The sequence below is a fragment of the Synechocystis sp. LKSZ1 genome (assembly GCF_040436315.1).
Classification (GTDB): Bacteria; Cyanobacteriota; Cyanobacteriia; order Cyanobacteriales; family Microcystaceae; genus Synechocystis.
Window position 1 is genome coordinate 630,871 of record NZ_AP031572.1, and the last position, 57,671, is coordinate 688,541.

Here is a 57,671-nt window from a genome sequence, read left to right on the forward strand (position 1 = left end):
CTTTTGCAAAGCCCGAGTAGCGGCGGCCTGAATCACAGGGCCATCGGCCAGGGGGTCGGAGTAGGGAACACCCAATTCAATCAGATCAGCCCCAGCTTGGTCGAGTAAGCGCAATGCCTGGGCCGTTGTTTCGAGATCCGGGTCTCCGGCGGTAATAAAGGGAATGAGGGCGCACTCTCCCCGTTGGCGAAGCGCATCAAAACAAGCTGAAACCGCAGTCATGGGCAAGTCTATTGTTAGGTCAGAACCCTACACATTCTGCCATAATCCGGCAAACTCCCAAACAGATTTAGCGTTGCATGATAAAGAGATGCCTTGAGAAAAACTTAAATGATGCTGTTCGTTGCTCAAATCAACTCAGATTGGAGCAATATTTTGCCACAACTCAGCTTCTATAAACCTAGACAAATGACCTATATTAGTGGTTGCAACAACAAGATCTGGAATAGCCAGAGTCCTTGCCTGAGCTACCAAAATCATGTCCGCATCGATTGTTTTATCCCCTGCTGTTGGTTGCCCTTGCTGACGAGCTTGGGCCCAAAGTTGTGCCGCATGACGCATGGACGTAGTTGTAATCGGCAAATACTCTAGAAACTTTGTTAAATTATCAAGACGAGCCACACCTTTATCCTTCTTTGCCCGCAGTAACTCACGCCGAAGTTCATAGTCTGCAATCTCTGGAATAATAACGCGGTTCTCCCCTGTGAGGTGATTTTGGAGCCATTGGGCACAAGCGATACTTTCAGGAGAGAGTTTTGGATTCGTAATCAGACCAAGGGGGCCTGCGTCCAATAGAATGACTCGGTTCACCAAGTTATACCTTTTAATTCGATTGGGAACAGCTTACGTTTAGACAACCGATCCTCATCTAAGGCACGCACGAGGTATTGGCCAGTTTCTTGCTGTTCCTCAATATCTTCATCATCGATCCAGGACTGAATCAGATTAACTGCGTCGGATTGCTTTTGCCTTAGCAGAATAGAGTTGTGCAAAAGTTTTAGGGTCACAGCTTCCACTGAAAGCCCTTGTTGCTGGGCCTCCTGGAAGAGATATTGCTCTAATTCCGGTGGAAGGTTTAGGGTTAGCGTCATAGGTTTCGGCTGGACAAGCATCCTAATTCTAGCCGGACAAGGCGAGGAGATTACTGGATAGCCTCCTTTGATCGCCCTAAGTTTCCTGTCATAGTCGGGAGAGCAGGGCCTGCCGTTGGCCCTTGAGGGAGACGATCCAGCCAACTACGGCAATGGCCGGTGCTTCAAAACCGTTGACTTCGATCTGAGTCCTAATCGTCTCTAAAGTTCCCACCAATTCTGCCTGCTCCGGCCGAGTCCCCCAGCGAATCAGGGCAATTGGAGTATCAGGGGCCAGGCCCCCTGCCAGCAATTGCGGAATGATCTGGGGCAGATTATGAAGGCCCATGTAGATGACGATAGTTTCAGAGCCTTGGGCAATGGCCGGCCAATTAACTTGGGGCCGATACTTGCCGGCGGCCTCATGGCCCGTCACGAAGGTTACCGAAGAACCATAATCACGGTGGGTAATGGGAATTCCAGCGTAGGCTGGAGCCGCAATACCTGCGGTAATACCAGGTACGACTTCTACAGGAATCCCCGCTGCTTCGAGGTCGGCCATTTCTTCCCCACCTCGGCCAAAGACAAAGGGGTCTCCTCCCTTGAGACGGACGACAATGGCATGGGTCTGGGCTTTTTCGATCAACAGTTGGGTGGTTTCCGCTTGGGCTTTAGAATGGCGTCCCCGTCGCTTACCCGCGTTGATCTGTTCAGCCTGGGGGTTAATCATGGCCAAAATCGGCGCACTAACCAGGGCATCGTAAATCACCACGTCGGCGTGTTCGAGGAGGCTTTTTCCCTTGAGGGTGAAGAGGCCCGGATCGCCTGGGCCAGCCCCGACTAAATAGACTTTACCGAGAACAGCAGGGCTTGGGGTCATAGGTGTAGTAGTTGGGCCAGCAAAAAAGCAAAGTGAGGATGATGGGCCAGGGGATTACCCAAGTGGAAACGAACCTGGGGGTACTGGTGCTGCAGATGGGCGACCTGAGACGCTAATTGGTCGGTGATGCCCCCAGAAAAGAGAAAGTAGGGGAGGATCAAAACTTCCTCGCTACCGTTTTGTATAGAAGCTTCCACCACCGTGGTCAGGTTGGGGGCCAGACTCCAATAGGCTACTTTGGCCTGGAGGGCCTGGGCCCGTTGTTGGGGGGCCAGATTACCATCTGCTCGCCGACTACCGTGGGCCAACAGGATCGGCTGGGCCTGGGGATATCGCTCACCGGCTTGACGCAGTAACGATTCTAGGAATGTGTCGTGGCCGAGGTAGGGCAGACAATCAAAGTCACAAACAGAACCCAAGGCAGCCTGGGCCAAGGCAATTTCCCTGGGCAAGTCTTCCTGGACATGGACACCGGCCTGGAGAAAGAGGGGCAGTAACCGGAGAGTAGTGCAGTTTAAGGCCTGGACAAGGGCCATGATTTGTTGATGCAGGGGTTGGGGATGACCTTCAAGGGTAGCGGTTTGTACCGGATAGGCGTAGTCTGGCGGCTGGGGCGGTAGCAGAGTGAGCGTTGGCCCTGTCTCCATCGTGGGTTTATAGCCAGAGAGAACTGGCCGCACTGGCGAGAGGGACTCTAGACATTGACTGACTTGATACCCTAGGCGAGTTAGGGCCACCTGGGAACGAGGGTCTCGACTACCGTGGGCAACCAGTAAGTAGGCAGGATTCAAGGTTTTTATTAAGAAAACATTAAGTTTCAAGGCTATCCTAGCGAATTTTGGGGGCCAGCAATGTATCGGGATTGGCGGAATGGACCTAGAGGCTAGGGGATTCTCGGAAAACCAGCACGGTACTTTCGGTCTGACTCGCAATTAAAGCGGGAATATTTCCATGCAAAACTGTCTGCAACAGGCCCTCTCGACTGGCCCCCAACAGAATGGCATCACAGTGACGGGCCTCGGCCAAACTAAGGAGTGCATCGGTCACGGATTTAGCACAGACGGGAATTGGGACAACGGGCTGGCTTATTTGCTCTTCCAGGGCTAGGGCCTGGGTTTTCAGGTCTTGAAAGGGGTCGTAGGCTTCGGTATTGTGGGGCAGGTACACCTTGGAGAGCAAAATCTCAGGATTGTCTGGACGGGGATAGAGGCTCAACAGGCCGGGGAGGTAATGCAGGGCCCGTTGAATATTGGGGCCTCCCGCCACCGGAATTAGCCAGGAAGCTCGGTGCAGAAGACTGTGGGGATAGGTCTGGGGGCCAGGGCCGAGTTTAACCAGCAACAAATCACAGGGGGCTTTTTCAATAATGCTCGTCATCACACTGCCCAAAATATTGCTTTCGCTCTGTTCTGTGCCCTGCCATCCCATGATCAGCAAGTCAATCTTTTGTTCTCGAACGGTGTCTAAAATGGCCTCGGTGACACTGTGGGCCAGACGGATATGGGTATGGACTAACTGTTGCTGATGACGGCCCAGGCGTTCCATGCGCTGGAGAAGTTTGCGGGCGGCCTGGGTCGAGGCGCGGTACTCCGAGGGATGGACCGTTTTTGGGGTTTTCACCACCTGCAGACAATCAATTTCGTAGTTGTGGGTCTGAGCAATGGCCCCGGCAATCTGGAATAGGGCCGTGGCCGTTTGGGGATTATTCAAGGGCAGAAGAATACGACCTTCCCCAAGGTGGGGGGCCCGAGTTTGGTAGGCAATGTAGGCAGGATGGCTTTGCACTGGCCCTTGGCCCCCTAATTGGCTCACTTCTTCTCGAATGATGTCAGTACGAGTAATAATACCAACCAACTTATACCCTTCTACCACGGGTAAGCGGGATAACTGGTAGCGATTGAGGAGGTACAGCACATCACTCAAGGGAGTATCCGGCGTGACGGTAATCGGGTTGGGGGTCATTAATTCCGCCAAACTTGTCTGATTAGAGTGTTGACTGGCATTGGCCAGGTCGGTTTGGGTAAAAACACCGACCAATCGACCCCGTTCTACGACAGGAAAACCGCGATGGTGGGACTGGGACATAATCGGTAAGACTTCCGCCAGGGTGAGGTGACTAGCCAGGCTTTCTACCTGGGTTTGCATAACCTGGGCCGCCGTCATGGTCAGCAAAAAATCACGCTGGGGTTGGTCTTCCGCGAGATAAATCCCCTTGGCCTCTAGCAAATGTTCATACAAGGAGCGTGGAAACAGACTTTCGGCCACGAGGTAAGAGACTGCACAGCAGATCATGAGCGGCAGAACGGCGTTAAAGTTGCGGGTCAACTCAAACACAATGATGATGGCTGTCACCGGTACCCGCACCACACTCGTAAAAAAGGCCCCCATGCCTGCTAAGGCAAAGGTACTCTCCAGGCCTGGCCCCAACCAAAATCGACCCAAGTCTCCCACCAGATAGCCCAAGGCCGCTCCCATCACCAGGGCTGGGGCAAACAGTCCGCCGGGAGTATCGGCGCTATAGGCCAGCATAGCTAACAAAAAATGTACCGCCAGGGCCAGGAGAATATTTTGCCAGCCTAATTCTCCCGTAATCACAAAATCCCGAAGACCGGCATTATCTCGAAAGAAGGGGGGCATCGCGGCCATGGCTAGGCCAGAAATGAGGCCAATGCTCCCAATGCGCCATATCAAGGATAATTGGCGTTGGCGTTGCCATTTTTGCAGAGCGAGAATGCCCCGATTCAGCCAGGCCCCCAGAATGCCCGCCAAGGCCCCTAACAGTAGATAAAAGGGCAGGGCCGGTGCCGAAAAGCCGACGGTCAGGGGGGGCGCAAGGGTTAACGCCGGGGTAACGGCCGTTGTTTGCAAAAGTAGAGACGTCACGGCCCCCACAAAGGAGGCCACAATAGAGGTTTCTAGGGTCAAGCCCGACACATCCCGCATCAACTCTTCCACCACAAATAAAACCCCGGCAATGGGTGTGGTGAAGCCTGCCGCTAGACCGGCAGCGGCGCCTGCGGCAATCATTTGACGGCGATGCTCCGGCGAGGTGGGCAGCCAACGACTTAGTTCCGCAGCCAGGGCCGCTCCAATGTGAACCGTGGGGGCCCGACGGCCCAAGGGAATACCGGCCCCTAAGACAAAAATCGTGCCTAGACTTTTGACCAGGGCCACTTGCCAAGAAAGGGGAATGGGATAACGGGCCAAGGCCGCCTTAACCTGGGGAATGCCACCACCAGCCGCAGGAGGACAGGTTTGTTCAATCAGCCAACCCGCCAGGCCCCCGAACAATAATCCCACGAGGGGAAGAATAGCCCAGGCCCCGTAATGCTCACTCAAGTAGATCCGCCCGGAACCCAACCAATTGATCCCATGTTTGATCACCAGGGCCGCTAGGGCCGAGCAGAACCCAATTAAACATGCTTCTAAAATGGCGTAGCGACTATCGGTAGCATTACGGCCGTAATGTTGGGTTTTAAACCATTGTCGCCATGACTTAAGCGTTGCCCTAAGCGCCATGGCCAATCACGCAATCGGTAAGAGCCAGGAACAGAAGAACATGACGGGAAAGCCTGGGTTTGCTACAATAACAAGCGGTCATTCAGCCAGAAGAGAGCGTCTTTGAATCAAGTTGTTAATATTCCTACCCTTGATACCTTAGCGCAAGAACTAGCCGCTATCCAGCAAACCGGTTCTAAACGCATTGCCCTATTGGGTTCTCGCCATGTTCCAATCACCCATCAGCAACTCATTGAAATGATGAGCTACGCGCTGGTGTTGGGGGGAAACCGTTTATTAACCTCCGGCGCTACGGGCACCAATGCCGCCGCCATCAAGGGAGCCATGCGGGCTGATCCCAATTTGCTCACCGTTATTTTACCCCAGAGCCTAGACCGCCAACCCCGTGAGTCCCAAGAGCAATTGCAACAAGTGATTCATCTGGTGGAAAGTCCAGAAAATGACCATCTTTCCCTCGGGGAAGCTAGCGCCCTCTGCAACCGCGAAATCATTTCCCGGTGCCAACAGCTCATTTGTTTTGCGTTCCACGAAAGCCACACCCTCATGCAAACCTGCCAAGAAGCGGAAGAACAGCGGAAGCTGGTGACACTCTTCTATTTCGACTAGGAAAGCCGTGAAACTGCCCGTTTCTCCAACGGATTGGCTGGAACGACGCTGGGTGACTCCCGCCTATGCAGGCTGGCTACTACTATTCTTGACCCTCTGCTTTTTTGGGGCGGCCACCAATACCATGGCCGGTTGGCTCTACGTCCTCAGCGGGCTCATCATCGCGCTTCTTTTTCTCGGGGCCTGGTTTCCCCCCCAAGTGCTCAAACGACTGGCGGTTGAACGACTACCCATTGCTCCTGTGAGTGCCGGCGAGGATCTGACCATTACGGTTTTGATCCGCAACCATAGCGGCCAGGCCAAGACCCTTCTACAAGCGTGGGATCTGTTGCCTCCGGCCCTGGGCCGGCCCCAAGGCCAGGCCATTGAAGCAATCCCGCCCCAATCCATTCATCGTTGGAGTTACTATCAACCCACCTCCCAGCGGGGGATTTACCGCTGGCAAGGACTAGAACTCCGCACCGGCGCTCCCCTTGGCCTCTTTTGGTGTCGGCGCCGTCGGCCCTTATCGGGAAAAGCGGTGGTCTATCCCCAAGTACTACCCCTACGGCAATGCCCCCTGATCGATGTCATCGGTCAAGAAGAAAATCCCCAATGGCAGAGTCAACGGCGTTACCAAGCGGCCTCGGAGGGGGTTACTAAGACTTTGCGGCCCTATCGCTACGGCGATTCCACCCGTTTGATCCATTGGCGGAGTAGTGCTCGTCTAGACATTTTTCAGGTACGGGAATTGGAGGTGGTGACTGGCGGGCAGGATATCGTCATTACCCTGGATAGTGGGGCCGATTGGGCGGCCGACCGTTTCGAGCAGGCCGTGATTGCGGCAGCTTCTCTTTACTTCTACGCCCAGCGGGCTCAATTTAATGTCAAGCTCTGGACGGCAGGGACGGGCCTCGTAGCAGGAAATCAGGCCGTTTTAGAAACTCTGGCCGCTGTTCAATTCTCAGAACCAGCCCAGACGCCGCTACCTCAGCGTATTCCCTTACTGTGGCTAACCGGTAATACGGATAGCTTAGGGCAACTTTCGGGTTATAGTCGTTGGCTCTGGTTCCGGCCATCCTCCCAGGCCCAACTTCCCCCTGGCCTCTCCCACCGTGGCCTCATCGTTGATCCGGACGAAAACTTAACCCAACAATTACAACAGCCTCTACCAAGGCCGCTGTGACAACCCGCGGGCTAGGAATCTTCCCCTGCATGGTAGGAGCTCCGCACCAAAGGGCCAGAGCGGACATGGCGAAAACCCATTTGCTCGGCCTGGTGGCCCAATTGCTCAAATTCTGTCGGAGTCCAATATTTTTGCACCGGTAAATGGGCCAGGGATGGTTGGAGGTATTGGCCCAGAGTTAGACGGTCACAGCCTACTTGGCGTAAATCCCTCAGGGCCTGGATAATTTCGGCTTCTGTTTCCCCATGGCCCAGCATCAGGCCGGATTTTGTGGCGATTTCTGGATAGGCCTGTTTCACCCAAGCCAACACCCGGAGGGAGCGCTGGTACTTGGCCCCCCTCCGCACTTGGCTCTGGAGACGTTCCACGGTTTCTAGATTGTGGTTATAGCAAACTGGCCGGGCCTGGGCGACGGTTAAAACCCGCTCCCGTTGGCTCTGTTCTCGGCCAGGGCCGCCCCAAAAGTCTGGCGTTAACACCTCAATTTGGGTCAGGGGATTATCCCGGCGAATCCGCTCAATAATCCGTACAAACCAACTAGCTCCCCCATCGGCTAAATCATCCCGCGCCACGGAGGTCAAGACGACGTACTGAAGGCCTAGCAAATGAACCGCTTCAGCTATTTTCTGGGGTTCTTCCGGGTCTAGGGCCATCGGGGCCTGGCCCTTATCTACTTGGCAAAAGGCACAGGCACGGGTGCAAACTGGCCCCATGAGCAGAAAAGTTGCCGTCTTTTGGGCATAGCATTCGCCTCGGTTCGGACAACGGCCCTCTTCACAGATAGTATGAATTTGACGCTGTTTAATAATTTTTTGTACCGTAGATAACTCACTGGCCTTGCCAGGGGCTCGCTTAAGCCAAGATGGCAGGGCCTCATGGGCTCGGGCGGTCGGAGAAGAAGACAAGGTCATCGATGGTGACAAAAACAAGAGGAAAAATTAAGCTTTGCTGGGGCGGTTACGCAGGCCTATCAACCCAACCATGGTAGCAACAATCCCGATGAGTAATAGAAAGGTCGCCGTGACAAGGGTGGCTCCATAGCCAAAATCAAGGTAGCGCATGACCGTGGCATAGATATAGACAGAAATGGTCTCCGTACTACCGGCGGGCCCTCCCCCCGTCATCACTTGAATCAGATCAAACACCCCAAAGGCCTGGGCAAACCGAAACAGTAGGGCCAGAAAAATTTGAGGGCGGAGCAGGGGCAACGTTAATCGCCAAAAAGACTGCCAGGCCCGAGCGCCATCCAAGGCATAGGCCTCGTAGAGATCCTGGGGGATGGCCTGTAATCCAGCCAATAAAATAATGGCCATGAAGGGCGTGGTTTTCCACACATCAGCCACAATCAGAGCCGCCATGGCCAAATGGGGTTCCCCCAGCCAAGTCAGGCCGGTTTCCCGGAGATGTAAGCGCTGCAAGAGATCATTGACAATCCCGTACTGGTCATTAAAAATCCAAGCCCAAGCCAGGCCCATAATGGCAGTGGGCAGGGCCCAGGGTAAGATCGCCACCGTCCGCACTAGGCCCCGACCCCTAAAGTTTTGATTGAGTAGTAAAGCGATACCTAATCCTAGGAGCAATTCCAGACCAACACTGATGCTAGAAAAAATAAAGGTATTACTAAGACTTTGCCAAAATCGGCCATCCCCCAGCAGGCGCTCCCAGTTGGCCAGACCAGTAAAGAGGGGTGATAGTTGCGTCGCTAGGTTTTGACGAAAAAAGCTGAGGCCTAAGGCCCAGGCAATGGGATAGATAAAAACCAAGCCGAGGAGGAACAGGGCCGGCAGGAGCAGAACAACTCCATTCAGACGGGGTAGGGATGGCATAACAACGAAAAACCTGAACGGGCATCAGTAGCTCAATCATGACTGATCTTCCGGCTAATGTTCGCATAGGGCCGCTGACAACGCTTCTTCTTTTCGGCCCTGACGAAAATCCCTCAAAATCCCCGGCATCTTCTCCTACAATGGAAGACGCGATAAGTAAAAATACCAGGGGAAAAATACTCATGCTGGCGGGCAAGTCTGAATTTCCGGCAACATTATCAGATCGAGAGCTTGAAATCCTAGATTTGGTAGCAACAGGCCTCACCAATCTCGAAATCTCCCAGCATTTGGAAATTAGCAAGCGGACAGTAGACAATCATATCAGCAACATTTTAACGAAAACGAAAACCGACAATCGGGTCGAACTGGTGCGCTGGGCCCTGCAGTGGGGCAAAGTCTGTCTCAATGAGGTCAATTGTTGTGTCCTTCCCCATCCTTCCCTTCCGAATGAAGATAATTAATTTCCTTGAACCATAAAGCTTTGCAACAAAATAGCCAACAGCGCCTGACAGGGCCTTTTAGAGCCGTGACAATAGAAGTAGGGACTGGCAAAGGGCTTGTCTAGGGGGGTTATGGCAGAATTGAGTCTAACCCTTTAAGAATAGTGGTTGAAGGAGTAATTTGCTTTTTTGCACAATGCCAAGGGCCCGTCCTGAATCGTTATATTGGCTAGGAGGGACTTGAAATGACTGCAAACTTATCGGCTAATCTGCTCAATAAAAGCTACATAACCGACTATTTTTTAGACGGCTACTATCTAAAATCGGAAGCCACTGTGCAAAGTCAGTATCCCACGGTTGAAGAGCACATCCAGATCGTGCTCCCCCATCAGTCTCATCCCATTCTCGTCCAGGTGATGGAAATTGTCGAAGTTAGTGAAGATGAATACAAAATCTACTTGGTAACGGTATAAACTGTGTCCAACGCCTAAGACAATCCCTTGCCCATGCGCCTGCCCCTGCCCCAATTTGTCATTGAAGAACGGCCACCCCAGCATATTGCAGAGGTAATCGAAACGAGCAGTACCGGGTTTTTGGCCCAGTGTCTGGAACCGGAAGACCTGAGTTTTCCGGCCATGCCGCCCTTTGGCAGTTGGGTGCAGGCCAGGGATGAGGAGTCCCAAAATCTTATTTTTGGCATTGTCAGTCACGTCACCACTGCTCCGATCGATTCCGTCCACCGGGCCAGGGCCATGGGACTATCCCTAGCAGAATTGCGGGAACAGCAACCCCAAATTTTTGCCATGCTCAAAACGGAGTTCTATGCGACCTTGGTGGGCTTTGAACAGGCCCCGGCATCGAACAACGGCCATCATCGCGGGAGCATTTATCATTATTTGCCGCCCTGTCCACCCCAGATCCACCAAGCGGTTTATCAGTGCGCACCCGAGGAGGTAATCCACTTCAGCGAGAAGCCCGATTTTCTACGAATTTTACTGGAAGTCAAGGAGGCCCCCGTGGATGCCCTGGTTGCAGCGACGGTTCGGGGGGTTTATGGCCTGCGCAAAGGAGACCATCGCTGGCTGGTCAATGTCGGCCGCCACCTCAGCCTACTCCTCAAGGATGACTATGACCGCCTACGCTACATTCTCAGCCAAGTTCATCTCTAGGCCAGAAAATTGAGGGACACAATTCTAGGCTTTCTTGGTAAAGATTTGTAAACTGTAGAATAATCTATGATGATGGTTTCTAGAAAGGCGGAATGAATAAATTAATGCGTATTGAACGTTTGCTCCTGATAGCTCATATCGCCTCCATGGGCTTTGGGCTGGCGGGCCTTTTGTTGGTCTTGCCCCATCCTGAATTTATTGCCAACCTTCCAGACATTGGCAAGACAGCCTTTGCTTGGTCAATGGCGGGGGGCGGTGTGATGTATATGCTATTGGGGACAGCTGCCGTAGCGGTCTATGCCTTTCGGACCTTGGGCCTGTGGCATTGGCTGGGGTTTATGATTCCGGCGATTGGCCTATCCCTCAGTGCCGAACTCCTGGGTACAAGTACAGGTTTTCCCTTTGGCCACTATCGTTACCTCTCCGGCCTAGGGTACAAAATTGCGGGACTAGTTCCTTTTACCATTCCCCTCTCTTGGTTTTATCTGGGCCTAAGTGCTTACCTCCTCGTCCGCATGGGCCTGAAAAATAGCCAACTAGCGGTTTGGCTCCAGGAATTCACGGCCATTATCCTCGGTGCTCTCCTGCTGATGTCCTGGGATTTTGTGCTAGACCCGGCCATGAGTCAAACGACGATGCCTTTCTGGGTCTGGGATGTGCCAGGGGCCTTTTTTGGGATGCCTTACCAAAACTTTGCGGGCTGGTTTGGTACTGGTGCTGTCTTTATGACCGTTGCGACTCTCCTCTGGCGGGCGAAGCCCCTCAACCTTCCCGAAGAACAGCCCGGCTTACCCCTTGCTATTTACCTCAGTAACTTTGCCTTTGCGACGGTGATGAGTTTAGGCGCGAGCATCTATCCCCCCATTGGGTTGGGACTGATCCTGGGGGTTGCTCCGGCCCTGTATTTCTACCGTCGGGCCTTACCGGAATCTCGGTCAACGGCAGTGTCTCGCCTACGGTCAGTGATTGAACGCGACAAAACGGATCTGGCTACGATTAAATAATGCGTAGTTGATGATAGTGGTACACGGCTTCTAACAACGGACTTTCTGAACCCTACTTCTAATCGTCATCACATCCATTTAATTGGTTAACCGTGGGAACTCTACCAACGATTAACGGTATTCCAATGAGTTCCCATTACATTAAAAGAAGTTAAGTAGAATGCCCGTTCGACTACAGATTTAGACCGATGTTTTAGCCTTAAGTCATACCCAATTTTCAAAGAACACGTCAATCCATTAAGGCTCTATGTCATGTCAATAAAACGAAACCTAACATTATTGCTCAGTACTGTGACGCTAATGTTTGCGAGTATGCCGGTCTTGGCACGGGGAATTTCGACGCTTAAAGCGGCAACACCTAATACTCGTATTAATGTCAGGACTCAACCAACCATTAAATCAAGTGCCCCCCAGTATGGTCTTCCCGGCGATAAAGTGAAAGTCATTGAGTGTGTTCAAGACAAAGACACCAAAGGCAGTGATTTGAACTGGTGTAAGGTTCAGTTTACAAAGTCTAAGGCTGTCGGCTGGGTGCGGAGTGATTTCATTATTTTTGCGGATGGCGGGGAGTAATTGTTAATAAATCTAAAGATAAGTAACCTCTATCTTTGATTTTTGTCTTTAATTAAGATTGCCCGCATAACGCAATAATCATGAAGAAATCATTAACGGCTGTTTCTACCCTTGTTCTGTCTACATCGGCATTGATGCTAGCAAGTTTACCGAGTGTTGCCGCTATTCCTCTCTTTAATGCAACTTGTCCTGGCAAAATTGAAGTCCATGCCGATCAAGGGGGCCCTATTTATATTAACGGTAAGGAAACCAAGTTAATTGTCAAAAAATCCAAATACTACGAAGCCAAGCTACCAAAAGGAGCTAATTCTGACATTGTCATTTCAGTAGCGATTAATCCGGATGATTCGGTCACAGTGAGCTATACCGGAAAGAAGGGAGCCAATGGAATTTGCACCGTTAAAGAATAAGTTTTAAATTTGTTTTCAATTCTCAGTCCTGCCTTCTCCCTGTCGGGGGAAGGATTTTTGTTGGGGCCGATCTGCTTGGGGGGTTGAGATAGGCCGGCCATTGGTGAACAATGCTATAGGTTTAACTTAGTTGGTGAACGTTTGAATATGCTGGAATTGGCCCTAGCCTGTAGTCTATTGCTATCCCTACAAGGCCCTGCAACGTTGGTTTTAATGTCTCGTCTGTTGAAGGGGGCCAATCGGCAACGGCCCCTAGAGCCACAAATTGCTCGGCCAGAGCAGGCTGGCCAGGTTTCCATTGTCGTACCAACGTTGAATGAAGCGGAACGCATTGGCCCCTGCCTCCAGGGCCTATACCAGCAAGATACCATTGTGCGCGAAATCCTCGTCGTAGATAGTCGTTCCCAGGACGGGACTGGTGACAAAGTTCTGCAGATGGCGGCTCAAGATCAGCGTTTTCACTTGCTGACCGATAATCCCCTGCCGCCGGGGTGGGTGGGCCGGCCCTGGGCCTTAAATTATGGTTTTGAACAAAGCTCTCCGGACAGTAAATGGATTCTGGGTATTGATGCCGATACCCAACCCCAACCGGGACTGGTTGCCGCCGTGGTTCAGGCCGCCGAAACCCATGGTTATGACCTGCTATCCCTCTCGCCACAATTTATTCTGAAAACCGCTGATGAATGGTGGCTCCAACCGGCCCTGTTAATGACGCTCCTCTACCGCTTCGATTCCTCCGGTGTGCGCCAGAGTGACCCCGAACGGGTGATGGCCAATGGGCAATGTTTTCTCTGTCGCCGGGCCGTTCTAGAAAAATTAGGGGGTTATCAATCAGCCGCCCGTTCCTTTTGTGATGACGTGACCCTCGCTCGCTACGCGGCCCAACAGGGTTTTCGGGTTGGCTTTTTTGACGGGGCCAAGGTGATTCGCGTTCGTATGTACGAAGGATTTGGGGAAACCTGGCGGGAATGGGGCCGTTCCCTCGACCTCAAAGATGCCACCACACCCACCCAACTCTGGGGAGATGTGGCCCTGTTGGTATTGGTGCAATGCCTGCCGGGTTTGCTGGTTCCCGTCCTGGCCCTGGCCTGGGGTTTGGGCTTTGATTTCTTGACTTTGCAGGGGGCTTTGGCCCTAAATCTGGCCCTGGTGGCGATTCGCTTTGCCCTCCTGGTGGCGATTCGGCCCTCTTATTATCGAGCCCCTGGGGAAGCCACGGGGGCCTGGGCCTTTTGGTTATCGCCCTTTGCCGATGTCCTCGCAGTGATTCGAATTATTCTCTCGGCCCAAAAACAGCCCAAGCAATGGCGCGGACGCACCTATTAAATCATGGAAAATACCATTAAAAGCCCACTCCGTTACCCTGGGGGGAAGTCCAAGGCCCTGGCCCAAATCCTGGCCCATTTGCCTAGTCATATCACTGACTATCGAGAACCGTTTATTGGCGGCGGCTCGGTCTTTTTGGCAATTCGACAGTTACTCGGTGAAAATCTTCACCATTATTGGATCAATGACCTCAACTACGACCTTTATTGTTTTTGGGCCTGCGTGCAGCACAATTTAGATCAGCTAACGACAGATATTCAAAAAATAAAGCAACATCAATGTAATGGTCGCCAACTATTTAAGTCCCTAACGGCAGACCATCAGGAATTAACGCAACTACAGAGGGCCGTTCGTTTTTTTGTTTTGAATCGCATTACTTTTTCGGGAACTGTCGAGTCGGGGGGCTATTCCCAACACGCCTTTGAACAACGCTTTACTGATTCTGCTATCCAGCGCTTGGCTAACTTGGGCCCTTGTTTAGCCGGAGTTAAAATTACCAACCTAGACTACGACGCCTTGCTCCAGGCCCCAGGGGAAGACGTCTTTATCTTTCTAGATCCGCCCTATCTAAGTGCCACCAGTTCAAAACTCTACGGTAAAAAAGGAGATTTACATACGGCCTTTAATCATCAACGTTTTGCCGAGAATATGCAAAAATGTCCCCACCGTTGGCTGATTACCTACGATGATTCTTCGGAAATTCGAGACCTGTTTAGTTTTGCTCAGATTTTTGAGTGGGATTTACAGTACGGGATGAATAATTACAAACAAAAGAAGGCGGCTAGAGGGAAGGAGTTAATGATCAAAAATTATTGATCTTGTACCAATTCACTAAATTAGAGTTAGGGTAAAACCTGCACTTGATTAGCAGCCCATTGGGCCTTTTCTCGGGCTAAATCTGTACTATCAGCTCGGGCCAGGGCCACTCCCATTCGTCGATAGGGCCTGGTATCCGGTTTACCAAAGAGACGCAAATCCACGCCCGCTTGGCTCAGGGCCTGTTCCACTCCCTGGAAAGATACCGAGGAAGCCGCCTCTGAAGCCAGAATCACCGCACTGGCCGCCGGGCCATACAGGCTAATTTCCGGAATGGGTAGGCTCAGAACAGCCCGCAGGTGCAATTCAAACTCGTTCAAGTTTTGGGAAATGAGCGTCACCATGCCTGTATCGTGGGGCCGGGGCGACAGTTCCGAGAAAATCACCTCCTCGGCAGTGACAAAAAATTCCACCCCAAAAATACCGGCTCCTCCCAAGGCGTTGGTCACGGTTGCGGCGATGGCCTGGGCCTGCTGTAACTGTTCCGGCGTTAGACGGGCCGGTTGCCAAGATTCCTGATAGTCCCCTCGTTCCTGGCGATGGCCAATGGGGGGACAGAACAGCGTCGGCCCCTGCCATTGTTTAATGGTTAACAGGGTAATTTCTAGCTCAAAGGGTATAAATTCTTCGATAATTACCTTCTGGCTATCCCCCCGCGACTCGGCAATGGCTGCTTGCCAGGCCCTTTCCACCTCCGCAGAGGAATGGACGACGGATTGGCCCTTACCGGAGGAGGACATCACTGGCTTCACTACCTGGGGAAAACCGATGTCCTGCGCCACGGTCTGCATTTCCGCCAAACTGGAAGCGTAGGCATATTTGGCCGTGCGAAGCCCCAACTCCCGATGGGCCAAGTCCCGGATGCGGTCACGGTTCATGGTGTAGTGGGTGGCCTTGGCCGTGGGAATGACCGTAATCCCCCGTTGCTCAAATTCCGCTAACTTTTCCGTGCGAATGGCCTCAATTTCAGGAATCAGATAATCTGGCTGATGCTTGCTGACGACTCGCTCTAGGTCTTCGGCACTGAGCATAGAGATCACTTCTCTGGCATCGGCCACCTGCATGGCAGGGGCATTGTCGTAGCGGTCTACGGCGATGACGGTATTGCCCAGACGTTGGGCCGCAATCACAAATTCCTTGCCTAGTTCCCCGGCCCCGAGAACCATTAATTTTTTCGGTAGGCTTAGCATCACAACTCCGGTTCAATTCCTAACGCTTTTAATTGTTCCGCTAAACGTTCGGCCCTTAGGCGTTCTTGCTTAACCCGCTGTCGTTCTTCCTCGATCGAGATTTGAGCATTGGCCAATTCCGCTTGCAGTTCCGCCGGGGTCAGTAGTTTTGCCCCATTATCCAGCCGATAAAAACCAATTAGTTTATCTTCAGGAACGAGACGCAAACCCAGGGCCTGACTTTGTTGATCCCAGATCGGTTGGTAGGCCTCATTAGCGAGCTGATAACCCCTTAATTGTTCGGGAATCCATTCCCCTTTCGGATCGAAAAGCCAATATTCTTTAACCCCCAATTGTTGATAGAGCGTTTTTTTGAACTCTGTATCCTGGGAACGAGTGCTGGGGGAGGTCATCTCAAAGATCACGGCCGGAACCTGTCCCTCTTCCCAAAGTTTATAACTCTCGCGACCACCAGGGGCCACATCGAAAATCACCATCACATCCGGTGCAACCCGTAGGCGCGGAAAGCCTTGGGAATAGTAGAGAAATTGATCCGCTAGCACCGTGGCCGGCCGTCCCGTCAGGTATTGCCGCAGGACTTCTAGGGTCACGAGGATGGCGTAGAGGTGGTCGTAGGATTCCGCCAAGGGTTCACCGTCCTCGCTGGGGTAAACAATCTCGTCTTGTGCCGGGGGAGTCAGGGTTTGAGTCATAGCCAGTTGGCCCCAGATAAGTGATCTGCGTTTCTCTATTGTAAAAGCGGCTTAAATATCCAACTCCATCAGGTTCAACTTAGAACCGTAGGTTTCGATAAATTCCCGGCGCGGGGCCACTCGGTCACCCATTAAGACGGTAAAGATCCGGTCGGCTTCGGCGGCATCTTCGATCTGTACTTGCTTCAGGGTGCGGGTTTCCGGGTTCATGGTGGTTTCCCAGAGTTGGGTTGGCATCATTTCCCCCAGTCCTTTGAAGCGTTGGATGGTGTAGCTGGCATTGGCGGGAAATTGACGAATTTGTTCCTGTAACTCGCGGTCGGAGTAGCAATAGTAATGGTTTTTGCCCCGTTCCAATTTGTAGAGCGGCGGACAGGCAATGTAGATATAGCCTTGATCCACCAGGGCCCGCTGATAGCGATAAAAGAAGGTTAACAACAGGGTGCGAATATGGGCCCCATCCACGTCTGCGTCAGTCATGAGAATGACGCGATGGTAGCGCAGTTGGGAGGCATCGAATTCATCCCCTTTAATCCCTAGGCCCAGGGCCGTGATCAGGGACTGAATTTCTGTATTTTTGTAGATCTTGGCATCATCGGTTTTCTCAATGTTGAGGATTTTCCCCCGCAAGGGCAGAATGGCCTGGAATTGACGGTCACGGCCCTGCTTGGCCGACCCACCAGCGCTATCCCCTTCTACGATATAGATCTCAGACACTGAAGGGTCTTTGGCACTGCAATCCGCAAGTTTACCGGGCAGGGTCGAGGATTCTAAAACGGATTTACGGCGCACCAGTTCTCTGGCCCGGCGGGCGGCTTCAGCGGCCTTAAAGGCCTGTACCGCTTTTTCAATCACCGAATCCGCTACTTGGGGATTAAATTCTAAAAATTCTGTCAGGGCCTCTCCTACCAAGGAATCAACAATGCCCCGCACTTCTGTATTGCCTAGTTTGGTTTTGGTTTGGCCCTCAAATTCGGGGTCAGGTACTTTCACGGAAATAACGCCCGTTAGGCCTTCGCGGACGTTTTCCCCACCGAGATTAGCTTCATTTTCTTTGATTTTGTTGCGTTTACGGGCAATGCTGTTGATAGTCCGAGTCAGGACGGCTTTAAGGCCCTCTAGGTGAGTTCCCCCATCAATAGTACGAATATTGTTGGCAAAGCCCAGCAGGTTATCGCTGTAGGCATCCACACACCACTGCAGGGCCACCTCCACCTGGACATCGTTCTTTTCGCCGGAAACGTAGATAATATCGCCGTGCAAGGGTTCTTTTTCAGAGGTCATATAGGTGACGTATTCCCGAATCCCCCCTTCGTAGAAATACACCTCTTCCCGTGCTTTGCCCTCCCGGCCTGCGGCTCCAGTTGTGCCCCTAGCATCGCCGAAGGTGATTTTGACCCCGGCATTGAGATAGGCTAACTCTTTTAGACGACCAGCCAGGGTATTGTAATCAAATTCGATGCCATCTTTGAAAATCTCCGTATCGGGTAAAAAGGACACCTGAGTCCCGGTGGGATGATCTGCATTGGCGATCGCCTCTAGCATGCCAATGGGATTACCCCGCTCAAACCGTTGGAAATGTTCCTTGCCTTCGCGCCAGACTTTCACTTCTACCCACTCGGACAGGGCGTTAACCACGGAGACCCCAACCCCGTGCAGGCCCCCGGAGACCTTATAGCCGCCGCCCCCAAATTTTCCCCCGGCGTGGAGCACCGTTAACACCGTTTCTAGAGCCGAGCGGCCCGTGGTGGGGTGAATATCGGTGGGAATGCCGCGACCATTATCGGTGACCGTGACCGAACCATCGGCATTAATCTCAATTTCAATATGGGTACAATAACCCGCCAGGGCCTCGTCAATGGAGTTATCCACCACTTCATAGACCAGATGGTGTAGGCCTTTGGGGCCCGTCGAGCCGATGTACATGCCTGGGCGCTTGCGTACCGGTTCTAATCCTTCTAGGACTTGAATTTGGTCGGCACTGTAGTTACTGGTCATAGCCTCTCCACAATTTGGCTGGTGGGTGAATCTTCCCCTGCTTAGGGCAAAATGCTCAAAAATTATAGCACAAAAGGGTTACAGGCGACACAAAAGCACTCTGGAAGATGATTTAGAGAGGGATGCAGATAGGTTTATAAACCCTATTTACGCCCAACGGGGCGCATCGGCAGGGGGCACATCTTGCCAGCGGCCTGGCCCGACAGCACGGATTGCTTCCTCGAGGTTAACAGCTCCGGTGTAGAGGGCCTTACCAATAATTACGCCATTAACTCCCAAGGCTTCTAGGGAGAGTAGACTGAGTAGATCTCGTAGGGCGCTCACGCCTCCAGAAGCAATCACGGGAATAGTTAAAACACTGGCCAATTCTCGCAAAGCCGCTAGGTTGGGGCCGACCAAGGTACCATCTCGATGAATATCGGTATAAATAATAGCGCAGGCCCCTAATTGTTCCATCCGTTGGGCCAGTTCCGTGGCTTCCACCTCGGAGGTCTCTAACCAACCCCGCGTGGCTACCTTCCCGTTACGAGCATCGATGCCGACCACAATTTGCCCTGGAAATTCCTGACACAGGGATTGCACTAGATCTGGCTGTTCCACGGCCACAGTGCCTAAAATAACTCGTTGTACCCCTAATTCCAGTAACTGCGCCACGCTCTGACGATCCCGCAGGCCACCCCCCACTTGCACCGGAATATCAATGGCCCGCACAATGGCTTCAATGGCCGCTAAGTTTACGGGTTTGCCTTCCTTGGCCCCATCGAGATCTACCAAATGCAGACGACTGGCCCCCTGATTGGCCCATTGTCGGGCAACTTCCACGGGGTTTTCGTGAAAGACTTGGGATTGCTGGTAATCCCCTTGGTAGAGACGAACGCAACGGCCGTCGAGGAGGTCAATGGCGGGCAAGATTTCCATAACAGTTAGCCGAAAATTCTTATTGTATCTTTAATTCAGGTGGCTCAAGTTACTTGAGAAGACCGTGTACCAGAGGCATTGGTAAAGCATATGTATTGCCACAGGATTGATGAAAGAAGTGATTTGGGCTAAATTTAGCCATCGTGAGCACTCCAGCAACTTTAGAGCTAATATGTGACTGACTATTTTTTGATATGTAAGCTAACCAATGGTATTGGGTTCCCCTGTCTTTAGTGTCTGTGTATCTGGTAGCTCTTGGCTATGGGTTGCGTGGAATAGTATTGATGAGGATTACAGCAGATTCTCCGACGGAACGGTACAATGCAGGACGAGCCTATCACTGCATTAAGAGCCATAGAGTACCATGCCTCCCCTATCCATGGAGCTTCGAGAGAGAATTATCCTTGCCTACGAAAAAGGTAATACTTCCATCAGAAAGGTCGCTGAGCAGTTTCATGTCAGCAAAACCACCGTCCATGACCTTATCGTCTTAAAACGCACCACTGGGCAACTGATGCCCAAGCCACCTAGTGGAGGTAAGCCCAGTCGCCTCATGGGCACCGAAGCCCAAGTGATTGCCATGGTGGGCAAACATCCCGATTACACTCTGAGCGAGTATTGTGAGCTTTGGCTAGAGCGAACGGGTATCGATATGAGCGAAAGTACCATGTGTACCTTTTTGAAGCGCCTGAAATTAACTCGTAAAAAAAACTAAAAGAAACCGTAGAGCGAGCCTAGAGGAAGTACAGCAAGAAAGACGAGATTACTGGTCAGTCATTGGGCAAGAAGAACCGGAAAACTTGGTATTCCTGGATGAAATGGGAATTTTACTGGGGATAATGCGCGATAGGGCTCGTAGCTTGGCCGGGACGAGAGCCTATGACTTTGACTGTACCTACAGAGGACAGCGCCTCAATTATATTGGTGCGATGAGCCTCAATGGTGTTTTATCGCTCAAGCTCTTACCCCAATCTCTTAATAAAGAGTTGTTCCAAGAGTATGTCAAGGAGGAACTAGTACCGAATCTCTGGAAGGGAGCGACCGTGGTGATGGACAACCTCCAGGTTCACAAAGTAGAAGGAGTCAAAGAAATGTTGGAGGAAGTAGGGGCGAAGATTATTTATCTGCCGCGCTATTCGCCTGACTTCAATCCCATCGAGCATCTCTGGTGGGAATTGAAGGCTTTTGTGCGACGCTTTAGACCCAAGGAGCGAGAGACCGTAGAAAAGTTTCTGAAAATAGCGGTTCTACTGAATTCTGCTGACACCAGAAAAAACTACTTTACCCACTGTTGCTACTGTGCCACATAGATGGCGAATCCGCTGTAAATCGGGCGTATCTACCCGAAATGGTTCGTATATACTTGGCTTGGTCTGACGCCTTCGATGTGCCTATTTCAATCATTTTACTCCCCTCTAGCCTTTCCGTACTAACTTGACTTAGATGCAATTGAACTCGCCGATGGCGGCCCCTCCGTAACTCCCGAATTGCCAAGCGGCCGCAGTTCGGTGCAGTGCCGGGTTCGACACTCCCATCTCTCCTGTCCGCATATGCCTCATCAGTCAAAGCTCTAGGCCGGATTCCCGCAACCGTTGCTCCAATAGCGCTAAGCGTTCCAGGGCCGTTTGCTTGGCTTGACGTTCCAGGGCGACCAATTCCATGCCCCACAGGAGTAAATTGTCTTGGGCATCCCACCAGCGTAGCCAGTAGCCAGCACGATTTTCCCGAGTCCCTTGCCATACGCCCAAAAAGAGTTGCAGTTCCTCTAACCAGTAGCATTGCTGATCATTTGCCCGGCGTAGTTGGTAGTGCCCTCCTTCATCGAGACGATAGACTTCTAAGGTTCCTTGCTGGGGATCGAACAAGACATAGTTAGGCACCTGGAGGATCTGTTCATAAAAGAACCACTTGCCCGGGGGATAGGTCGGCTTCGTAGAATGTTCACCGCCATCGGTATCGGAGAGAAATTCCATCACCACCGTCGGGAGATCCCCCTGGAGTTGGGGGGTATAGCTCCGTTGAATGGTTTCTCGCGGCATGCTTAGCACTAGAATATAAGCCCAATCCGGTGCTTTGACAACGGTTTTGCCGTCCACCTGAGCACATAGGCCGTAGTTAGTGGTAATCAGGCTTTGGGGCGTCAGGCGTTGGGCCAGTTCCAGGCTTTCGGTGAGGGCGGCGGCGATCGCCGGTTGATTGACGTTATCCACGGGGTCATCCGCTAAGACAAAATCATCGGGGGGAGCTTCCCAGCGGATCTGGGGACGGGCAATTGCAACCACCATGGCCAGGCTTGAACATTATTGAGGCTTTAAGTTTAACGCAGTTGACGAACGGGTGTGCCTAGGCGTGGGAGACCGTCTGGGGGAGAAAACGCGGTAAATAAATCCGTTTTTCGAAGGCGATCTCAACTGACGAACTTTTATTAATAATTTTTAATGCTCCAATGTAGATGGCTGTTAAGCATATGTTATTTGTAGGATACTCTAAAGTACTTGTCAAGTGTCTTCCGTCTTTCTCTTACTCGAGGGGGCCCCTTGTAAAAATTAAGTTTTTGATCGAAGTTTGCGGCCCCTCGAAAATTCCTCACTAAGCTGGAGGGGAATGCACTCTAGCAAACTGATGCTATTTCACTTGGCAAATTTACCCTATTGGCTCTTTCTCGGGGCCGGCCTCGTTTGCTTGGGGCTGATTATTTTTTCCGGTGATGCCGAGGATGACCTGGATCTGGGGGAAAGCGCTCTAGAAATGGAACTCCGGCCCGACCTCGACTTACCCGAGGGAGCAGAAATGGAGAATGCCAGTATTTCCTTTCAGTTGCTGGGTTGGCTTGGTTTTGGCAAAGCGCCCTTTCTACTGCTGGTGGGCATTGATTTTAGCTTCTGGGGCATTCTGGGCTGGATGCTGAACGTTTTTCTGGGCAGTACGACGGGAAGGATGCCCACTCATTTATGGGGCCTAGGCGGCCTGGTGCTATTGATTTCGCTCGGTCTAAGCCTCTGGTTAGGGCGTTTATGCTCTCGTCCCATTGCCAGCCTGTTTGTTTCCTTTGGCCAGGATGTGAGCCAAGAACGGCTGATCGGTTGTGTGGGAACCGTCACTTCCAAAACACTTCCTTATCTTTCCAGTGGCAAAATTGGTCAGGCCCATGTCTACGATGCGGCGGGTAATTTGCTAACCATTACCGTGGCCCTGCCCCACTGGGCCCAGGTGATTCCCCACCATAACCAAAATATTTTAATTATTGATCAATCCCCCCAGAGCCATACCTATTTAGCCATTGCCAAGGACAGTTCGGATGAAGATAAATGGCTCCATCAAAGTCTGCCTTCATCCCTCGACCATCAACCCCATTCTCTAGAGGAATCCCCATGAAATTCTGGTTTGTTCTCCTGCAATCCCTCCCCCTGGCTACCTCATCAGCGGTGTTAGCGACGCCAGAACCCCAGCAGGAAATCCTCGTGGCCCAGGCCCAGCCCCTGCCGACACCTCAAGATTCATCTTTGGGTGGCCTAAATGCCCTCATTCTTTTTCCAGCGGTTATTATTTCGGTTCTTTTTTTGATTCTAATTACGATTTTTATCTATACCCGTTTCTACGTTATCGCTCCCAATAACGAAGCGATTGTACGCACGGGTGGGGTGTTTAAAAAAGACCAGTTAGTCATCCTCCACGGCGGCTGTATTGTCATTCCGGGTTTCCATGAAGTGACACGGGTTTCTTTGCGGGAAATTTCCATTGATGTGGTACGCACGGGAAATTTAGCGGTTCGTACCCAAGACTACATGCGGGCCAATATGCGGGTTACTTTTTATGTTTGTATTAACCCTGAACGCAATGATATTTTAACGGCGGCGGCTAGGCTCTCGAAAAAAGGTCAGATTTCCGCCTCCGAGATCCAAGAGGCCTTGGAAAAACGGGCCGATGATGCAATCCGAGCGGCGGCGAAGAAGAAAAAATTAGCGGAACTGGATTCAGATAAATTGGGCTTTGCCGATGAAGTTTTAAACTTGATTCAAAATGACCTCAAGAAAGTGGGCTTGACCCTCAATAATATTGCTATTTCTGAAATTGAGGAAAGTGATACCTACGATGAAAATAACTTCTTTGATGCCCAGGGGGTCAGGCTCAGAACAGAAACCATCCAGCATTCCATCCAACAAAAACGGGAAGTTGAATTAACTACTCGCGTCATTATCGAACAGAAAGAACTGGCCGCCGAAAAGCAAAGTTTAGATATTGCCAAACAAAAAGAAGATGCTAGTATTACCCAGCAAAAGCAAATTGAATTGCTAAAAATGACCCAACGCAAGGAAATTGAATCCCAAAAGGCACAACAGGAACGGGAAGTACAAGAGGCAAAAGATCAGGAATTAGCAAAAATTGAACGCAATAAAATCCTTCAGGAGCGGGCCATTGAAGAAGAGCGGATTCAAAAACAATTAGCTGTTCAAAATAGCCAGATTGCCGCCGATATCACCCTAGAGGAACAACAAAAGCAACTGAAGGTGGCCCAAGCGCTACAAAAACAAGAAGCCGAAGTGGCCGAAATTCAACGGCAGAAAACCATCGAAGCCTCCCGTCTACAAGCCCAGGCTGAAATCGCGATGGCGGAACAAAAATCCCAATTGGCCCAGCAAGCGGCGGCCATTGCCATTGCCACAAAAGAAAAGGAACGTCTAGAGGCCGATGCCCTCAAGGCCAAAGCGGAATCGGCCGTCGTCACGGCCCAGGCGGTGGAACAGGCAGAACGGGAACAACAACTGGCCCTGATTGCCGCTCAACAGGAAGCTGAAAAACGCCGTATTGCCGATCAAAACGTGGTGGAGTTAGATGTCTTCCGTCGCCGTCGCCAGGCGGAAATTGCTCGTCAGGCCGCTGAACTCGAAGCAGAATCCATCCGCACCTTAGCCGATGCCAACCAACACAAGGCCCTGGCCGAAGCCCAAGGTCAACGGGCCTTGATCGAAGCCCAAAATAGTTTAAGTACCGCTAATCGCACAGCAGAACTGATTAAAACCCTGTGGCCGGAACTGGTGGAACAATTACCGGAATTACTCAAGGCCCTGGCCCCCCAACCTGGTGTGCTCGGGGAATCCCGCATTTATTCTTTTCCGGGTTTGAACGGAGACAATGGTGCAGATATTAATAAACTATTGCTTTCGACCAGTGGCATTACCTTAATTAATAGTCTGCTCAACGAAGGGAAATTGGGAACAGTGTTACAACAGGTTAAAGGATTCTTGGAGCAAGACAAACCCCAGGAGAGCCTCGAAGCCCCTTCTTTAGTCAGTGAATCTGATCCCCTAGAGTCTGTTTAAACAGTTTAGACGAATTTTAGTTTTAATAGAGGAAATCTTAAATATGGACAGTGAAAACCTAGATTTTTTGGAAGACCCATTCCTTGATCAAGAAGCTGTCAGCGCCATAGATAACTATTTTGATCAACTTTTGACGGATTATCCTACGGGAATTAAGCCGGGAGAGTACAATTTGGAAGCGTCAATGGGCAAAGACAATGTGCCGACCATTCAACTGGTCAATAATATCTTATTCAAGGCCCTGCAAAAAGAGGCCCAAGAGTTGAGAATTATTCCGTTAAAACGCGAAATCCTCATTCGTGCTAATCAGGGAACGGGGTTTTATGAGTTGCTCAACACAAAACTACCGGTGCTCCTCATCGAATCTATCGTGAATATCATTCGCTTAAATGCAGGGATGGAAAAGCTGGCGAAAAACAAACCGGTAGTCGGCAAGATGCTCTTAATCCACAAAGACACGGTTAAGGAAGTTGTCATTAGGACATTGCCCGGTACCCACGGAACCAGTTTATCTTTATCTTTTCAAAATAAGTAAACTCAATGACGTTTTTGATTTGATAACCTGTTGGAAAGGCCCCCCGCCCCGTCAAGCTGAAACGTCCACTGGAAAAAATTTTTACCCCCACTTTTTCTGACTTGAAAACTGGCCCCTAGCAAGGAATTCAGAGGGTGATCCTTCTTTGAGAAACAAGTACCAAATTCCATGATAATACAATACTCTCAGGCTAGACGGGGGGAAATTGAGGGCCTAAACGAGGCGATGGATATTATCATTTAGGCCGATCAAAACGAGGATCATCCCCTCACTGATTTTTTCCTGGGGAGAGGGATTAATTTTAAATTTTTCCTCCGAACCAATAGCGAGAACACTAACACCGTAGTTTTTTCGTAGTTGTAGTTCCGCAAGGGTTTTATCCCAAAATTCCTCCGGGGCTAACAGTTCCACAATACTGTTTTCACAGTCGAGTCGAAAGCGGTCAACAATAGCGGGCTTGGTCAAGCGATAGGCTAGGTCTTGACCGGCCTCCTGCTCAGGGAAAACAATCAGATCCACCCCCAGCCGCTGCAATATTTTTTCGTGAATATCGGAGGAGACTTTCGCTACCACGGACTTAACTCCGCCTTCCTTGAGGTTCAAGCAAGTAATAATACTTTCCTTGAGATAATTACCGATAGCCACAATCACTGTCTCAAATTCAAAAACGCCCGCTTCCCGGAGGGCATTATCATCGGTTGAGTCGAGGGTAATGGCATTGCCCACCACGCGATCTGCCAATGCCTCAGCCACCAGTTTTTCATCTTGATCAATGCCGAGAACATCGTAGCCATTTTTGTGAAAGGTTTCACAGACAGCTCGACCAAAACGTCCCAGGCCAATCACCGCAAATTGTCGTTTATCTTGGCGAATGAGGTTTAAAAAATTGACCGTTCTCATGGCAGAAACTAAAAATACAGCGGTGTTGATTAGGGGCAAGAAAAATTGAAGAATTCAGGGACATCGAAATCCGGCCCCTTCTCCAGAATATCGTTATCGTTAACCGACGAGGAGATTTTCTTCAGGATGGTGTAGCATACTCGGTTTGGGGTCCCCAACGATGGCAGCCATCAGTAAAATAACTCCCACCCGACCGATGTACATAGTAGCAATAATCACTAATTGAGAGAGAGGGGTCAGGCTAGCGGTAATGCCCATGGATAAACCCACGGTGCCAAAAGCCGAAACGACTTCAAATAAAATGGGAACCGCTTCGAGGGAAGAATTAATTTTTTGCTCAATAAAGGTAATCAAGCTAGTTGCAATAATTACTGTTACCAGGGAACCAAAGGTGACAGCAATTGCCTTAAAAACTAGGGTGTTGGGAATAGTTCTTTTGTAGATAACGATGGTTTCTTGACCACGCAAAACGGAACGGGTACAGTTGGTCAGGATGCTGAGGGTTGTGGTTTTGATACCGCCGCCGGTACCACTGGGACTAGCACCAACAAACATGAGAATCATGGTAATTAGCAGGGAATTAATCTCCAGCTTACCGTTATCAACAGTATTAAAGCCGGCAGTGCGTGTCGTCACTGATTGAAACCAAGCTGCTAGTAATTTATCTTGCCAGCCCATAGGGCCAAGGGTTTCAGGATTTTGTGATTCAATTAAAAGAAAAGCAATAGTTCCTAAAAATAATAGAAATAGGGTGAATTTAACAACGACCTTGAAATTGAGAGAAAAACTGAATTTTTGTTTGCTCCGTAGGCGCAGTCCTTCTAACCAAAAATAACATTCAATAATAACCTGGTAGCCAATGCCGCCAAAAATAATTAGTCCTGTAATCACAAAGTTAATGATAATAGAATCATGGTAGCCCATTAAACTATCTTTAAAAAGACTAAAGCCAGCGTTATTAAAAGCACTAACACTATGGAACAGACCTAGCCAGAGAGATTCTTGAAGGGGATGATCTTGGGAGAATTTATAGGTCAGAAAGAAGGCCCCCGTTAGTTCAAAGAGCAGTGTCGTCGCAAAAATGGATTTAATTAAATTACGACTGCCTTGTAGAAAGGGACGGTCAAAGGATTCTTGAATAGCAAACTTCTGTTGTAGGTCAAACTTACGACCAATTAACAGCATTAAAAAGGTGGTGACGGTCATGTAGCCCAGTCCCCCTACCTGGACTAATAAAACCAGGATCAGTTCGCCCCAAAAGGAAAAGTAGGTATTGGGGTCAACTACACTCAGGCCCGTCACGCAGACAGCAGAGGTAGAGGTAAACAGGGCCACCAAGAAATTCCCCCAGGTTCCCGTCGTAGTAGCAAAGGGCATCGTTAGAAGCAGAGCACCAACGAGAATCACCGCCAGAAAGCCCAAACAGATACTGCGCGAAATGGTCATTCGAGGTTAGTAATGATTGAATGCAATGGGACGCTGATGGGCCGGGAGGATTTCATCGTAGAGGGCCTCCAGTTGGTCAATATTGCGGCTAAAGGTATAGCGCTCTAGCACTCGTTGTCGGGCCTTTTGGCCGAGAATTTCAGTAATTTCGGGATGATCCCGCAGCAAGGGCAAGAGGGTTTTTAATTGGGTTGTGACCCCCTGGGTATTCAAGATAATGCCGGCTTCCTCTAGGACTTCCCCATCCGCTCCGGCATCCGTCGCCAAGCAGGCCGTCCCACAGGCCATAGCCTCCAGCAGAGAAAGGGACAGGCCCTCGACCAAGGATGGCAAAATAAAGGCATCGGCCCCCCGTAGGAGTTGAATACGGGTCTCTTCCTCTGCAATAAAGCCCAACCAATGAATACCCAATTCCGGGCCGTAGGCTGACTGGAGGGCCGCCTTGAGCAGGCCATCGCCCACGATCAGTAGTTTACAATCATCCCCCATTTCCGATAGCTTCCAGGCTTTGAGCAGGGATTCCACATTTTTTTCTGGGGCAATGCGACCCAGATAGATAAATAAATGCTGGGCCCGATACTCCCGTTTGGCCCTGGACTCCCCTGGAGAATATTTCTCTACATCCACGCCATTGGGAATAATCACCAGGCGTTGACGGGGTACGCCGAGTTTGAGGAGTAAATTTTGCTGGAGATGGGAAAAGACAATCACCCGGTCGTACTGAGCTAAAAAAGGTGCGTAGAGCTGATAGGTTAGGAACTGAGTACTAGAAGAAAGATTGCGCAGGCGACTATCAAAGGGGGGATGAAAGGTGGCCACCAGGGGAATCCCCAATTCCTCACAGATTTCCGGTAAGCGAAAGTCTAGAGGAGAGAGCGTCAAGGACGCGTGGACAATATCTGGCTTGAGCTTGGCCAGGGCCTCGGCCAAAATCCGGCTCGATTTAGGCGTGGGAATGGTATAGATGGTTGACTTGAATAAGAAAGGAAGTACCACCTCGGGGCAGTTCGGTTCACTCTCTCCGGTGGTTTCTTCCTCCTGGGCGAAATGCAAAAAGCTAACTTGGTGCCCTCGGTCGAGTAAGGCATTCGTGACTTCTCGACCGTAGGTAACATTGCCACAGAACGGCGATTTTTTTCCCAGCCAAGCAATGTGCATGTTCTGAAATTGGTGGACTACTCCACCCCTGTGCGGAAGACACCGATTATCTTAGAGCAAAATTGCGGCCCTGCTACGGCTCTTCTAGCCCAAGACCGGTTCTAGGCACTGAGCAAGCTACTCATGGCCCTGCCCATGTTACTGGGTTTCAGGGCATCCACAGCGGCAGTAGGCTCATAGCCACAATGCACCATACAGTCGGCACATTGGGGATTACCACTGTGGGGGCCATAGTTTTGCCAATCGGTCTGGTCTAGCAATTCTTGAAAACTTTGATAGTAGCCTTCATTGAGTAGATAACAGGGCTTTTGCCAACCCAGTACGCTGTAGCTAGGACTGCCCCAGGGAGTGCAATCATAGTCCTTTTCCCCCACTAAGAAGTCGAGAAAAAGGGGATTATGGTTAAAATTCCATTGTTTTTTGCCGGTTTTCCAGGGTTCCAGGATTTGACGGAAAAGGGCCTTGGTTTGCTCGCGTTTGAGGAAGTGCTCCTGGTCGGGAGCCCAAGCATAGCTATAGCCAGGAGAAATCATCATGCCATCGATGCCCAGGGTTTGCAGGAAGTCGAAAAACTGCTGAACCTCTTCCGGTTTTGTTCCCTCAAAAATAGTCGTATTGGTTGTCACCCGAAAGCCCTGGGCCTTAGCGGCCTTAATGGCCTGAATTGCCTTATCAAAGACGCCGTCACGGTCAACACAGTGATCATGGTGCTCTCGCAGGCCATCCAGGTGAACGCTAAAGGTGAGGTAGGGAGAGGGTTGAAATTTTGCCAGACTCTTTTCCAGCAGAATGGCATTGGTGCAAAGATAGACAAATTTTTTGCGGGCCACCAGACCACTGACAATTTCATCGATCTGGGGATGGAGTAGGGGTTCACCACCAGGAATTGAGACCACCGGCACACCGCACTCTTCGACGGCGGCAAAACATTGTTCTGGGGTCAGATTTTGCTTAAGAATTTCCGGTGGGTGCTGAATCTTACCGCAACCCTGGCAGGCCAGATTGCAACGGAACAGAGGCTCCAACATCAGGACAAGGGGAAATCGTTTTCGGCCCCGCAGACGCTGACTAATAATATAAGTGCCAACGACGGCCGCTTGTTTAAGGGAAACTGCCATAGAACTCCTCTGACCACAATCTTTTTGGTCATTATAAAGGCTTTACGGTCATGAGTCGGGTTAGCAGACCGATGGCCCCACCCGCTAGCACTAACCAAGCCGAGTTCACCTTAAAACGAAACAGGACCAGAGCACTCCCCCCTGCCAGGATAATGGTCAGGGAATCAACCAGGGCCGACCGAGCCAGAACGAACGTGACCACCGCCATCAGACCCAGGGAAGCCGCATTGACTCCGTCCAAAAAGGCACTAAACCGGACTGACTTTCTCAGGGCCGTTACCCAAGGATGCACAACAAAAACGAACACAAAAGATGGCAAAAAAATACCGATGGTTCCCGCCAAGGCCCCACTATTACCTGCCAGCAAGTAGCCAATAAAAGTTGCCGTGGTAAAGACTGGGCCGGGAGTCACTTGGCCAATGGCAATCGCATCTAAAAGTTGCTGAGAGGTCAACCAACCCAAGCGTTCCACCAAATCCCGCTGGAGAAAAGCTAGAAGGACGTAACCACTGCCGTAGAGAACAGAACCAATTTTGAGAAAGTACAAAAACACTTGGCCCGTACTAGCCATATTGGGCCCGACCGAAGAAGTTGGGATACTAAGGAATGTCGGGGGAAAGAACCACAGGCCTTGTAGAGGATGGCTTGGCCGACGCCCCGTTTTCCAGAGCAAAATCCCTAATCCCGCCAAAAGAATCAAGCCAATTTCTGGCCCGCCGAGGGCCGCCGCGATAACTACCCCAACGGCCGCGATAATTGTCGGCCGGTCTTTCAGGGCCTTTTGACCCAGTTTATAGAGGGCCTGGATAATCACCGCCAGGATCACGGGCTTGACCCCGTAGAGGAGCCAATCCACCTGAGGTACAGCCTGATAACGGACGTAAGCCATGGCCAACAACCAAACAATAACCATGGCCGGCAAAATAAAACAGGCCCCGGCCACCATCAGGCCCGCTACCCCGGCCTGTTCATAACCAATGTGAATCGCCAATTCTGTAGAGTTTGGCCCGGGGATCAGGTTAGTAACACCCAGCAAATCCAGCAGTTTTTCTCGACTCAGCCAACGGCGGCGTTGCACCACTTCTTCATCCATCATGGCGATGTGGGCCGCGGGGCCGCCGAAGGCCAAAAATCCTAATCGCAGAAAAACCTGGGCTAGTTCGACCAGGCTGGCTTTGGGAGAATCATTTTCGTCAGCATCAAATTCTATTGGAGGCTGTTGAGGCATAATGCTTCAATGCTAAGGTCAATCAAGCTAGTCACTTTTTACGTTTGAGATTATCAGCTTTTGGCCTAATCTTGTGATCACTGTATCAAAGATTACTTTGAACGACTTCCAAAGCCTCTTTCTCCTCTATTGTATTGATCAGCAATTGATTCTAAAAAAGCCGTTAATGGATCGTGCTCAATCAATTCATTAGAATAAAGAGTAATTAAATCTCTCTCATAAAGTCTTAATCTTTTGATTAAAAAGACTCGGCAGAATTGTAATTTTTCATCTTGTTTATCGGCTTCCAAGATTCCAAAAACTGTTTTTTTATAAGTCTGCTGAAGCATCATTAGACCGTCTTCATTTAACGCATAGATCGGCTCAGAAGCAAGTGTCATTAGACTTATACTTTGCCACATCCAGTCTGGAATTTACATCACAGAGGCTTCCAGCAAATAGCCATTGACTCTCAAACGTTTACACCCTGACATGGCCAGGTGTTGAAATTTCTTACCAAATACCTCCCATTTTTGGCTATAGTTTTTTCTGGTAGAAAAAATACTATTAATGATTCCTGGAGTAGCTCTAGAATCAGATTCTAAAACTAATTTGCTTATTCGGCTTGTATCAATTGCTATATTAATAACTGGCAGTCCAAGGATTTTTTTCTGAAACCAGTAATCCTTTTCGTGTAGTTGATTCTCCTCAAAGATCTTTAAGTCTTGTTTTCTGGGTTCTTCGACTCCCAAGATAATGGCAAATCCAAATAATTTGATTAATGTTTCTCTCAGAAGTGTTTCTGGTGGTCTTGTCTTTTGATGTTTAACTTGACTAGAATTTAAATGAGGATTATGGTAATCAATCTCTCTCTTTTTAAGTACATCCAGGGATTCTTTTGGGCATAATTGATAAGCGATTTTGAAGTTTTTGTTTTTTGAAGCAGATAGTTGAAAATGTCGATGATGATTTTTTCCTTTCCATCGTGACTTCAGGTTAATTGCTTGACCAATATACCAAATAACGTTTGTGTCATCTATGACATAGTAAATGCCTGAAGCTTCGGGTAGCTTCTCTCGTTCTTGGTAACTATTCCTCTTACGTCAAACTGGGCAAGTTGTTTTTGGGATGATCGCCGAAAACCCTATTCGACAAAGATTGTGGCGAATGTACTGAATAAGATATTATCGACCATGGTTGTCAAGTCTTGAAAATCCTGAAACGCTTGCTTAGAGAGGTTTCTTGTGCGATGCTAATTTTTTTCCTTCCGAGATAGATGAAAGAGGGCTATAGCTGTTTAGATTGACAATAATACGGCTCGACTGACTGAAATCCTTTGCCAGCAAGCTTTTCCTTGTTCGTGATTGTCCCATAATCAACTAAATCAGCTATAACAGAAGGCAGTTTATGCAGTAAATTATTAGGTTCTATGAAATGATAATCCTCTACCTCTAATCAATAAAAAAGTCTTCCCAAAAAGAGAAGACTTTATTAATGATTTTAGAATTTAAAGCAAACACACCCTAGGCTTAGTAGGTTTCAACGTGCCAGCGGTGCTCTTTCTTCATTTGTTTTTGGAAATCAGACCATTTAACCCCATTCTGTTCAGCTAGGGCCGTGAAAGCTTCATCAATGCCGGGTTCCATTCCCTTCAAACCACACATGTAGGTATGGGTTTTGGAGTTCTGCATTAATTGCCAGAGTTCTTCAGCATTCTCAGCGACCCGGTGCTGGATATACATCCGGCCGCCTTCGGCATTTTGTTGTTCTCGGCTGATGGCATAGGTCAAACGGAAATTATCGGGGAATTCCGCCGCTAGTTTTTCCAAATCATCTTTATAAAGAATGTTGGGAGACTTGGGAATACCAAAGATCAACCAAGCTAGGCCCCGGAATTTATAATCTTCGTGCTGTTCCTTGAACATCCGCCAGAGGAAAGCTCGGAAGGGGGCAATCCCCGTTCCCGTCGCCAACATAATGATATTGGCATCCTCATCCGGGGGAAGAAGCATTTCTTTACCGACCGGGCCAGTAATACGCACATCATCTCCCACTTGTAAATTGCAGAGGTGGGTAGAGCAAACCCCATAGACTTTTTCACCAGTTTCAGGGTTGTCGTACTCTAATTGACGGACACAGAGGGAAACGGTCTTGTCATCACCAAAATCACCGTGGCGAGTGGAGGCAATGGAATAGAGTCTAAGTTTATTGGGTTTTCCTTTATCATCGGTGCCTGGAGGGATGATCCCAATACTTTGGCCCTCTACATAGCGCAGGTCTCCCCCTGACAGGTCAAAGGTCACATGCTGAACAATACCAATTCCCCCTTCACCCACCAGGGAATAGTTTTCTACGCATTTACCGACAAAGGGATTGTTGGGACGGTAGAGATTAACAGGAACGTCCGTTTCTTTTGTTTTCGTCGTGGTCATAGATTTACTGGGCTGTGGTTCTGCACTGGGCGATGACACCACACTTGCCGCCGCAACTGCTTGGCCAGCTTTCTCCGCTATGGCTAGCGAAGTTTCCGCATTTAAGGGTTTTATACTAACGATTTGGCCCCCGAGGCGGGTGATTCGCTGCATTTCTTGGTTCATTCGTTTGAGTGGAACCGTGATAAAAATGCTACCACTGCGACGAATCGGATAATCCATACCATCCGTCATGGTGCTCTGACTCAGTCCCTTGACTTCGTACACAAATAAGCGATTCCCAGAATCGGTTTGACAGGATGATTTTGCCACGAAACCTGGACTATACATTGTTTGACTTTCTCCCTACTCAAACTGACAGTATTTTAAAGAGCGGTACTCTTTAGCCTACCATCGTCCGGCGATGGCCGTTGTAGGGAGGACAAGTGTAGGTATGCCACTGGTCTAAGATAGCAATTTAGACCCGCTCAAACTGTTGTCTTGATAGCGATTCCTGCCCTTTACAAAGCAGGTAAACCATGAAAATGCCAAATCTTGTAGAAGAGAATACAGTCTGATAGAATCTCTAGGTAGTCTGTGGGAATTGGCTGAATCTCTCTCAGGTACTGAGTTACAGGACCTATCCACTGTTATCCTAGCGAGTACTCAACAGGAAAATGTGTAGATCTTGACAAGAGACAGCGGAACCCATAGGCTCAGGGTTAGCTCTCGACTTTTTTTGAGAGGGCCTGTTTGCAATGGAAACCGGGTTAACAATCAGTTTTGCATTATAGAGGGAAATTATGACCACTCCGTTAGACCGCGTGGTTCTTATTGGTGTTGCCGGAGATTCCGGTTGCGGTAAGTCAACTTTTTTACGTCGCTTAATAGACTTGTTTGGCGAAGAGTTTATGACAGTGATCTGTCTAGACGACTACCATAGCCTGGATCGTCAAGGAAGGAAGGCCGCCGGTGTAACGGCCCTAGATCCTAGAGCCAATAATTTTGACCTAATGTATGAGCAAATTAAAGCGCTCAAGAGTGGTCAGTCGATCATGAAGCCGATCTACAACCATGAAACTGGGATGATCGACCCCCCCGAAAAAATTGAACCGAATAAGGTTGTTGTCATCGAAGGTCTGCACCCCCTCTACGACGAACGGGTCCGCGAATTGGTTGATTTTGGGGTCTATCTCGACATCAGTGAAGAGGTTAAAATCAACTGGAAAATTCAACGAGACATGGCAGAACGGGGCCATACCTACGAAGATGTCCTGGCTTCCATCAATGCCCGTAAGCCCGACTTTACGGCCTACATTGAGCCACAAAAACAGTACGCGGATGTTGTCATTCAAGTTCTGCCGACCCAGTTGATCGATGACCACGAGAGCAAGCTCCTGCGCGTCCGTCTGGTACAAAAAGAAGGGGTTCAATTCTTTGAACCGGCATACCTGTTCGATGAAGGTTCTACTATCGATTGGCGTCCCTGTGGCCGCAAACTGACCTGTACTTACCCCGGCTTAAAAATGTATTATGGCCCTGATAGTTTCATGGGCAATGAAGTCTCGATTCTAGAAGTTGATGGCAAGTTCGATAACCTCGAAGAAATGATCTACGTTGAAAGCCATCTGAGCAAAACCGGGACGAAATACTACGGTGAAATGACCGAGTTACTGCTCAAACATAAGGAATATCCCGGCTCCGAGAACGGCACCGGCCTCTTCCAGGTTCTCGTAGGCCTGAAAATGCGGGAAGTTTACGAACAACTGACAGCCCCGGAAAAAGTGCCAGCTACGGTCTAAGCAACTGAGTGGGGTATTTCCCCGTCGATCCCCCTAAGCTAGGGGGATTTTATGTTTTCCGGCTTCACTGTCACTAGGCTTAACACTCTCATGGGAAGACGTATCGTGAAACCAGCCATTCTTTATGGATTGGGAGTACTAATGATTGGGCTAGGGGTTAATCCAGCGATCCGGGCAGAATCCATCTGTCAGGTAACCGATCCAACAGGAACACCCCTTAATGTTCGCAGTAGTCCAAACGGTAAGGTAACGAGTACTCTCAAGAATGGGAGAGAAGTCAAAATCATTGATATTTCCTACGATCCCAAAGGTCGTCCCTGGGCTAAGGTCATGGTAGATCAACGAGGAAAAGCGACGGTTTTGGGTTGGGTCTTTCGGGAGTTCCTGAGTTGCTATGAACGTTAAAACAATCGTGGCGAAAGTGAGGCTAGAAAGGAGGGTCTGAACCGTGCCATTTTTACTACTCGTGATTGGATTACTCTTTGTCGGTGTGGAACTCTTCCAATGGTTCCGCTCGATTATTCTGCCGCTACCGGTGTATGTATTGGGCGGGGCCTTCTTAGCCATCGCTTCCAACTATGACCGGGGTCTTAGCCTAGTACTGGGACGAACCAACACCGTTGCACCGCCGGCCCCGGAAACTATCTCTGTGATCGTGGAACCCTCCACTCCTTCTCTTGCTTCTCCGCCCGACTCCCCGGCCCTGCCGCCTACCGACTCATGATCGAAGCCGAACACCTCAGCAAAATTTATGGGGCTACTGCCGCCATCCAAGATGTGGACTTCACCGTTGCGACGGGAGAAATCCTTGGCTTTCTAGGCCCCAATGGAGCCGGCAAGACCACTACCATGCGCATTTTGGCAGGTTATATTCCAGCCACTACGGGAACAGCTCGCATTGCCGGCTTTGATGTCCATGAGCAGTCCCTAGAAGTACGCCAGCGGATTGGCTATCTACCAGAGCATCCCCCCCTCTACCCCGACATGACCGTCGAGGGCTTTTTAACCTTTGTGGCCAGTATTAAGGGGATTCCAGCAGGAGACCGCCGCCACCGCGTAGATTCGGCATTGGAACGCTGTCAGTTGCTCGACAAGCGCCAAAGTTTAATCCGCAAACTTTCCAAGGGCTACAGGCAACGGGTCGGCATTGCCCAGGCCATCGTCCATGACCCGCCGGTGATTATCCTGGATGAACCGACGGTCGGCCTAGACCCGAAACAAATCATTGAAGTCCGCAACTTAATCAAAAGCCTGGCCCAACAACATACGATCATTCTTTCGACCCATATTTTGCCGGAAGTGAGCATGACCTGTGACCGGGTAACGATTATTAATCAGGGCCGAGTGGTGGCCACCAATACGCCGGATAATCTGCTCACCGAACTGACGGGCAATCTCAGCTATCGCCTAGAAGTGAGTGGGCCAGAGCAATTTCTAGAACCTGTTTTACAACAACTGCCTGGCATTCAGCAGATCATAATCCAGGCCCTAGAACAACCGGCAGATCGCTACACTGTTACCCTGACGACGGCCGGCCCCCAGGAACTGGGCAAAGATATCGCAGGGCTTTTAATGGCCCAGGGTTTTGACCTTTGGGAAATGCGCCGGAGCCGGCCGACCCTCGAAGATGTCTTTTTAAACCTAATTACCAGCGAAGTCCCGGCCCCGCCAACAGAAACGTCCAGTGAGGTCGAGATGAATCCACCGGATCTCAACTCTGAGGCCCCTGAGCCACCTATCCCCCCTGAGCCAACGGATTGAATAGTATGGTCATTCTTGCCAACTTGATTGCTATTTTTCGGAAGGAATTCCTGGGGTATTTTACCTCTCCTTTTGCCTACGTAATCGCTGCAGTTTTCTGGCTAATTGCTGGTGCCTTTTTTGGCCTGGTTTTAGATAACATTATTCAAAATGCAGAGCTAACTCGCCAAGCGGGAATCACGACTCCCATGGATGTTCCCAGCGAATTTTTAAGTGGTTATCTAGGGGTAATTATTTCCTTGATTTTAGTTCTTTTACCGGCCCTGTCCATGGGACTCTATGCAGAAGAACGAAAACGAGGCACCTTAGAGTTATTGGCTACTTCTCCCCTCACCAATTGGGTAGTGGCCCTAGGTAAATTGTTGGGGGTTTTAGCTTTTTTTAGTGTTATGATGTTCCCCCTTTGGGTCTATCAACTGATCATTTTCAGCGCCTCTAATCCTGCCTTTCCCTTTAGCTTGGTGTTATGCGCCAATATTGCTGTTTTGGCGGTGGCTGCCGCGGTTCTTTCCCTCGGTATGTTTATTTCTTCCCTAACAGAAAGCTCGATTATTGCCTATATTTTGACTTTTGTCTTGGTGCTTTTCCTCTGGATTATGGATGTTTTCGGCCAACGATTGGGGGGAATACCGGGAGAATTTCTGTCCAGTTTATCTCTGTTCCAGCACTACAACGATCTCGTGAACGGGGTAATTAAAAGCCAGAGCCTAATTCTGTTAGCCAGCTATATTTTCTTAGGTATTTTTCTCACAGCGCAATCCATTGAGGCCCTGCGCTTCCAACGCTCCTAGAAGGATTCAGGTTATGACATCGCAAGCACTAATGAGTCTTTTGAGAGGGGCCCTGAAGGCCTTGGGTAAGTACGGCTATCTCTTAGCCATTGTTCTAATAACGGCCGGGGGCATCACAGCCCTGGTTACTGGCCAATGGCCCACGGCTTCCTTGCTATTCCTAGGGTTTGGGGCGATGATCCTCGGCGCTTGGCTGATGGCAAAAGTGAGTATCAATAATCCGGCCCTGGCCCGACGCTCCACTCAGGCTGGGACGAATGCCCTGTTGACGACAGCGGCTATTTTAATCCTGATCGGGGTGATTAATTTTCTGGCGTTTCGTTATCCGTTAAGTTTAGATCTGACCGAAAATCAACAATTTACCCTATCCAGCCAGAGCCAGACCCTGGTGAAAAGTTTAGAGAAGCCAGTTAAAGTTTGGGTCTTTGACAGTGATCCCTCTAGCAAAGATAAGGCCCTGCTCAAAAACTATCAGCGCTACAGCGGTCAAGTCAGCTTTGAATTTGTTGACCCCGACCAAAAGCCCAGGCTGGTGAAAAAATTCAACGTCAAGGCCCAGGGGGATGTCTTTGTTGAGTACGGTGACAAAAAACAATTAGTCCAGACCTTGATTAGTTTTAATCAACGGGAGCCCCTCTCAGAAATTAAGCTGACCAACGCCATTGCTAAAATTCGCCAAGCACGAACCTTCCAGGCCTATATCCTCCAGGGCCATGGGGAGGCCCCCTTGAACACCAGTAAAGAGGGCCTGTCGGAGGCCGTTGATAGTCTGAAAAATAAGGGCTTTGAGGTCAATCCCCTCAACTTAGGTGAACAAGGGGCGATCCCTCCCAAGAGCGACCTGCTCGTGTTGGCCGGGCCGCAACGCAAGCTTCTAGAGGCAGAGGTTAAACTACTCCAGGCCTATTCAGCCGAAGGCGGCAATCTATTGGTGATGGTGCCCCCGGAGGTCAATCCAGGCCTTGAGCCTTTCCTGGAATCCTGGGGCGTTAAGTTGGATGAGCGCACCGTAGTCGATCTCTCCGGATCTGGCCAATTGCTGGGTCTAGGCCCGACGGCCCCCTTGATTACGCACTACGGAGAACACCCCATTACCAAAGAGTTTCAGAACGGTATTTCTATTTTTCCCCTCTCTCGGCCTATTGCCACCACCAAAGTAGAAGGCGTCCGGGCCACGACCCTATTAGAAGCATCGGAAAATATGTTGGCCCAGCGGGAACTCACTGAAAACTTTACATACAACCCCAAGACGGATTTACGCGGCCCCTTTGATCTTGGGGTAGCCCTGGAACGGACGGCCCAAAAATCAACCCCATCCCCGAGTCCCGCTCTTTCTCCCAGTCCTTCTCCGGCTCCTAATCCTTCCCCAACCCCCTCAGCAACCAAGCCGGCTAGACTCGTGGTTATTGGCAATGCTCTCTTTGCCACTAATGAGTGGTTCAACGAACAATTGAATGGTGATGTTTTTCTCAATAGCGCCCAATGGCTAGTCAATCGAGAAGAGCAGGCGCTATCGATCCGGCCGAAGGAACCCACTAATCGACGCATCACCCTAACCCCTTTCCAAGCGAGCCTTTTAGGCTGGTTGTCTTGGGTGATCATTCCCCTCCTCGGTCTAGGCCTGGCGATTGGGGCCTGGTGGCGGCGACAGTAAGACCTCTCTAGGGAAGACAATCTTGTCCTACAATCACCTACAATCAAAGGGATACAAATCTTCATATTTGGTAGATAACCATGGCCGCTAATGTCGAGATCTACACCTGGAAATTTTGTCCTTTTTGTCTCCGGGCCAAGGCCCTGTTGAATAAAAAAGGCGTGGCCTTTACGGAATATGCCATTGATGGGGATAACCAGGCCCGGGCAGCCATGGCCGAGCGAGCCAATGGTCGCAAGAGTGTGCCTCAAATTTTCATTAATGACCAACATATTGGTGGCTGTGATGATATTCATGCTCTGGAGGCCCAGGGAAAATTAGATGCCTTGCTAGGGGCCTAAATCGAGGATCAATAATGAAACTTGCTTTTATTCTCGACCCCATTGCCCAGCTTGATCCTGGTCATGACAGCACAGTAGCCATCATGGAAGCGGCTCAAATCCTAGGCCACGAGGTTTGGGTCACGGAGATTCACCAGTTGAGTGTGGTGGATGGCCAGGCCTGGGCGAAATTAAGGCCCCTGGAACTAGTACCCGTCCAGTTGGATAGTCACAATTGGCGCTCAGTGCCGGAATGGTTCAGTCTGGGGGAAAGTGAATGGCTCAATCTGGAGACGATGGATGCGGTCTTTATGCGCAAAGACCCCCCCGTCACCGTGCCCTACCTCTACGCCACCTACATTTTGGAGTTGGTTAACCCTCAAAAAACCCTGGTGATGAATGCGCCCCAGGGCCTGCGGGAGGCCAATGAAAAAATGTACACCCTCCAGTTCTACGGGGTCATGCCGGAAACCCTGGTCAGTCAGGATAAGGCCCAGATTCGGGAATTCGTGGAAAAACACCAATCGGCGATACTAAAACCCTTGGGGGGCAAGGCCGGAGAGGGAATTCTCTTTCTGGAGCCGGGAGATCGTAACTTTAACTCCATCATTGAAGTCAGTACCCGCCAGGGCCAAGAGCCAGTGATGATCCAGCGGTTTCTACCAGAAGCTAAATTGGGGGATAAACGCATTATTGTTCTGGATGGCGTTCCCATCGGGGCCATTAATCGTGTCCCCACCGGCCAGGAATTTCGGGGCAATATGGCCGTCGGTGGGCGAGTCGAAAAAACCGAGATTACCCCTAGGGAGTTGGAAATTTGCGCCCAAGTCGGGCCCAAATTAAAGCAAGATGGCCTGTATTTTGTTGGTCTAGATGTGATTGGGGGCTATCTCACCGAAGTCAATGTCACCAGTCCGACGGGCATCCGAGAGGTGGATCGCTTGAATGATGTGCGTCTAGGCCAACAGGTGATTCGTTGGCTAGAAACCCAAAGGCGTTCGTAGGGACAGAATCGTTCGAGACGCAATTGCCACCATTATGAGTATTGGTTTTTCAGCATGGTTTGAATGACAGAACTCCACCTCAATCCCCAGGAATTAGAGCAGACTCTCCAGAGCTTTGGGGCCATGCAGGAAGAACTAAATTACCAACAGGCCCAAAAGAGCCTGCGGGATCTGGTGCGAAATCTGGAACTCCGGCCCCAGGAGCAACAGGGCCTGGAACAGGATTTAGCTCAATTGAGCAACCTACTGGAAAAACTAGAGCAAGCCGTGGTACAGATCGCCGCCTTTGGTATGGTGGGCCGGGGCAAGTCTTCGGTACTCAATGCCTTGATGGGTCGGCCCGTGTTTGCAGCAGGGCCGGTGCATGGCGTCACCCAAAGCCCCCAGACCGTTCATTGGCCGCTCTCCGCCGGGTGTCAAGAAGCGACCTTAGCGGCCTGGGGCAACGCCCAGATCCAACTGATTGATACCCCTGGCATCGATGAAGTGAACGGAGAAGCCCGCGAGGCCATCGCTCGGGCCGTGGCGGAACAAACAGACTTGATTCTCTTTGTGGTGTCGGGGGATATTAGCCAAGTGGAATACCAGGCCCTGTCCCAGTTGCGCGAGATTGGTAAGCCAATGCTCCTGGTGTTTAATAAAATTGACCAATACCCGGCGGCCGACCGCCAGTTAATCTACGAAACTATTCGGGATCAACGGGTCAGGGAGTTATTGTCACCAGAAGAGATTGTCATGGTGGCAGCCCATCCCCTACAAACGGAGGCGATCCAGACGAGTACAGGACAATGGCAACGTCGCCAATGCCGGGGGCCTGCCCAGGTGGTTGATCTCCGCTTAAAAATCCTAGAAATCCTAGAACGGGAAGGGAAATCCCTGGTGGCCCTCAATGCCCTACTGGGGGCCGACCAGATTAATACCAAGGTCATTCAACAAAAGATGCGTCTGCGGGAAACGCTGGCCAATCAAATTATCCACCGAGCAGTGGTGACCAAGGCCGTGGCCCTGGCTTTAAATCCCGTGACGGCCCTGGATCTATTTAGCGGGGCCGTGATTGATGTAGCCATGATTCTGGCCCTGTCCCGGCTTTACCAAATCCCCATGACCCAACGGGCCGCTGTGGCCCTGCTTCAAAAAATTGGGGTCAGTATGGGGGGGGTCAGTGCTAGCGAGGTTTTGGCTAATCTCGGTCTAAGTTCTCTGAAAGGATTATTAGGCTTGACCGTACCTGTAACCGCCGGTGTGACCCTTGGCCCCTATTTAGCCATCGCCGTCAGTCAAGCCAGCGTGGCTGGGGTAGCCAGCTATGCCATTGGCCAAGTGACCAAAACCTATCTCGCCAATGGAGCAGCCTGGGGGCCAGAAGGGCCCAAAACCACTGTCACTCAAATTTTGGCTTCCCTAGACGAAGCCTCTGTCCTAAGACGACTCCGAGGAGAATTGCGTATGAAGATTCGCCTTGCGTTGACGCCGCAGACTGGCTCGCCAGGATTCCCGCAAAAAGTGGGTTAGATCGGCTTGGCTCAGGGGACGACTAAAGAGATAGCCCTGGCCATACTCACATTTCAAGGCCCGTAGGATACTTTTTTGGGCGTTCGTTTCAATCCCCTCGGCTACCACATCCATTTTGAGGGTATGGGCTAGCTCAATAATGGTTTTAATAATGGCTCGTTTTTCAGGATTGGTATCAACTTCTTCTACAAAGGAACGGTCGATCTTAAGGGTATTAAAAGGAAATTGATTCAAATAGCTTAGAGAAGAATAACCCGTACCAAAATCATCAATGCTGATTTGAATTTGTCGCGATTTTAACTCTCTAATAATTTTGGCTGAGCTATCGACACTATCTAAAATAGCCGATTCGGTAATTTCTAATTTTAAACAGCGATAGGGAAGGCCTGTTTTAGTAATAATGCTATCAATCCGGTTTACCAAATCCGGTTGGGCAAATTGTTTCGGGGATAAATTAATACCCATGGTCATATTTTCATCCACAAGTCCCACTTTTTTCCAGTCCTGCATTTGTTGGCAGGCCGTTTCTAAAATCCAGAGACCGAGGGGTAAAATCAATCCAGTATCTTCGGCAATGGGAATAAACTCGGCTGGAGAAATCATACCCCGGCTGGGATGCTGCCAGCGCACCAACGCCTCAAAACCACGTATGGTTCTTGTGTTTAAATCAATAATAGGTTGATAATACAAACAAAGGCTAGGACAGCGGATGGCCTGACGCAGATCGCTTTCAATCATCAGTAGGGCCTGGGCCTCTTCGTACATTTGCTTGTCAAAAATTTGATAGCAACCCCGGCCCCGGCGCTTAGCTCGATACATGGCAATATCGGCATCCCGCAAAATGCTCTCTGCATTGCTGTGATAGGTATTAAAACAAATACCAATACTAAAATTAATAAAAATTTTATGGTTATTGATAATAAAGGGCTGGAGCATCGATTGGGCCACTTGCTCTGCCAACTGAGTTGCGACTTGAGGATTCGGTAAATCTTCAATCAAGAGAGTAAATTCATCGCCCCCAATTCGAGCTAACAACACTTCCGTCGGCAGACTTTGTTCTAAACGACGGGCAACAGCAATGAGCAGTTGATCTCCCAACAAATGCCCCAAGGAATCATTAACGACTTTAAAACGATCCCCATCTAAAAAAAGCACAGCGAAGCTATACTCAGGGTCTTTCTGATAACGGAGGATGGCTTTTTCTAAGGCCTGCAGGAAAAAAACTCGATTAGGCAACCGAGTCAGGGAGTCATGGAAGGCCAAGAAGCGTAATTCATTCTGGGCCAGGGCCAATGCTTGAGTTCGTTCCAGAATCCCCTGTTCTAGAACTTGGTTCATCTGTTTAATTTGACGTTTGGCGGCCTGGAGTTGGAGATGATTATCAACCCGAGCAATCACCTCTTCCAGATGAAACGGCTTGGTGATGTAATCAACACCGCCGAGGGAAAAGGCTTTAACCTTATCCAAAACATCACCCAGGGCGCTAATAAAAATGACGGGAATATCCTGGGTACGGGGGTCGGCTTTGAGGTGCTGACAAACTTCATAGCCATCCATTTCTGGCATGAAAATATCCAAGAGAATAAGATCAGGCAAGACAGTCCGAATAGCCCGTAATCCACTACTACTCTTCGTTGAACCACGAACTTTGTAGCCCTGCTCAGTTAATACATTCGCCAATAGGGTTAGGTTTTCTGGGGTATCGTCAATGACAACGATGTCAGCTTTGGGGGCGAGCATTGAAAAACCAGAAACAGGATAATCAATACTGACCTATTTTACGGGGATTGACTGGGTTTTGCCGGTAGCAGGGCCAACATTCTAGGAAGTACTTTTTTTCCGGCTAGTTTTGGCTTTAGTCGTATTTTTCGTTGTACTTTTACTGCTGCGCTTGGCTTTCGTGGATGGCGCTGACTCCGCTGCAGAGTTATCTTCAGGCCCTGGCTCACTAGTGTTTTCTGGGGGAGATACGTCAAGATTGGCCGCGGTGCCAACAACGTCAGATGGTTCAGAATTGGGGTCAGTGACGAGCTCAACAGCTTCGGCTTCTATTGGGGTCGTCGCAGGGGCAACCTCTTCCAATGCTTCGGTGGGGGCGACGGGGGCCTCCAAGGAAAGGGCACTGGTTTCCAGTTCTTCAACGGATGGAAGTGCAGTGGTTTCTGTGGGGGTGACGACATCCTCCAACAGGCCAGGGGCTACTTCACTGGTAGGAGATAAGTCCTCTGGAGGAAAGGGGTTCGTTTCGGAATCAATGCTTTCGGCGGTTTCTGACTTAGTGGCAGGTTTGGGCTTAGGGGTTTTCCCCGTACCGGCCGGTGGGGCGAGGGGGGGTTTCTTAACGCGCTTGGGGGTCTGCTCGATGGGGTCGGTGATCTGAGCCACAAACCCAAAACAACCCCGCTGGGGAATCAGACGAGCAATAATTTGATAAAACTTGGGCCGTTCTTCAGAATCTTTGCGGAAACGATAGGGGGTCTGATCCGCCCAAATTAGAGGCAGATGCTGATTGGTCGGTCGATTTTCGTAGTTCTTGAGCTCGTTACGATAGATGCTAAAAACCGGCCGCCGACATTGGGGAATAAATTGCCAAACCCCTCTCAGGACAAAAATGCCGGGTTCTCCTTTTTCTGTTTGTTCACTGCCCATCCAAACCGCTTTAAAGCTGAGGCCTTCTCCCTTCGATTGGGGATAGCATTTCAGCCAGACCATTTGCTCTAGGAGCTTATTAGCTACGGCGATCACCCGTCGAGGTAGATAGAGGGGAAAGGTTACGTCCCGGATTTGTACGCCAAAACGCTCTTCTTCATCCTTAACCAATTTGCCCCTCAACCAACCAATCGCTTGATAATAATTCTGGGGACTGGTATCCAGTTTGGTTCCACCAAGGGCGGCTTCCGCTTGACTACTTTCAGCTTTAAGGGCCTCTGTTGGGGGAGATTCGGGGGCCGGTTGCGGCGGTTTGGGGGGCGTAGGTTGCATGATAAAAATTATTGACCAACTAAAAGTTAAGTATGCTGGACAAGCTTTCCTTAGGCAAGGGGTCAGCTAGGGGGCAAAGGCCTCTACGATTGTCTCGGGCAACCCAGGCCCTCTGCCCAACTCAACCTCCTCCCCTCCCAGTAAGTCAGGGGGGTGGATCATGCTAGAGGCCAGCCAACGGCTACTGTATAAAGTCGGGGGTAGCCTGGCCCATAACCATCCCACCTACGTGGAACGGGCCGCTGACCAAGAACTCCTACAGGCCCTGCTGAACGGTCGATTCTGTTATGTTTTCAACTGCCGCCAGATGGGCAAGTCTAGCCTGCGGGTTAGAACCATGCACAACCTCCAGCAGCAGGGTTTTGTCTGTGTTTCCATCGATATTACGAGCCTGGGCAATGAAGCGGATCCGCACAAATGGTACAACGGCCTAATTACTCAGTTATTCTTGGGCCTGGCCCTGGCGGGCAAGCTCAATCTCAAGGCCTGGCTCAAGGAGCGAGACCACCTGTCGCCGGTTCAGAAGGTAGGGGAGTTTTTAGATACGGTAGTGTTGCCTCAGTTTACCCAGACCCGTGTTTTCATTTTTATTGATGAAATTGATAAGGTACTGAGTCTGCCCTTTTCCCTGGATGATTTTTTTTCCTTTATTCGTTTTTGCTATAACCAACGGGCCGAGCATCCCGAGTATGACCGTCTTTGCTTTGCCTTGTTTGGCGTGGCGACTCCCTCAGATCTGATCCAGGATAAAACCCAAACCCCTTTTAACATCGGCCAAGCCGTTGCCCTCAATGGTTTTAGCCCTGCAGAAATTCAGCCCTTGGCCCAGGGGTTAGCCCCCCTCGCCGCCAATCCATCCCAGGTGTTGCAAGCCATTCTGGCCTGGACGGGAGGCCAACCGTTTTTAACCCAAAAAATTTGTAGTCTGTTGTTGACCCAGGAATCAACAATTCCCGTTGGGCAAGAAATCGAGCGCGTCGAGCAGGTCATCCAGTCCCAAATTCTAGAGCATTGGGAATCCCAGGATGAACCAGTCCATTTGAGAACGATCCGTGACCGTCTGCTCAGGACTCCCGCCCACAGCGGCAAACTGTTGGGCCTCTATCAAGAGATTTTACGCCAGGGGAGTATTACGGCGGATGATAGCCCGGAACAAACGGAACTCCGCCTAACGGGCCTGGTGGTTAAGGTCAATAGTCATCTCCAGGTCTATAACCGCATTTACCAATCTGTTTTTAACCCCGCTTGGGTGAGTCAGGAACTGGCCAAGCTCCGGCCCTATTCCGAATCTTTTTTGGCCTGGGTAGCTACCGATGGTCAGGATACCTCTCGTCTCCTGCGGGGCCAAGCCTTGCAAGCGGCCCTGGCCTGGGCCAATCACCATAGCCTGAGTCCCCTCGATTACCAGTACCTTAATGCCAGTCAGACCCTAGAACGGCAGGAATCGGAACGGGCCAATCAAATTCTCCAGGCCGCCAACCGTAAGGCCCAACGGATGATTTGGATCGGCCTAGCCATACTCGTGACTTCTTTGCTGGGGTCTGTTTTTGCCCTGCGCCAAGCCCAAATAGCTTCGGCCAAACAGCAGACGGCCCAGGCCGGGACGAAGCTCCAGCGCCTGGGGGATAGTGCCAATCGTCAGTTTGATTTTGAGCAAATCCATGGTCTCGTCTCGGCCCTCCAGGCTGGTCAAAGCCTTTATGCCTTAGTTAAGCCCCAGGATCAATTGCCCGACTATCCGGCCACCAGCCCCCTCCTGGCCCTCCAGCGCATTTTGAGTCGTATCCAGGAGAAAAATCAACTCCAGGGCCACCAGGAAGGCGTGACCAGCGTTAGCTTTCGGCCCGATGGACAAGTCCTGGCCTCCGCCAGCCGCGACTACAGTATTCGCCTCTGGAATCTCCGTGGCCAACTCCTGCGCTCCTTGCCCGGCCACCAGGGGGCCGTTTACCGAGTAGCCTTTAGCCCTGATGGTCAACGTTTGGCTTCCGCGTCCCAAGACGGCACGGTTAAGCTCTGGACGGCCCAGGGCCAACTCCTCAAGACCTTGCGTGGCCACCAAGGCTCAGTCTATGGCGTCCGTTTTAGCCCGGATGGTCAATACTTAGTCTCTGTGGGTCGAGACCGCACGGCCCGACTGTGGCGGCGCAATGGCGAATTAGTCCGGGTTTTCCAAGGCCATGGTAAGTCCGTGGATGATGTGCAATTTAGCCCTGATGGACAATCCTTTATAACGGTTTGTCGAGATGGCCATATTCGTCGTTGGTCGCTCCAGGGACAGCTCCTGCGTCAATTTGGCCTCAAAGACCTGGCTTTTTTTAGCCTAGACATTAGTCCTGATGGCCAAACGATTGTCGCGGCCGCGGAGGATGGCACCCTACGGCTCTGGAGTTTAGATGGTCGGTTATTAGCTACCTGGCGGGGACACCAAGAGCTAGTGACGCAAGTGCAGTTTAGCGCTGATGGTCAACGACTGTTTTCCGCCTCTAGCGATGGCACTGTGCTGGTCTGGGATCGCCAGGGTAATATCCTCAACACCCTAAGGGGCCATACTGAATCAGTATCCGGTCTGGCCCTGGCCCCTCAAGGCTCTTGGCTAGCAACCGCCTCGGAGGATGCCACCATTAAATTGTGGAATTTAGAGCACGCACCGGAATTAACTAAACCGTTCCTGCCAGGCCGGCTGACGGGAGTGGCCCTGTATCCTGGTGGCAATCAATTGGCCCTGGCCTGGGATTCCCAACCCCTACAGATATTGGATTTACAGGGCCATTTGCTCCAGACCTTTCCCCCAGAAACCGCTGGCCTAAGTCATCTGACCTTGAGTCAGGATGGCCAATGGCTCGTGGGCAATGCCGGGGGCGGCACCCTACAGGTCTGGGATCGCCAGGGACGATTACTCAAGACCCTCCAGGCAGACATGGGACGCATCTATGACCTCAGTCTGAGTGCTGACCAACGCTACCTAGCCGTAGCGACTCGGGCCGGCAAAGTCTGGCTCTGGGATTTACAGCAGGCCCAGGCAACGCCCTGGAAAGTATTGGCGGTGAGTAGTGACCGTCTCCGGAGTCTGGCCTTTAATCCCCGTACTGGCAAGCTATTGGTTGCCAGTGACAATGGCCAGCTCAGCCTCTGGAATTTAGACGGCCGTTTAGTAAAACGCTGGCAGGGCCATCGTGAGTTGATCTATGAAGTCCGTTGGCAGGCCGATGGTCAAAGCTTCCTCACCGCCTCACGGGATGGCGACGCAAAACGCTGGTCTAGCAACGGTCAACTGTTACAAACCCTCCACAGTGATCCCTTACCGATACAACACCTGGGTCTGAGCAACGATGGCCAATGGATCGCCACAGCCTCTAGTGATGGTATGGTCCGGCTCTGGGATCGCCAAGGCCAACTACGGGGGGAATGGCAGGGCCAAGGCCTAGGGCTCCAGGGCCTTACCTTTAGCTCGGATAGTCGTTTCTTGCTGAGCGTTGGCCCGACAGGTCATTTGACTCGCTGGCCCGTGACATTGGAGTACGAACGGCTAGGGAATTTATTGCGCCAGGGCTGTCAGTGGTTAGGGAATTATCTGGAAACGCATCCCCAGCAACGTCAACAACTCCCCCAATGTTAAGGGGGCAACCAATGCCGCTAGAATGCTCTAGGTTATTTACTTGTCACCCTTTGGAGAAAATTCGTGGATTTAGCACGCATCCCCGCCCAACCCAAGCCCGGTCTGATTAACGTCCTCGTGGAAATTCCCGCCGGTAGCAAAAATAAATACGAATTTGACAAAGACCTCAATGCTTTTGCGCTAGACCGCGTTCTGTACGCATCGGTTCACTACCCCTACGATTACGGTTTTATCCCCAACACTCTGGCTGATGATGGCGACCCCCTCGATGGTATGGTGCTAATGGATCAGCCCACCTTTCCTGGCTGTGTAATTGCCGCCCGTCCCATTGGCATGTTGGAAATGATTGACGGTGGCGACCGGGACGAAAAGATCCTCTGTGTGCCCGATAAAGACCCCCGCTACAGCTACGTCAAATCCCTTAACGATATTGCGGGCCATCGCCTCGACGAGATTGCCGAGTTTTTCCGTACCTACAAAAATCTGGAAAAGAAAGTCACAGAAATTCTGGGCTGGAAAGATGTGGATGCGGTTCTGCCTCTAGTGGAACAGTGCATTAAAGCCGGTCAAAAATAGGCCTGCCCTCGTTGATCAGTCCCCCAACTTGGGGGACTTTGGGGGAAAACTCTCTATTCAGCAATGCCTCGTTGGCTTCCTACGGTGCAATATTTTAATGCTCATTTAATTGGTTATACCGGCCTGTACCAAGTTCAGATTGAGCAGGGGGCTATAGCCAACCTTATTCCCCAGGCAGATTGGCTTAGTACAGAGTTAGGCTTGGATCTAGCGGGGGATTGGTTATCCCTGGGGGGGGTTGACCTCCAGATCAACGGGGCCTTGGGCCTGGCGTTTCCTGAACTGACGCTTGCCGATTTACCCCGATTACAAAAAATCTGTGAGTTTCTCTGGAGTGAGGGCATTGACGCCTTTTTACCAACCCTAGTCACTACCGCCACAGAAAATATTCACCGGGCCCTGGCCGTAATTAAAACTTTTCTGCAACAACCCCAGGCCTCGAACCAGGCCAAAATTTGGGGAGTTCACCTAGAGGGGCCCTTTCTCAATCCCGAAAAACGCGGGGCCCATCCCCAGGAATTTCTGCAACCCTTGACCCTAGACACGCTCCAGCAAGTACTAGGAGATTACGCCGATCTGGTGACTGTGATGACCCTGGCCCCGGAATTGGAACCGACAGGCCAGGCCCTGGCCTACCTCCAGGCCCTAGGCATTCACGTGAGTCTCGGCCATTCCCAAGCGACCGCTGAACAAGCGAGTCAGGCCTTTGCTTCGGGGGCCCATCTCGTGACCCACGCCTTTAATGCCATGCCGAGTCTGCTCCACCGCCAACCGGGACTCCTGGGAGCGGCCCTGTTTGAACCTGGGATAGCCTGTGGCCTGATTGCCGATGGCCAGCATGTTGCGCCCCTGATGCTTCATCTCCTTCTGCAACGGCCCGATGTGCTCGACAAGCTTTTTTTAGTCAGTGACGCCCTGGCCCCCTTGGGACTCGCCGATGGGATTTATCCCTGGGATGAGCGAGAAATTGTCGTCTGCCAAGGAACGGCTCGCCTCCGAGACGGCACGCTATCCGGTACTACCCTGCCGCTGCTGAGGGGAGTACAAAACCTCTGGGACTGGCGTCTCTGTCCTCCTGAAATTGCCATTGCCCTAGCTACGGAATCTCCCCGTCGGGCCATCAACCGGCCAGGCTTGGGAGTCGGCAGTCCCGCCACTTTGTTACGGTGGCACTGGCAAGAAAACCCACGCAAGTTAGGCTGGCAGCGTCTCACCGATGGCCTCCGGGTTTGAATCCTCTGGGGTTAAGTTCTTCTCGGAAAAATCACTAATGCCGCCACCGAAATCAGGCCAGCTACGCTTAGGGAGAGGCCAGTGTAGGGGATGAGACAACCAGCAATGGGAATAATCAATCCCCCCAACGTGACCATTAAGGTACTGCCAACTCTTTGATACCGCTTCCCCATTAACCAAGCAAACCCCACAACAGGAAAGATTAAGCCACCCCACACGGCCCGGGCATCGGCCAGACGGCTGAGGTAGGTCAAACAAAGAAGGATCGCAAAGAAAAAAGCTGAACTGACGAGGGTATCCCTCAATTCCCAGGGCCCACTGAAGTAAAGTAGGGCCCACCACCATAGAAAAATCGCCGGGGCCAGGAGGAGTAAACGGGGCAAAATACCGGTTTTTTGAACGTTGTGGGTAGTCGTGAAAACCCCAAAGGGATTTTGGACAGAGACATTATCCGTAAAGGCCCAGGTAAAGCGCGTCCCCATCCCTTCTGCTGTGGTTTCTGAAGGTACAATCCCACTGGCAAAATCGGCATTGGGAAAATTAGCCAGAATACTGAGACGAAATTGTGACAAAGGGCCTTGAGGACTGCTATAAACCCAACGGGAAGCACTCTGGGCCTGGTAACTCACCTGGAAAGTGGCTGATTCGTCGGCATTAAGGGCCAACGGAAAATGATATTCTCCTTGGTTTTCCGGCTGGAGTGGCCGGCCCTGTTGCTCAATGCGGTAGTCTTGCAAAAGCGTGTAGCCAGACGGCGGAGGTACCTCAAACACAAAGTCCTGGCGACGCTCAAGGCTATTGGTGACTCGGTATTCTGCTTTCAAGGCCGATTGATAAATAAAGCGGGGGCTAGCCGGGTCGAAAACCTGATTAATTTTGACCTCAATCTGAGCAGAACTTGGCGACAAGAAACGATTGACTTGTTGGAGCCGTTCCACCTCGGTGGCCTTGCCGTCTATATAGACAAAGGTACTGTAGGGTTCTTCAATAACATACCGAAGTCGGGGAGCCACCTGCTCTAAGCGTTCTCCTGTCACCGTAGTGGCTGTTTGCTGGATTTGTTGTTGTTCCCAGTGATGGTAGCGATTAGCGAGGGTAGAACAAAGCAGGAAGCCAAAACTCACAATGGCGAGTAACACCAATCCATGACCCACCTGATGCCATATTTTGCTGTAGTTGACCAGCAGGGCCGTTAACCCGTCTGCTCTATTTTCTTCTGAATGATGACGCTGGGAAAAATTCAGCCAGCCTAAAACCACCCCTAGGCCAAGCAAGAACAAGAGCAACCATTGACTGATCTGCCAGGCCTGTTGCCCAAACTGTAACAATTCCTGGGGATGGGTCAGGTCGGGGAGGGTAAAAGTACTGGGAGCGGACTCCATAGGGGGTCTCCAATGCCATCTTTACTTGGTGATGTCCTTTAAATTCTGAGCCACTGGGCCAGGGCACCGGGTAGGGGCAAAAGAATGCTCACCAAGATGGTCATAGCCAAGATCCCCAGCAAGTCACGGCGATTATCCAGCTCCGTCACATCATTCAGGGCCGGTTGATCCCCTACGGGCATCAGGAGCAAAATAATGGCCCAGAGGAAAAAGTCGTGGCGCAGAAAAGCCAGTACCAGCATCACGATGCGCGTTAATTGCCCAACCACGATCGCCGCCCGTTGGCCGAGCATGGCATGAATAATATGGCCCCCATCCAGTTGACCGAAGGGCATCAGATTCAGGGCCGTCACAATCAGGCCCAGATAACCGGCAATGGCTAGGGGATGAAGGGCCAGGCCCTGTTCAGGGCCAAAGCTCGCTCCCAGGGCCAACTTACTGACTACCCCCATCAGCACGGAGAAACGGGGATCCAGCGAGGAAAAGGTCAACAGGTTACTCTTCTCTGTGAGGGGAACCACCTGGGATTGACTTAACCCCCACCAAAGGAGGGGCAGGGCCACCACTAATCCCCCCAAGGGCCCCGCCAGGGCCACATCAAACAGGGCTCGCCGATGGGGCACCGGGGATTTCATTTGGATAAAGGCCCCGAAAGTGCCGAGAAAAAAGGGCACGGGAATAAAGTAGGGTAGGGTACTGCGAATACCGTAGGCCCGGGCCGTCAGATAATGGCTCAATTCGTGACACCCTAAAATGAGGATAATACCCACACTGTAGGGAAGGCCTTGCCACAGGGCCTCGGGATTGGATTGTAGGGCCTTATCGGTAACGCCGGACATGCCTGCACCAACGACTAGGGTGGTAAAGCTGGTAATTAAGAGCAGGGCCAGGGCCAACCAAGGACGGGTTAGGCGGTCGGTCTCCGGTTGGGTCGGGGTCTCGGTTTTAGGATTGGGAACCAGGGCAAAGAAGGGTTGGCCCTGCAAGCTTTCCTGAAATAACACCAGAAAGCGGTCGCCAAAGGCCCGTTCTACATTCTCTTTAATGCGCTGATAGGCCATTTCTGGGGCCGCCTGGAGTTTGCCACGACAGAGGATGGCTTGGGGCCGATAATCCAATTGTTGGAGGTAATAGACTCCCCAGGGAAAGCAATCTCGCAGGGATTTTTCCTCATGGGCATCAATGGGACGGGGGCCGCCAGTCGGGGAATTAGCAGTGGACAGGGGGGCTAAATCAGCTTGCTCAGACCCGCTTTCCGTCGAAGAAGTAATACGGCCCCTCTGCACCAACCACCAGTACAGCCAAGGACAGACTAAAAAAGGCCCCAATAGCAAAATCAAGGGCATGGGTTCCTTTTCGCCGTAGATCGCCGCCCACAGCGTCCAGAGAAAAGCCGGCAACATCAGCACGGACCACAGTAGCCAAATCGGAGTACGGGTTATCTTTGCCGCATTATTTTGCACAATCAGATACGTGATAATGCCCAGCAGAAATAGAAATAGCCACATGGTCAAAAACTCAATGGAAGACAGGCCAGTTTCCTGGTTGCAACGGGAAGTAGGGGAGATAAGTCCCATCGTAATTTCCAGTGTAGGACATCTCCCTGTAAGCTTTTTGTGAGTAATATCCTGTCCACGCTGTCCCTCTTTGCCATTTTGAATTCTTCAGCCAAGCTTCCTCGTCTCATTTTGCCCCCCGTCTATCGATTTGCCCCGAACCGCGATATTTTGGGGGGAACTGCCTACTTGATCCTACATCCTGCTGGCAATCTCCTGGTGGATTGTCCCCATTGGGACGAGGTTACCCAACACTTTTTAAACCAGCAGGGCGGAGTCCGTTGGTTGTTTCTGACCCATCGTGGCGGTATTAGCAAAGACATCGGAGCCATGCAAAAAACGCTCCAGTGTGAGCTGGTGATTCAAGAACAAGAGGCCTATCTTCTGCCAGGCTTACCTGTCACCAATTTCCATCAGACCTGGGAACTGCTGCCCGATCTGCGTGCGTTTTGGACTTCCGGCCACTCACCGGGATCGGCTTGCCTCTACGACCGTCGCCAGGGGGGAATTTTATTTACTGGTCGGCATCTGCTTCCCGATGCCCAGGGCCAGCCCCGGCCCCTGCGTTTAGCGAAAACCTTTCATTGGCCCAGACAAGTCGCCCAGGTGCATCGCTTGCTAGAGCAGTTTAGCCCCGACACCCTGGAACATATCTGTCCAGGGGCCAATTCGGGCTTTTTGCGGGGACGGAATACCATCGCTAATGCTTACCAGTCCCTAGTCGATAGTAATGCTCTGGGGGCGTTGACTGGAGAAGGATGACGAACTTCCCGAGGAAGCGTTGCCCTGTTTCTCGAGCCAACTTTTCAAGGGGTCATCGGAGGGTTTGAGGCGCAAAAGGCCAGAGACAAACCCGCCACTAAAGGCAATGGGTTGCTGGAGTAATTCCTTGGCAAGGGGTTGCAATTCATCCAAAAACATGGAAAATTCCTCTGGACATGGGAGGTTAAGCAGGTCGTTTTTTAAGTTAACGCATTCTGGGGCGTCAGGCCTTGAATGGCCGCTAGACTGAGGTTGTTGAGACAATACCAGTGGTAGGTGAACAGATCCGGCGTTGATGTGCCGAGGGAGGCAAGGGCCGGTGCAGCGGGAAAGGGCCAGAGACGGTCAAAGATAATCTCCTGGTTCAGCAGACTAAATTGCAGGAGATACACCGATGGCGGCGCGGCCAAATCTTCCAGCAGATGCTGGCCCAGGTGCTGGAGTTGCTGATACTGGGATGTGGTCAGAGAAAGGGGTTGCTGGTAGGCGTTGGGCATCATGCCTTCACCGATAATGGCCCCGTAGAGGGCCCCCTGGGCCGTCCAAATAATCGGTAGCCAACAATCCCCTAGCCCTTGGGGGTCAGCGTTAACCGGGATGTGGAGGTGTTGATGCACCCATTGGCGACGGCCCTGGATATCTTGACAGGCCTGGTACATGGCCTGGGCTGGAAAGGTTAACCATTGGGGCAGTTGAATGGTGAGGGGACAGTAGATACGACCGGCAAGATTGGTGTGGCGTTGGGCCCCTTCCGACCAGAGGGAGGCGGCGGCAATCGTTTCAATAATAGTATGGGGAGAATGGGCCATAATGGCCTGCTTCAAAGCTGAGACCATTCGTTCCGTGACGGGGGAAGCGGCAATTAAGCGTCCCTCCTGCTTCATCTTGGCATTGACAATAATAGTGACCCGCCCATTGCGGTTTGGTGCTTTCAGTTCTAGATGTGCCACAGTTTTCTAACCTACCGTTGATTCGCGTCCCCACAGGCGTGTCTGCCGGCTTGCCCCGCTTCTATTATTTTCCCCCAATTCAGCGATGCACAGGCAGAGTAAAGTGAAAACAACTCCCCTGATTAGGAACACTGTTGACCCAAATTTGGCCGTAATGAGCCTGGATAATCTTACGACAGAGAGATAATCCCAAGCCGTAGCCCTCCTTTTCTTGATCCCGCTGGAGCCGAAAATGGCCCTCAAAAATAGACTCTTGTTTTGAATCGGGAATACCTGGCCCGGTATCCGCGAGACTAATTTGTATCTTTTGAGTAGTACGATGCAGGGCCGAAAGGGTAATGCTTCCCTGGTGGGGCGTGTACTTAATTGCATTGTCGAGCAAGTTAACAATCACTTGGCGAATTAATTCTTCATCCGCAAATACCAGGGGCAGGTCTTGGGGAATATCGCAGTGAAACGTCAACATCTTTTCCTGGAATTGTTCCTGGTAAAGTTCCAAAATTTCGTGCAGGAGGGATTGCAGGCAGAGGGGGCGACAATTAACCTGAAACTGGGCGTTCATGTTGCGCGAGGCCTGCAGAATGTCGGTAATGAGACGATTCATGACCTGAAACTGCTTGCGGGCCTGGTAGAATAACTGCTCGCGTAGGTGGGGAGTTTTGGCGTGCTCCGGTTTACTTTGCAATAGCTCCAGGGTTTCTACTGCAATGGAGGCGGCGGTGAGGGGACTACGGAGGTCGTGGGCCAGCATCGCCAAAATTTGATCTTTAAACCGGAGTTGTTCGAGCAGGGCCTCTTGATCCTGTTTGAGCTTAAAAATTTCATCGGTCATTTTCATCAGTTCCCCAGAATACCCCACGGCGGAGATTTCTCGGGGACAACTGGGAGCCTGCTCTGTTGTGGGCTCTTGGGGGTCAGATGAGCTTGAAAACTGCTGTAATTTAAGTAATTCCTGCTCCCAGCGGGGCCACCATTTTTGCAGTTGATGGACAATATTACTGCCCGCCAGCACTTGACGGGGTTCCGGGAGAAACTTGACTAATGAAGGTGTGGCAACTAAACGAAAATGCTCCACCAAGTGGGGGTGCTGACTAATTTCTAGAACCTGGAGATCAAAGCTTTGGTGGCACGCTAAATTTTCTAAGTACGCTCGGATGTCCTGCACATTATCCTGGGAGTTGGGGCGCTCATCAATAAACAGCAAGAACTGCAACGAGACAGGTGGTGAAGAGCCTTGTCCAGAGGAAGTTGACATGCGACGATGGCTGGCGAGGAAGGGGTGGGCAGGCAATGCGAAGCCTCTCCTTACTACTCTAGACCATGGGGGTACGGAAACTTTGGCGCAACGAAGACAACTTTCGGCTAATCAATACGGTGAATTTTTAAAAAATTAGTGCCTCGGGGTTGCTTGGTGGGAATCCCGGCCATGATTAAAATTTGGTCGCCTGGCTTCACCATCTGACGTTCTCGCAGATTACGTTCTGCCTGGGCGATCAGGTCTTCAAAGCTATCAAACTCCTCATGAATCAACAAGGGAATCACCCCCCACACCAGATTAAGGGCATGGTAAACTCGTTCGCTAGGGGTAAAGGCCACCACGGGAACGGAAGGCCGCTGATTGGAGGCTAAGAGAGAGGTGTGGCCACTGGTGGTAAAGGTGACGATCAGCCGCAGGTCTAAAATTTCATCAATGACGACCAATGCTTCACTGAGGGCGTGGGTCTGGGTATTGGCTGCTGGGGGGGCATTCTCAAACTTTAAATCCCGCTCGGTTTCTTCGGCAATGCGTCGCAGCATAGCCACGGATCGGGCCGGATAGGCCCCGACGGCGGATTCCCCGGAGAGCATGACGGCATCGGTGCCGTCCAGAATGGCGTTGGCTACATCACTGGCTTCGGCCCGGGTCGGCCGCGGATTATGGATCATGCTATCCAGCATTTGGGTCGCTGTAATCACCGGAATACTTTTGAGGTTGCAGGCCCGAATAATTTGTTTTTGCAGACGGGGCACCTGTTCCGGCTTCATCTCGACCCCCAGGTCACCCCGCGCTACCATCAGGCCCTCCACCA

General features: G+C 51.0%; 56 protein-coding genes and 1 pseudogene (2 of these 57 only partly in view). 28 read left to right on the plus strand and 29 right to left on the minus strand.

The genetic code is table 11. The features are described from left to right. The 6 genes from trpA to ABXS88_RS03055 form a co-directional block, all read right to left on the minus strand. Window positions 1-222, minus strand: partial view of a tryptophan synthase subunit alpha gene (gene trpA / locus ABXS88_RS03030; RefSeq protein WP_353673717.1) — the start only. The gene continues 573 nt to the left of window position 1, outside the view; 222 of the gene's 795 nt are visible here — the first part of the coding sequence; the start codon lies at window positions 220-222; its stop codon lies beyond the left edge, outside the window. A 135-nt stretch (window positions 223-357) separates the two neighbouring features. Further along, window positions 358-810 carry a PIN domain-containing protein gene (locus tag ABXS88_RS03035; RefSeq protein ID WP_353673718.1) on the minus strand — a complete coding sequence of 151 codons (453 nt, stop codon included), beginning with the start codon at window positions 808-810 and terminating at the stop codon, window positions 358-360. After that, window positions 807-1,091 (minus strand): hypothetical protein, encoded by a 285-nt coding sequence (locus tag ABXS88_RS03040; protein WP_353673719.1) that lies wholly within the window; start codon window positions 1,089-1,091, stop codon window positions 807-809. Before ABXS88_RS03040 ends, ABXS88_RS03035 begins: the two co-directional genes overlap by 4 nt. A gap of 88 nt (window positions 1,092-1,179) precedes the next feature. Beyond that, complete coding sequence (gene cobA, locus ABXS88_RS03045; RefSeq protein ID WP_353673720.1) at window positions 1,180-1,950, minus strand: uroporphyrinogen-III C-methyltransferase; 771 nt, start codon at window positions 1,948-1,950, stop codon at window positions 1,180-1,182. Then, entirely contained in the window at window positions 1,947-2,741 is a 795-nt protein-coding gene (locus ABXS88_RS03050) for a sirohydrochlorin chelatase (RefSeq protein ID WP_353673721.1), read from the minus strand. The genes cobA and ABXS88_RS03050 overlap by 4 nt, the downstream gene beginning before the upstream one ends. An 85-nt stretch (window positions 2,742-2,826) precedes the next feature. Then, window positions 2,827-5,469, minus strand: coding sequence for a chloride channel protein (locus tag ABXS88_RS03055; protein ID WP_353673722.1), 2,643 nt, complete (start codon window positions 5,467-5,469; stop codon window positions 2,827-2,829). 102 nt (window positions 5,470-5,571) lie between these two features. Here ABXS88_RS03055 and ABXS88_RS03060 point away from each other — a divergent pair, with 102 nt between their 5' ends. Together ABXS88_RS03060 and ABXS88_RS03065 are read left to right on the plus strand one after the other, a co-directional pair. Beyond that, window positions 5,572-6,075 carry a DNA recombination-mediator protein A gene (locus ABXS88_RS03060; RefSeq protein ID WP_353673723.1) on the plus strand — a complete coding sequence of 168 codons (504 nt, stop codon included), beginning with the start codon at window positions 5,572-5,574 and terminating at the stop codon, window positions 6,073-6,075. A 7-nt stretch (window positions 6,076-6,082) separates the two neighbouring features. Next, window positions 6,083-7,240, plus strand: a complete 1,158-nt coding sequence (locus tag ABXS88_RS03065; protein WP_353673724.1) for a DUF58 domain-containing protein — start codon at window positions 6,083-6,085, stop codon at window positions 7,238-7,240. An 11-nt stretch (window positions 7,241-7,251) separates the two neighbouring features. On the opposite strand, the gene lipA is transcribed toward ABXS88_RS03065, so the two are convergent. Beyond that, a complete protein-coding gene (gene lipA / locus ABXS88_RS03070; protein WP_353673725.1) occupies window positions 7,252-8,151 on the minus strand; it encodes a lipoyl synthase in 900 nt (299 codons plus the stop codon). 27 nt (window positions 8,152-8,178) lie between these two features. Then, window positions 8,179-9,066 (minus strand): sugar ABC transporter permease, encoded by an 888-nt coding sequence (locus tag ABXS88_RS03075; RefSeq protein ID WP_353673726.1) that lies wholly within the window; start codon window positions 9,064-9,066, stop codon window positions 8,179-8,181. Between the two features lie 182 nt (window positions 9,067-9,248). Here ABXS88_RS03075 and ABXS88_RS03080 point away from each other — a divergent pair, with 182 nt between their 5' ends. The 8 genes from ABXS88_RS03080 (at window position 9,249) to ABXS88_RS03115 (ending at window position 14,804) form a co-directional block, all read left to right on the plus strand. Further along, window positions 9,249-9,527 (plus strand): helix-turn-helix transcriptional regulator, encoded by a 279-nt coding sequence (locus ABXS88_RS03080; RefSeq protein ID WP_353674769.1) that lies wholly within the window; start codon window positions 9,249-9,251, stop codon window positions 9,525-9,527. A 224-nt stretch (window positions 9,528-9,751) separates the two neighbouring features. Then, entirely contained in the window at window positions 9,752-9,979 is a 228-nt protein-coding gene (locus tag ABXS88_RS03085) for a hypothetical protein (RefSeq protein ID WP_353673727.1), read from the plus strand. Between the two features lie 33 nt (window positions 9,980-10,012). Further along, complete coding sequence (locus ABXS88_RS03090) at window positions 10,013-10,675, plus strand: HAS-barrel domain-containing protein (protein WP_353673728.1); 663 nt, start codon at window positions 10,013-10,015, stop codon at window positions 10,673-10,675. 92 nt (window positions 10,676-10,767) lie between these two features. Further along, the gene (gene cruF, locus ABXS88_RS03095) at window positions 10,768-11,679 is read left to right on the plus strand and encodes a gamma-carotene 1'-hydroxylase CruF (protein WP_353673729.1); all 912 of its coding nucleotides are present in this window, start codon (window positions 10,768-10,770) and stop codon (window positions 11,677-11,679) included. 252 nt (window positions 11,680-11,931) lie between these two features. Then, window positions 11,932-12,252: an SH3 domain-containing protein gene (locus ABXS88_RS03100; protein ID WP_353673730.1), complete on the plus strand. Its 321-nt coding sequence runs from the start codon at window positions 11,932-11,934 to the stop codon at window positions 12,250-12,252. 80 nt (window positions 12,253-12,332) lie between these two features. Continuing rightward, window positions 12,333-12,662 carry a hypothetical protein gene (locus ABXS88_RS03105; RefSeq protein ID WP_353673731.1) on the plus strand — a complete coding sequence of 110 codons (330 nt, stop codon included), beginning with the start codon at window positions 12,333-12,335 and terminating at the stop codon, window positions 12,660-12,662. A 147-nt stretch (window positions 12,663-12,809) separates the two neighbouring features. Then, on the plus strand, window positions 12,810-13,988 hold the full coding sequence (cruG, locus tag ABXS88_RS03110; protein WP_353673732.1) for a 2'-O-glycosyltransferase CruG: 1,179 nt from the start codon (window positions 12,810-12,812) through the stop codon (window positions 13,986-13,988). Window positions 13,989-13,991: 3 nt separating this feature from the next. Next, on the plus strand, window positions 13,992-14,804 hold the full coding sequence (locus tag ABXS88_RS03115; RefSeq protein WP_353673733.1) for a DNA adenine methylase: 813 nt from the start codon (window positions 13,992-13,994) through the stop codon (window positions 14,802-14,804). A gap of 26 nt (window positions 14,805-14,830) precedes the next feature. Here ABXS88_RS03115 and purT read toward each other — a convergent pair whose 3' ends face one another. From purT to hisA, 4 genes are all read right to left on the minus strand, one after another. Then, window positions 14,831-15,994: a formate-dependent phosphoribosylglycinamide formyltransferase gene (purT, locus tag ABXS88_RS03120; RefSeq protein WP_353673734.1), complete on the minus strand. Its 1,164-nt coding sequence runs from the start codon at window positions 15,992-15,994 to the stop codon at window positions 14,831-14,833. After that, complete coding sequence (locus tag ABXS88_RS03125; RefSeq protein ID WP_353673735.1) at window positions 15,994-16,686, minus strand: Uma2 family endonuclease; 693 nt, start codon at window positions 16,684-16,686, stop codon at window positions 15,994-15,996. Before ABXS88_RS03125 ends, purT begins: the two co-directional genes overlap by 1 nt. A 51-nt stretch (window positions 16,687-16,737) precedes the next feature. Beyond that, window positions 16,738-18,684, minus strand: coding sequence for a DNA topoisomerase (ATP-hydrolyzing) subunit B (gyrB, locus tag ABXS88_RS03130; RefSeq protein ID WP_353673736.1), 1,947 nt, complete (start codon window positions 18,682-18,684; stop codon window positions 16,738-16,740). A 147-nt stretch (window positions 18,685-18,831) separates the two neighbouring features. Continuing rightward, window positions 18,832-19,602 carry a 1-(5-phosphoribosyl)-5-[(5-phosphoribosylamino)methylideneamino]imidazole-4-carboxamide isomerase gene (gene hisA / locus ABXS88_RS03135; protein WP_353673737.1) on the minus strand — a complete coding sequence of 257 codons (771 nt, stop codon included), beginning with the start codon at window positions 19,600-19,602 and terminating at the stop codon, window positions 18,832-18,834. 364 nt (window positions 19,603-19,966) lie between these two features. Between hisA and ABXS88_RS03140 the strand changes: the two genes are divergently transcribed. Next, window positions 19,967-20,317, plus strand: a complete 351-nt coding sequence (locus tag ABXS88_RS03140; RefSeq protein ID WP_353673738.1) for a transposase — start codon at window positions 19,967-19,969, stop codon at window positions 20,315-20,317. Between the two features lie 10 nt (window positions 20,318-20,327). Then, window positions 20,328-20,912, plus strand: a pseudogene (locus ABXS88_RS03145) (IS630 family transposase); the annotation flags it as partial. A gap of 252 nt (window positions 20,913-21,164) precedes the next feature. Here the strand turns inward: ABXS88_RS03145 and ABXS88_RS03150 are convergent. Next, window positions 21,165-21,887: a Uma2 family endonuclease gene (locus ABXS88_RS03150; protein ID WP_353673739.1), complete on the minus strand. Its 723-nt coding sequence runs from the start codon at window positions 21,885-21,887 to the stop codon at window positions 21,165-21,167. Window positions 21,888-22,206: 319 nt separating this feature from the next. On the opposite strand from ABXS88_RS03150, the gene ABXS88_RS03155 reads away from it, so the two are divergent. From ABXS88_RS03155 to ABXS88_RS03165, 3 genes are read left to right on the plus strand one after another with little or no spacing between them, the layout of a single operon-like run. Further along, window positions 22,207-22,977 (plus strand): DUF1449 domain-containing protein, encoded by a 771-nt coding sequence (locus ABXS88_RS03155; RefSeq protein WP_353673740.1) that lies wholly within the window; start codon window positions 22,207-22,209, stop codon window positions 22,975-22,977. Then, complete coding sequence (locus ABXS88_RS03160) at window positions 22,974-24,923, plus strand: flotillin family protein (RefSeq protein ID WP_353673741.1); 1,950 nt, start codon at window positions 22,974-22,976, stop codon at window positions 24,921-24,923. The genes ABXS88_RS03155 and ABXS88_RS03160 overlap by 4 nt, the downstream gene beginning before the upstream one ends. A 43-nt stretch (window positions 24,924-24,966) precedes the next feature. After that, window positions 24,967-25,458, plus strand: a complete 492-nt coding sequence (locus ABXS88_RS03165) for a hypothetical protein (protein ID WP_353673742.1) — start codon at window positions 24,967-24,969, stop codon at window positions 25,456-25,458. A gap of 213 nt (window positions 25,459-25,671) precedes the next feature. Here ABXS88_RS03165 and ABXS88_RS03170 read toward each other — a convergent pair whose 3' ends face one another. The 8 genes from ABXS88_RS03170 to petH form a co-directional block, all read right to left on the minus strand. Then, entirely contained in the window at window positions 25,672-26,358 is a 687-nt protein-coding gene (locus tag ABXS88_RS03170) for a TrkA family potassium uptake protein (RefSeq protein WP_353673743.1), read from the minus strand. Window positions 26,359-26,457: 99 nt separating this feature from the next. Then, the gene (locus ABXS88_RS03175; protein WP_353673744.1) at window positions 26,458-27,804 is read right to left on the minus strand and encodes a TrkH family potassium uptake protein; all 1,347 of its coding nucleotides are present in this window, start codon (window positions 27,802-27,804) and stop codon (window positions 26,458-26,460) included. A 6-nt stretch (window positions 27,805-27,810) separates the two neighbouring features. Continuing rightward, a complete protein-coding gene (locus ABXS88_RS03180) occupies window positions 27,811-28,962 on the minus strand; it encodes a glycosyltransferase family 4 protein (protein WP_353673745.1) in 1,152 nt (383 codons plus the stop codon). A gap of 101 nt (window positions 28,963-29,063) precedes the next feature. Then, on the minus strand, window positions 29,064-30,080 hold the full coding sequence (gene hpnH / locus ABXS88_RS03185; protein ID WP_353673746.1) for an adenosyl-hopene transferase HpnH: 1,017 nt from the start codon (window positions 30,078-30,080) through the stop codon (window positions 29,064-29,066). Between the two features lie 31 nt (window positions 30,081-30,111). Then, window positions 30,112-31,308 (minus strand): chromate transporter, encoded by a 1,197-nt coding sequence (locus ABXS88_RS03190; protein ID WP_353673747.1) that lies wholly within the window; start codon window positions 31,306-31,308, stop codon window positions 30,112-30,114. Window positions 31,309-31,400: 92 nt separating this feature from the next. Beyond that, window positions 31,401-31,688 (minus strand): hypothetical protein, encoded by a 288-nt coding sequence (locus ABXS88_RS03195; protein WP_353673748.1) that lies wholly within the window; start codon window positions 31,686-31,688, stop codon window positions 31,401-31,403. Window positions 31,689-31,721: 33 nt separating this feature from the next. Continuing rightward, complete coding sequence (locus ABXS88_RS03200; RefSeq protein ID WP_353673749.1) at window positions 31,722-32,039, minus strand: hypothetical protein; 318 nt, start codon at window positions 32,037-32,039, stop codon at window positions 31,722-31,724. 777 nt (window positions 32,040-32,816) lie between these two features. Then, on the minus strand, window positions 32,817-34,049 hold the full coding sequence (petH, locus tag ABXS88_RS03205) for a ferredoxin--NADP reductase (protein WP_353673750.1): 1,233 nt from the start codon (window positions 34,047-34,049) through the stop codon (window positions 32,817-32,819). Window positions 34,050-34,501: 452 nt separating this feature from the next. Here petH and ABXS88_RS03210 point away from each other — a divergent pair, with 452 nt between their 5' ends. From ABXS88_RS03210 to ABXS88_RS03250, 9 genes are all read left to right on the plus strand, one after another. After that, window positions 34,502-35,500, plus strand: coding sequence for a phosphoribulokinase (locus tag ABXS88_RS03210; RefSeq protein WP_353673751.1), 999 nt, complete (start codon window positions 34,502-34,504; stop codon window positions 35,498-35,500). Window positions 35,501-35,605: 105 nt separating this feature from the next. Next, window positions 35,606-35,905, plus strand: a complete 300-nt coding sequence (locus tag ABXS88_RS03215; protein WP_353673752.1) for an SH3 domain-containing protein — start codon at window positions 35,606-35,608, stop codon at window positions 35,903-35,905. Window positions 35,906-35,948: 43 nt separating this feature from the next. Continuing rightward, the gene (locus ABXS88_RS03220) at window positions 35,949-36,224 is read left to right on the plus strand and encodes a hypothetical protein (protein ID WP_353673753.1); all 276 of its coding nucleotides are present in this window, start codon (window positions 35,949-35,951) and stop codon (window positions 36,222-36,224) included. Beyond that, window positions 36,221-37,261 (plus strand): ABC transporter ATP-binding protein, encoded by a 1,041-nt coding sequence (locus tag ABXS88_RS03225; RefSeq protein WP_353673754.1) that lies wholly within the window; start codon window positions 36,221-36,223, stop codon window positions 37,259-37,261. Before ABXS88_RS03220 ends, ABXS88_RS03225 begins: the two co-directional genes overlap by 4 nt. A gap of 5 nt (window positions 37,262-37,266) precedes the next feature. Beyond that, entirely contained in the window at window positions 37,267-38,052 is a 786-nt protein-coding gene (locus ABXS88_RS03230; RefSeq protein WP_353673755.1) for an ABC transporter permease, read from the plus strand. Window positions 38,053-38,083: 31 nt separating this feature from the next. Beyond that, the gene (locus ABXS88_RS03235) at window positions 38,084-39,706 is read left to right on the plus strand and encodes a Gldg family protein (RefSeq protein WP_353673756.1); all 1,623 of its coding nucleotides are present in this window, start codon (window positions 38,084-38,086) and stop codon (window positions 39,704-39,706) included. Between the two features lie 80 nt (window positions 39,707-39,786). Beyond that, window positions 39,787-40,047 (plus strand): glutaredoxin 3, encoded by a 261-nt coding sequence (gene grxC / locus ABXS88_RS03240; RefSeq protein ID WP_353673757.1) that lies wholly within the window; start codon window positions 39,787-39,789, stop codon window positions 40,045-40,047. 14 nt (window positions 40,048-40,061) lie between these two features. Then, the gene (gshB, locus tag ABXS88_RS03245) at window positions 40,062-41,030 is read left to right on the plus strand and encodes a glutathione synthase (RefSeq protein ID WP_353673758.1); all 969 of its coding nucleotides are present in this window, start codon (window positions 40,062-40,064) and stop codon (window positions 41,028-41,030) included. 63 nt (window positions 41,031-41,093) lie between these two features. Then, window positions 41,094-42,542, plus strand: a complete 1,449-nt coding sequence (locus ABXS88_RS03250; protein ID WP_353673759.1) for a GTP-binding protein — start codon at window positions 41,094-41,096, stop codon at window positions 42,540-42,542. Here ABXS88_RS03250 and ABXS88_RS03255 read toward each other — a convergent pair. Both ABXS88_RS03255 and ABXS88_RS03260 read right to left on the minus strand, forming a co-directional pair. Next, a complete protein-coding gene (locus ABXS88_RS03255; protein ID WP_353673760.1) occupies window positions 42,450-44,282 on the minus strand; it encodes an EAL domain-containing protein in 1,833 nt (610 codons plus the stop codon). The two genes, ABXS88_RS03250 and ABXS88_RS03255, sit on opposite strands and share 93 nt — an antisense overlap. Window positions 44,283-44,363: 81 nt before the next feature. Beyond that, window positions 44,364-45,524, minus strand: a complete 1,161-nt coding sequence (locus ABXS88_RS03260; protein ID WP_353673761.1) for a hypothetical protein — start codon at window positions 45,522-45,524, stop codon at window positions 44,364-44,366. A 160-nt stretch (window positions 45,525-45,684) separates the two neighbouring features. Here ABXS88_RS03260 and ABXS88_RS03265 point away from each other — a divergent pair, with 160 nt between their 5' ends. From ABXS88_RS03265 to nagA, 3 genes are all read left to right on the plus strand, one after another. Further along, window positions 45,685-49,143 (plus strand): AAA-like domain-containing protein, encoded by a 3,459-nt coding sequence (locus tag ABXS88_RS03265; protein ID WP_353673762.1) that lies wholly within the window; start codon window positions 45,685-45,687, stop codon window positions 49,141-49,143. 63 nt (window positions 49,144-49,206) lie between these two features. After that, entirely contained in the window at window positions 49,207-49,719 is a 513-nt protein-coding gene (locus ABXS88_RS03270) for an inorganic diphosphatase (RefSeq protein ID WP_353673763.1), read from the plus strand. 63 nt (window positions 49,720-49,782) lie between these two features. Then, window positions 49,783-50,952: an N-acetylglucosamine-6-phosphate deacetylase gene (gene nagA, locus ABXS88_RS03275; protein ID WP_353673764.1), complete on the plus strand. Its 1,170-nt coding sequence runs from the start codon at window positions 49,783-49,785 to the stop codon at window positions 50,950-50,952. Between the two features lie 11 nt (window positions 50,953-50,963). On the opposite strand, the gene ABXS88_RS03280 is transcribed toward nagA, so the two are convergent. Then, a complete protein-coding gene (locus ABXS88_RS03280) occupies window positions 50,964-52,334 on the minus strand; it encodes a hypothetical protein (RefSeq protein ID WP_353673765.1) in 1,371 nt (456 codons plus the stop codon). Window positions 52,335-52,372: 38 nt separating this feature from the next. After that, window positions 52,373-53,911, minus strand: a complete 1,539-nt coding sequence (locus ABXS88_RS03285; RefSeq protein ID WP_353673766.1) for a site-2 protease family protein — start codon at window positions 53,909-53,911, stop codon at window positions 52,373-52,375. Between the two features lie 39 nt (window positions 53,912-53,950). Between ABXS88_RS03285 and ABXS88_RS03290 the strand changes: the two genes are divergently transcribed. Beyond that, window positions 53,951-54,652 carry an MBL fold metallo-hydrolase gene (locus ABXS88_RS03290; protein WP_353673767.1) on the plus strand — a complete coding sequence of 234 codons (702 nt, stop codon included), beginning with the start codon at window positions 53,951-53,953 and terminating at the stop codon, window positions 54,650-54,652. Here the strand turns inward: ABXS88_RS03290 and ABXS88_RS03295 are convergent. The 4 genes from ABXS88_RS03295 to pyk all read right to left on the minus strand — a co-directional run. Beyond that, window positions 54,608-54,811, minus strand: coding sequence for a hypothetical protein (locus ABXS88_RS03295; RefSeq protein WP_353673768.1), 204 nt, complete (start codon window positions 54,809-54,811; stop codon window positions 54,608-54,610). The two genes, ABXS88_RS03290 and ABXS88_RS03295, sit on opposite strands and share 45 nt — an antisense overlap. A 41-nt stretch (window positions 54,812-54,852) precedes the next feature. Then, complete coding sequence (locus ABXS88_RS03300; protein ID WP_353673769.1) at window positions 54,853-55,602, minus strand: hypothetical protein; 750 nt, start codon at window positions 55,600-55,602, stop codon at window positions 54,853-54,855. 79 nt (window positions 55,603-55,681) lie between these two features. Further along, on the minus strand, window positions 55,682-56,857 hold the full coding sequence (locus ABXS88_RS03305; protein WP_353673770.1) for a histidine kinase: 1,176 nt from the start codon (window positions 56,855-56,857) through the stop codon (window positions 55,682-55,684). Window positions 56,858-56,964: 107 nt separating this feature from the next. Beyond that, window positions 56,965-57,671 carry the end of a pyruvate kinase gene (gene pyk, locus ABXS88_RS03310; protein ID WP_353673771.1) on the minus strand. It continues 715 nt past the right edge of the window, so the window shows 707 of its 1,422 coding nt (coding positions 716-1,422); its start codon lies beyond the right edge, outside the window — the gene reads right to left on this strand; its stop codon occupies window positions 56,965-56,967.

Coding starts and splice junctions, on each gene's coding strand:
- ABXS88_RS03040 (WP_353673719.1), bottom strand. CDS start 1,091: ATGACGCTAACCCTAAACCTTCCACCGGAATTAGAGCAATATCTCTTC.
- cobA (WP_353673720.1), bottom strand. CDS start 1,950: ATGACCCCAAGCCCTGCTGTTCTCGGTAAAGTCTATTTAGTCGGGGCT.
- ABXS88_RS03055 (WP_353673722.1), bottom strand. CDS start 5,469: ATGGCGCTTAGGGCAACGCTTAAGTCATGGCGACAATGGTTTAAAACC.
- lipA (WP_353673725.1), bottom strand. CDS start 8,151: ATGACCTTGTCTTCTTCTCCGACCGCCCGAGCCCATGAGGCCCTGCCA.
- ABXS88_RS03075 (WP_353673726.1), bottom strand. CDS start 9,066: ATGCCATCCCTACCCCGTCTGAATGGAGTTGTTCTGCTCCTGCCGGCC.
- ABXS88_RS03080 (WP_353674769.1), top strand. CDS start 9,249: ATGCTGGCGGGCAAGTCTGAATTTCCGGCAACATTATCAGATCGAGAG.
- ABXS88_RS03085 (WP_353673727.1), top strand. CDS start 9,752: ATGACTGCAAACTTATCGGCTAATCTGCTCAATAAAAGCTACATAACC.
- ABXS88_RS03090 (WP_353673728.1), top strand. CDS start 10,013: ATGCGCCTGCCCCTGCCCCAATTTGTCATTGAAGAACGGCCACCCCAG.
- cruF (WP_353673729.1), top strand. CDS start 10,768: ATGAATAAATTAATGCGTATTGAACGTTTGCTCCTGATAGCTCATATC.
- ABXS88_RS03100 (WP_353673730.1), top strand. CDS start 11,932: ATGTCAATAAAACGAAACCTAACATTATTGCTCAGTACTGTGACGCTA.
- ABXS88_RS03105 (WP_353673731.1), top strand. CDS start 12,333: ATGAAGAAATCATTAACGGCTGTTTCTACCCTTGTTCTGTCTACATCG.
- cruG (WP_353673732.1), top strand. CDS start 12,810: ATGCTGGAATTGGCCCTAGCCTGTAGTCTATTGCTATCCCTACAAGGC.
- ABXS88_RS03115 (WP_353673733.1), top strand. CDS start 13,992: ATGGAAAATACCATTAAAAGCCCACTCCGTTACCCTGGGGGGAAGTCC.
- purT (WP_353673734.1), bottom strand. CDS start 15,994: ATGCTAAGCCTACCGAAAAAATTAATGGTTCTCGGGGCCGGGGAACTA.
- ABXS88_RS03125 (WP_353673735.1), bottom strand. CDS start 16,686: ATGACTCAAACCCTGACTCCCCCGGCACAAGACGAGATTGTTTACCCC.
- gyrB (WP_353673736.1), bottom strand. CDS start 18,684: ATGACCAGTAACTACAGTGCCGACCAAATTCAAGTCCTAGAAGGATTA.
- hisA (WP_353673737.1), bottom strand. CDS start 19,602: ATGGAAATCTTGCCCGCCATTGACCTCCTCGACGGCCGTTGCGTTCGT.
- ABXS88_RS03140 (WP_353673738.1), top strand. CDS start 19,967: ATGCCTCCCCTATCCATGGAGCTTCGAGAGAGAATTATCCTTGCCTAC.
- ABXS88_RS03150 (WP_353673739.1), bottom strand. CDS start 21,887: ATGGTGGTTGCAATTGCCCGTCCCCAGATCCGCTGGGAAGCTCCCCCC.
- ABXS88_RS03155 (WP_353673740.1), top strand. CDS start 22,207: ATGCACTCTAGCAAACTGATGCTATTTCACTTGGCAAATTTACCCTAT.
- ABXS88_RS03160 (WP_353673741.1), top strand. CDS start 22,974: ATGAAATTCTGGTTTGTTCTCCTGCAATCCCTCCCCCTGGCTACCTCA.
- ABXS88_RS03165 (WP_353673742.1), top strand. CDS start 24,967: ATGGACAGTGAAAACCTAGATTTTTTGGAAGACCCATTCCTTGATCAA.
- ABXS88_RS03170 (WP_353673743.1), bottom strand. CDS start 26,358: ATGAGAACGGTCAATTTTTTAAACCTCATTCGCCAAGATAAACGACAA.
- ABXS88_RS03175 (WP_353673744.1), bottom strand. CDS start 27,804: ATGACCATTTCGCGCAGTATCTGTTTGGGCTTTCTGGCGGTGATTCTC.
- ABXS88_RS03180 (WP_353673745.1), bottom strand. CDS start 28,962: ATGCACATTGCTTGGCTGGGAAAAAAATCGCCGTTCTGTGGCAATGTT.
- hpnH (WP_353673746.1), bottom strand. CDS start 30,080: ATGGCAGTTTCCCTTAAACAAGCGGCCGTCGTTGGCACTTATATTATT.
- ABXS88_RS03190 (WP_353673747.1), bottom strand. CDS start 31,308: ATGCCTCAACAGCCTCCAATAGAATTTGATGCTGACGAAAATGATTCT.
- ABXS88_RS03195 (WP_353673748.1), bottom strand. CDS start 31,688: ATGACACTTGCTTCTGAGCCGATCTATGCGTTAAATGAAGACGGTCTA.
- petH (WP_353673750.1), bottom strand. CDS start 34,049: ATGTATAGTCCAGGTTTCGTGGCAAAATCATCCTGTCAAACCGATTCT.
- ABXS88_RS03210 (WP_353673751.1), top strand. CDS start 34,502: ATGACCACTCCGTTAGACCGCGTGGTTCTTATTGGTGTTGCCGGAGAT.
- ABXS88_RS03225 (WP_353673754.1), top strand. CDS start 36,221: ATGATCGAAGCCGAACACCTCAGCAAAATTTATGGGGCTACTGCCGCC.
- ABXS88_RS03230 (WP_353673755.1), top strand. CDS start 37,267: ATGGTCATTCTTGCCAACTTGATTGCTATTTTTCGGAAGGAATTCCTG.
- ABXS88_RS03235 (WP_353673756.1), top strand. CDS start 38,084: ATGAGTCTTTTGAGAGGGGCCCTGAAGGCCTTGGGTAAGTACGGCTAT.
- grxC (WP_353673757.1), top strand. CDS start 39,787: ATGGCCGCTAATGTCGAGATCTACACCTGGAAATTTTGTCCTTTTTGT.
- gshB (WP_353673758.1), top strand. CDS start 40,062: ATGAAACTTGCTTTTATTCTCGACCCCATTGCCCAGCTTGATCCTGGT.
- ABXS88_RS03250 (WP_353673759.1), top strand. CDS start 41,094: ATGACAGAACTCCACCTCAATCCCCAGGAATTAGAGCAGACTCTCCAG.
- ABXS88_RS03255 (WP_353673760.1), bottom strand. CDS start 44,282: ATGCTCGCCCCCAAAGCTGACATCGTTGTCATTGACGATACCCCAGAA.
- ABXS88_RS03260 (WP_353673761.1), bottom strand. CDS start 45,524: ATGCAACCTACGCCCCCCAAACCGCCGCAACCGGCCCCCGAATCTCCC.
- ABXS88_RS03265 (WP_353673762.1), top strand. CDS start 45,685: ATGCTAGAGGCCAGCCAACGGCTACTGTATAAAGTCGGGGGTAGCCTG.
- nagA (WP_353673764.1), top strand. CDS start 49,783: ATGCCTCGTTGGCTTCCTACGGTGCAATATTTTAATGCTCATTTAATT.
- ABXS88_RS03280 (WP_353673765.1), bottom strand. CDS start 52,334: ATGGAGTCCGCTCCCAGTACTTTTACCCTCCCCGACCTGACCCATCCC.
- ABXS88_RS03285 (WP_353673766.1), bottom strand. CDS start 53,911: ATGGGACTTATCTCCCCTACTTCCCGTTGCAACCAGGAAACTGGCCTG.
- ABXS88_RS03295 (WP_353673768.1), bottom strand. CDS start 54,811: ATGTTTTTGGATGAATTGCAACCCCTTGCCAAGGAATTACTCCAGCAA.
- ABXS88_RS03305 (WP_353673770.1), bottom strand. CDS start 56,857: ATGTCAACTTCCTCTGGACAAGGCTCTTCACCACCTGTCTCGTTGCAG.